The 54764-nt window shown below is 73.6% G+C and carries 40 protein-coding genes and 4 pseudogenes; 14 read left to right on the plus strand and 30 right to left on the minus strand.

Features of this window, described 5'->3' with window-relative positions; genetic code table 11:
* Positions 1–459: 459 nt before the first annotated feature.
* The 5 genes and pseudogenes from GTY84_RS09185 to GTY84_RS33610 all read right to left on the minus strand — a co-directional run.
* The gene (locus GTY84_RS09185) at positions 460–2145 is read right to left on the minus strand and encodes a ribonuclease J (protein ID WP_161225653.1); all 1686 of its coding nucleotides are present in this window, start codon (positions 2143–2145) and stop codon (positions 460–462) included.
* Between the two features lie 160 nt (positions 2146–2305).
* The gene (dapA, locus tag GTY84_RS09190) at positions 2306–3205 is read right to left on the minus strand and encodes a 4-hydroxy-tetrahydrodipicolinate synthase (protein WP_161225654.1); all 900 of its coding nucleotides are present in this window, start codon (positions 3203–3205) and stop codon (positions 2306–2308) included.
* 211 nt (positions 3206–3416) lie between these two features.
* A pseudogene (thyX, locus tag GTY84_RS33600) lies at positions 3417–3866 on the minus strand (FAD-dependent thymidylate synthase); the annotation flags it as partial.
* A 12-nt stretch (positions 3867–3878) separates the two neighbouring features.
* Positions 3879–4787, minus strand: a pseudogene (locus GTY84_RS33605) (HNH endonuclease); the annotation flags it as partial.
* Positions 4767–5057 (minus strand): annotated as a pseudogene (locus GTY84_RS33610) (FAD-dependent thymidylate synthase); the annotation flags it as partial. The pseudogenes GTY84_RS33605 and GTY84_RS33610, both read right to left, overlap by 21 nt.
* A gap of 234 nt (positions 5058–5291) precedes the next feature.
* Here GTY84_RS33610 and GTY84_RS09200 point away from each other — a divergent pair.
* On the plus strand, positions 5292–5528 hold the full coding sequence (locus GTY84_RS09200; RefSeq protein WP_161225656.1) for a hypothetical protein: 237 nt from the start codon (positions 5292–5294) through the stop codon (positions 5526–5528).
* A gap of 179 nt (positions 5529–5707) precedes the next feature.
* Positions 5708–6262, plus strand: a complete 555-nt coding sequence (locus GTY84_RS09205) for a PH domain-containing protein (RefSeq protein ID WP_161225657.1) — start codon at positions 5708–5710, stop codon at positions 6260–6262.
* A gap of 183 nt (positions 6263–6445) precedes the next feature.
* On the opposite strand, the gene GTY84_RS09210 is transcribed toward GTY84_RS09205, so the two are convergent.
* The 5 genes from GTY84_RS09210 to rpsO all read right to left on the minus strand — a co-directional run bounded on the left by GTY84_RS09210 (position 6446) and on the right by rpsO (position 12036).
* Entirely contained in the window at positions 6446–6904 is a 459-nt protein-coding gene (locus tag GTY84_RS09210; protein ID WP_161225658.1) for a hypothetical protein, read from the minus strand.
* Between the two features lie 57 nt (positions 6905–6961).
* Positions 6962–7714 (minus strand): 4-hydroxy-tetrahydrodipicolinate reductase, encoded by a 753-nt coding sequence (gene dapB / locus GTY84_RS09215; protein ID WP_161225659.1) that lies wholly within the window; start codon positions 7712–7714, stop codon positions 6962–6964.
* 31 nt (positions 7715–7745) lie between these two features.
* A complete protein-coding gene (locus tag GTY84_RS09220; protein WP_161225660.1) occupies positions 7746–9125 on the minus strand; it encodes a pitrilysin family protein in 1380 nt (459 codons plus the stop codon).
* A complete protein-coding gene (locus GTY84_RS09225; protein ID WP_161225661.1) occupies positions 9122–11344 on the minus strand; it encodes a polyribonucleotide nucleotidyltransferase in 2223 nt (740 codons plus the stop codon). The genes GTY84_RS09220 and GTY84_RS09225 overlap by 4 nt, the downstream gene beginning before the upstream one ends.
* 404 nt (positions 11345–11748) lie before the next feature.
* Entirely contained in the window at positions 11749–12036 is a 288-nt protein-coding gene (gene rpsO / locus GTY84_RS09230) for a 30S ribosomal protein S15 (protein WP_161225662.1), read from the minus strand.
* Positions 12037–12353: 317 nt separating this feature from the next.
* On the opposite strand from rpsO, the gene GTY84_RS09235 reads away from it, so the two are divergent.
* Complete coding sequence (locus GTY84_RS09235; RefSeq protein ID WP_161225663.1) at positions 12354–12689, plus strand: DUF397 domain-containing protein; 336 nt, start codon at positions 12354–12356, stop codon at positions 12687–12689.
* A gap of 401 nt (positions 12690–13090) precedes the next feature.
* Here the strand turns inward: GTY84_RS09235 and eccD are convergent, their stop codons facing one another.
* The gene (eccD, locus tag GTY84_RS09240) at positions 13091–14626 is read right to left on the minus strand and encodes a type VII secretion integral membrane protein EccD (protein WP_345943380.1); all 1536 of its coding nucleotides are present in this window, start codon (positions 14624–14626) and stop codon (positions 13091–13093) included.
* Positions 14627–15121: 495 nt separating this feature from the next.
* On the opposite strand from eccD, the gene eccCa reads away from it, so the two are divergent.
* Positions 15122–19102 (plus strand): type VII secretion protein EccCa, encoded by a 3981-nt coding sequence (gene eccCa, locus GTY84_RS09245; RefSeq protein WP_161225665.1) that lies wholly within the window; start codon positions 15122–15124, stop codon positions 19100–19102.
* A 218-nt stretch (positions 19103–19320) separates the two neighbouring features.
* Here the strand turns inward: eccCa and GTY84_RS09250 are convergent, their stop codons facing one another.
* The 4 genes from GTY84_RS09250 to GTY84_RS09265 form a co-directional block, all read right to left on the minus strand.
* On the minus strand, positions 19321–19620 hold the full coding sequence (locus tag GTY84_RS09250) for a WXG100 family type VII secretion target (protein WP_161225666.1): 300 nt from the start codon (positions 19618–19620) through the stop codon (positions 19321–19323).
* Positions 19621–19825: 205 nt separating this feature from the next.
* Positions 19826–20173: a WXG100 family type VII secretion target gene (locus tag GTY84_RS09255; protein WP_161225667.1), complete on the minus strand. Its 348-nt coding sequence runs from the start codon at positions 20171–20173 to the stop codon at positions 19826–19828.
* Between the two features lie 66 nt (positions 20174–20239).
* Positions 20240–21553, minus strand: a complete 1314-nt coding sequence (locus GTY84_RS09260; RefSeq protein ID WP_161225668.1) for a S8 family serine peptidase — start codon at positions 21551–21553, stop codon at positions 20240–20242.
* A gap of 1886 nt (positions 21554–23439) precedes the next feature.
* Positions 23440–23892, minus strand: coding sequence for a hypothetical protein (locus tag GTY84_RS09265; RefSeq protein ID WP_345943379.1), 453 nt, complete (start codon positions 23890–23892; stop codon positions 23440–23442).
* A 453-nt stretch (positions 23893–24345) separates the two neighbouring features.
* Between GTY84_RS09265 and GTY84_RS09270 the strand changes: the two genes are divergently transcribed.
* Genes GTY84_RS09270 through GTY84_RS09280 form a run of 3 tightly spaced genes read left to right on the plus strand, consistent with a single transcriptional unit; the run spans position 24346 to position 27810 of the window.
* The gene (locus GTY84_RS09270; RefSeq protein ID WP_161225669.1) at positions 24346–24831 is read left to right on the plus strand and encodes a hypothetical protein; all 486 of its coding nucleotides are present in this window, start codon (positions 24346–24348) and stop codon (positions 24829–24831) included.
* A 60-nt stretch (positions 24832–24891) separates the two neighbouring features.
* Positions 24892–27165 (plus strand): hypothetical protein, encoded by a 2274-nt coding sequence (locus GTY84_RS09275; RefSeq protein ID WP_161225670.1) that lies wholly within the window; start codon positions 24892–24894, stop codon positions 27163–27165.
* 9 nt (positions 27166–27174) lie between these two features.
* Entirely contained in the window at positions 27175–27810 is a 636-nt protein-coding gene (locus tag GTY84_RS09280) for a hypothetical protein (protein WP_161225671.1), read from the plus strand.
* 494 nt (positions 27811–28304) lie between these two features.
* Here GTY84_RS09280 and mycP read toward each other — a convergent pair whose 3' ends face one another.
* Positions 28305–29597 (minus strand): type VII secretion-associated serine protease mycosin, encoded by a 1293-nt coding sequence (gene mycP / locus GTY84_RS09285; RefSeq protein WP_161225672.1) that lies wholly within the window; start codon positions 29595–29597, stop codon positions 28305–28307.
* Complete coding sequence (gene eccB / locus GTY84_RS09290; protein ID WP_161225673.1) at positions 29597–31120, minus strand: type VII secretion protein EccB; 1524 nt, start codon at positions 31118–31120, stop codon at positions 29597–29599. The genes mycP and eccB overlap by 1 nt, the downstream gene beginning before the upstream one ends.
* 220 nt (positions 31121–31340) lie before the next feature.
* On the opposite strand from eccB, the gene eccE reads away from it, so the two are divergent.
* The 4 genes and pseudogenes from eccE to GTY84_RS09305 all read left to right on the plus strand — a co-directional run bounded on the left by eccE (position 31341) and on the right by GTY84_RS09305 (position 37473).
* Entirely contained in the window at positions 31341–32696 is a 1356-nt protein-coding gene (gene eccE, locus GTY84_RS09295; protein WP_202550224.1) for a type VII secretion protein EccE, read from the plus strand.
* On the plus strand, positions 32696–33469 hold the full coding sequence (locus GTY84_RS09300; RefSeq protein ID WP_161225674.1) for a hypothetical protein: 774 nt from the start codon (positions 32696–32698) through the stop codon (positions 33467–33469). The genes eccE and GTY84_RS09300 overlap by 1 nt, the downstream gene beginning before the upstream one ends.
* A 335-nt stretch (positions 33470–33804) precedes the next feature.
* A pseudogene (locus tag GTY84_RS34555) lies at positions 33805–33933 on the plus strand (SCO5717 family growth-regulating ATPase); the annotation flags it as partial.
* Between the two features lie 837 nt (positions 33934–34770).
* Positions 34771–37473: an AAA family ATPase gene (locus tag GTY84_RS09305; RefSeq protein ID WP_345943381.1), complete on the plus strand. Its 2703-nt coding sequence runs from the start codon at positions 34771–34773 to the stop codon at positions 37471–37473.
* Positions 37474–37688: 215 nt separating this feature from the next.
* On the opposite strand, the gene GTY84_RS09310 is transcribed toward GTY84_RS09305, so the two are convergent.
* The 9 genes from GTY84_RS09310 to rimP form a co-directional block, all read right to left on the minus strand.
* Entirely contained in the window at positions 37689–38648 is a 960-nt protein-coding gene (locus tag GTY84_RS09310; RefSeq protein ID WP_161225675.1) for a bifunctional riboflavin kinase/FAD synthetase, read from the minus strand.
* A 611-nt stretch (positions 38649–39259) separates the two neighbouring features.
* Entirely contained in the window at positions 39260–39685 is a 426-nt protein-coding gene (locus tag GTY84_RS09315) for a hypothetical protein (protein ID WP_161225676.1), read from the minus strand.
* A gap of 990 nt (positions 39686–40675) precedes the next feature.
* A complete protein-coding gene (gene truB / locus GTY84_RS09320; RefSeq protein WP_161225677.1) occupies positions 40676–41581 on the minus strand; it encodes a tRNA pseudouridine(55) synthase TruB in 906 nt (301 codons plus the stop codon).
* Positions 41578–42033: a 30S ribosome-binding factor RbfA gene (gene rbfA, locus GTY84_RS09325; protein ID WP_161225678.1), complete on the minus strand. Its 456-nt coding sequence runs from the start codon at positions 42031–42033 to the stop codon at positions 41578–41580. The genes truB and rbfA overlap by 4 nt, the downstream gene beginning before the upstream one ends.
* Before the next feature lie 51 nt (positions 42034–42084).
* Positions 42085–42378, minus strand: coding sequence for a DUF503 domain-containing protein (locus GTY84_RS09330; protein ID WP_161225679.1), 294 nt, complete (start codon positions 42376–42378; stop codon positions 42085–42087).
* A gap of 154 nt (positions 42379–42532) precedes the next feature.
* Positions 42533–45589, minus strand: coding sequence for a translation initiation factor IF-2 (gene infB / locus GTY84_RS09335; RefSeq protein ID WP_161225680.1), 3057 nt, complete (start codon positions 45587–45589; stop codon positions 42533–42535).
* A 174-nt stretch (positions 45590–45763) separates the two neighbouring features.
* A complete protein-coding gene (locus GTY84_RS09340) occupies positions 45764–46045 on the minus strand; it encodes a YlxR family RNase P modulator (protein WP_161225681.1) in 282 nt (93 codons plus the stop codon).
* 102 nt (positions 46046–46147) lie between these two features.
* Positions 46148–47185, minus strand: coding sequence for a transcription termination factor NusA (gene nusA, locus GTY84_RS09345; protein WP_161225682.1), 1038 nt, complete (start codon positions 47183–47185; stop codon positions 46148–46150).
* 2 nt (positions 47186–47187) lie between these two features.
* A complete protein-coding gene (gene rimP / locus GTY84_RS09350; protein WP_161225683.1) occupies positions 47188–47751 on the minus strand; it encodes a ribosome maturation factor RimP in 564 nt (187 codons plus the stop codon).
* Positions 47752–47993: 242 nt separating this feature from the next.
* Between rimP and GTY84_RS09355 the strand changes: the two genes are divergently transcribed.
* The 3 genes from GTY84_RS09355 to GTY84_RS09365 are packed head-to-tail and all read left to right on the plus strand — an operon-like array spanning position 47994 to position 49948.
* The gene (locus GTY84_RS09355; protein WP_161225684.1) at positions 47994–48551 is read left to right on the plus strand and encodes a hypothetical protein; all 558 of its coding nucleotides are present in this window, start codon (positions 47994–47996) and stop codon (positions 48549–48551) included.
* Positions 48548–49009 (plus strand): DUF4439 domain-containing protein, encoded by a 462-nt coding sequence (locus tag GTY84_RS09360; protein ID WP_161225685.1) that lies wholly within the window; start codon positions 48548–48550, stop codon positions 49007–49009. Before GTY84_RS09355 ends, GTY84_RS09360 begins: the two co-directional genes overlap by 4 nt.
* A gap of 39 nt (positions 49010–49048) precedes the next feature.
* On the plus strand, positions 49049–49948 hold the full coding sequence (locus tag GTY84_RS09365) for an aminoglycoside phosphotransferase family protein (RefSeq protein ID WP_161225686.1): 900 nt from the start codon (positions 49049–49051) through the stop codon (positions 49946–49948).
* Between the two features lie 460 nt (positions 49949–50408).
* Here GTY84_RS09365 and GTY84_RS09370 read toward each other — a convergent pair whose 3' ends face one another.
* The 4 genes from GTY84_RS09370 to GTY84_RS09385 all read right to left on the minus strand — a co-directional run.
* Positions 50409–52112, minus strand: a complete 1704-nt coding sequence (locus GTY84_RS09370; RefSeq protein ID WP_161225687.1) for a proline--tRNA ligase — start codon at positions 52110–52112, stop codon at positions 50409–50411.
* 74 nt (positions 52113–52186) lie between these two features.
* Positions 52187–52750 carry a GNAT family N-acetyltransferase gene (locus tag GTY84_RS09375; RefSeq protein ID WP_161225688.1) on the minus strand — a complete coding sequence of 188 codons (564 nt, stop codon included), beginning with the start codon at positions 52748–52750 and terminating at the stop codon, positions 52187–52189.
* Between the two features lie 416 nt (positions 52751–53166).
* A complete protein-coding gene (locus tag GTY84_RS09380; RefSeq protein ID WP_161225689.1) occupies positions 53167–54015 on the minus strand; it encodes a GNAT family N-acetyltransferase in 849 nt (282 codons plus the stop codon).
* 98 nt (positions 54016–54113) lie between these two features.
* The coding region (locus GTY84_RS09385) for a flavodoxin-dependent (E)-4-hydroxy-3-methylbut-2-enyl-diphosphate synthase (protein WP_161225690.1) at positions 54114–54764 on the minus strand (651 nt) is incomplete at its 5' end.

Here is a 54764-nt window from a genome sequence, read left to right on the forward strand (position 1 = left end):
ATAGTCCGGTCGTTCACAGCGTCCTCGCTGTGTGTTTCAAAGGAACCTCAACCCGGTCGGAGATCCGATCAGGTCGGGGTATCAACATATCTGGCGTTGACTTTTGGCACGCTGTTGAGTTCTCAAGGAACGGACGCTTCCTTTGTACTCACCCGAGATACTCTCTCAGGCTTTCCTCCGGGCGCTTTCCCTTCGGTCTTGCGTTTCCGACTCTATCAGATCTTTCCGACCCGATTTCCTCGGTGCTTTCCAGGTTCCCGCTTCCGCGTTTCCCTTTCCGGCGGCTCCGACTTTATCAGAGATTCTGAGTCGGAATTTCCGCCCTCCGGGGCGGCTCCCTGCCCACGAAGTGAGCGGGTGTCCGCCCGAGCGGAGATGTAAACGTACTGGAGCCGGGCGCCCCGACGCAAATCGGAGGCCCGGCTCCGGGTCCACGGGGGCCGGCGGACCGACGGTCCGTCAGACCTCCACGACCACCGGCAGGATCATCGGCCGGCGGCGGTAGGTGTCCGAGACCCACTTGCCGAGGGTCCTGCGGACGAGCTGCTGGAGCTGGTGCGGCTCGACGACCCCGTCCTGCGCCGAACGCTCCAGCGCCTCCGTGATCCGGGGGACCACCGCGGCGAAGGCCGAGTCGTCGATGCCCGAGCCGCGGGCCTGGATGTGCGGACCGCCCGTGATCTTGCCGGTCGACGCGTCGATGACCGCGAAGACCGAGATGATGCCCTCGTCCCCGAGGATCTTGCGGTCCTTCAGGGCCGGCTCGCCCACGTCACCGACGGACAGGCCGTCGACGTACACATAGCCCGCCTGCACCTTGCCGGTGATCTTCGCCTTGCCCTCGACGAGGTCGACGACGACACCGTCCTCCGCGATGACGATGCGGTCGTGCGGGACGCCGGTCATGGCGCCCAGCTCGGCGTTGGCCCGCAGATGGCGCCACTCGCCGTGCACCGGCATCAGGTTCTTCGGGCGGCAGATGTTGTAGAAGTACAGCAGCTCGCCCGCGGAGGCGTGGCCCGAGACGTGCACCTTGGCGTTGCCCTTGTGGACCACGTTCGCGCCCCACCGGGTCAGGCCGTTGATCACGCGGTACACCGCGTTCTCGTTGCCCGGGATGAGCGACGAGGCCAGGATGACCGTGTCGCCCTCGACGATGCGGATCTGGTGGTCCCGGTTGGCCATGCGGGAGAGCGCGGCCATCGGCTCGCCCTGCGAGCCCGTGCAGACCAGGACGACCTCGCTGTCCGGCAGGTCGTCCAGCGTCTTCACGTCGACGACCAGGCCCGGCGGCACCCTCAGGTAGCCGAGGTCCCGGGCGATGCCCATGTTGCGGACCATCGACCGGCCGACGAAGGCGACCCGGCGGCCGTACTCGTAGGCGGCGTCGAGGATCTGCTGGATGCGGTGCACGTGGCTGGCGAAGCTCGCCACGATGATCCGCTTGCGGGCACCGGCGAAGACCTGGCGCAGCACCCCCGAGATGTCCCGCTCGTGCGGGGTGAACCCGGGGACCTCGGCGTTGGTCGAGTCGGTGAGCAGGAGGTCGATGCCCTCCTCGCTCAGCCGCGCGAACGCGTGCAGGTCCGTGAGGCGGTTGTCCAGCGGCAACTGGTCCATCTTGAAGTCGCCGGTGTGCACGACCATGCCCGCCGGGGTGCGGATGGCGACCGCCAGCGCGTCCGGGATCGAGTGGTTGACCGCGATGAACTCGCAGTCGAAGGGACCCACGCGCTCCCGGTTCCCCTCCGCCACCTCCAGGGTGTAGGGACGGATGCGGTGCTCCTGGAGCTTCGCCTCGATGAGCGCCAGGGTCAGCTTGGAGCCGATCAGGGGGATGTCCGGCTTCTCCCGCAGGAGGAAGGGGACACCGCCGATGTGGTCCTCGTGGCCATGGGTCAGGACGATGCCCTCGATGTCGTCGAGGCGGTCCCGGATGGACGAGAAGTCCGGCAGGATCAGGTCGATTCCGGGCTGCTCCTCCTCCGGGAAGAGCACCCCGCAGTCGACGATCAGCAGACGGCCGCCGTACTCGAAGACCGTCATGTTGCGGCCGATCTCGCCCAGACCGCCGAGCGGTGTGACCCGGAGGCCACCGTCGGGGAGCTTCGGGGGACGGCCCAGTTCAGGATGCGGATGACTCAAAAGACTCTCCTCACCACACACGCCACGTACCGGTGGGCACGTGGCGCGCGTGACGTTCGTGCAGAAGCAGTTGTGGTTGGGTGTGCGGGCACCGGTGGCCCGCGTATTCAGTTGTGAAGTCCTGGTGGCGCCGGATGGCGCGGTGGCGCGAAGTCCGTTCTCAGAGCTGTACCCCGCCGGCGGCAAGATCGATCTTGAGTTGCTCGTACTCCTCGGCGTTCAGCTCCACCATGGGCGCGCGCAGCGGCCCCGCGGGCCGCCCCTGGAGGGTGAGCGCGGCCTTGGTGGTCATGACGCCCTGGGTGCGGAACATCCCGGTGAAGACCGGGAGGAGCTTCTGGTGGATCTCCAGCGCCTTCTGCACGTCACCGGCGACGAAGGCCTCCACCATGGCCCTCAGCTCGGGGGTGACGATGTGGCCGACGACGGAGACGAAGCCGACGGCGCCCACGGAGAGCAGCGGCAGGTTCAGCATGTCGTCGCCGGAGTACCAGGCCAGGCCGGAGCGGGCGATGGCCCAGCTCGCCCGGCCGAGGTCGCCCTTGGCGTCCTTGTTGGCGACGATCCGCGGGTGCTCCGCCAGGCGGACCAGGGTCTCCGTGTTGATCGGGACACCGCTGCGTCCGGGGATGTCGTAGAGCATCACCGGCAGCGCGGTGGCGTCCGCGACGGCCGTGAAGTGCTGGTACAGGCCCTCCTGCGGGGGCTTGTTGTAGTACGGCGTGACGAGCAGGAGGCCGTGGGCGCCGACGCGCTCGGCGGCACGGGCCAGCTCGACGCTGTGCTGGGTGTTGTTGGTGCCGGCGCCGGCGACGACGTGGGCGCGGTCACCGACGGCCTCCACCACCGCCCGCACCAGGTCCGCCTTCTCCGCGTCGCTGGTGGTGGGGGACTCACCGGTGGTGCCGTTGATGATCAGGCCGTCGTTGCCGGCGTCCACCAGATGGGCGGCGAGCCGCTGCGCGCCGTCGAGGTCGAGTGCGCCGTCCGCCGTGAAGGGCGTGACCATGGCAGTGAGGACCCGCCCGAAGGGGGTCTGCGGAGTGGAGGTCGGAGCCATGGGTTACACGCTACTCGTTGCACAGGGCCTGGTCTGCCCTCGGGGGAGGCGGCAGGTCGGAACGGAGGTGGAGCCCGGCACTGCCTGCTCGGGGGTTCAAGCAGTGCCGGGTCCCTTTGATCAGGCTAGATGAACTTCTCCAAAGCCCGCAATACGGACACTTCGGGCGGCTGATGCGCACACCTGTGCCCGGCGGGCCGCCGGGGACGCCTCAGGGCGCGACACGCCCGTTGGCGTTGAAGGCGGCGTGGGTCAGCGGCATGAGCCGGGCCCACTCGGCCTCCATCAGCTCACCCACCATCTCGATCTCCCGCTGCGGGAAGGACGGCACCTTGGCCAGCTCGTGCTGGGTGCGCAGCCCGAGGAAGTGCATCAGCGAGCGGGCGTTGCACGTGGCGTACATGGAGGAGTACAGGCCGACCGGGAGGACCGAGCGGGCCACCTCGCGGGCGACGCCGGCGGCCAGCATCTCCTGGTAGGTCCGGTACGCCTGGAGGTACGACTCCTCCATCGCGCGGCCGGTCAGCTCGTGCTGCTCGGGGGTGCCCTCGACGAAGACGTACTTGCCGGGCCGCCCCTGCTGCACCAGCTTGCGCGAGTCGTCCGGGACGTAGAAGACGGGGCGCAGCTCGCGGTAGCGGCCGGACTCCTCGTTGTAGGAGTTGTGCACGACGATGCCGTCGGCGACGAAGTTGTGCCAGGGGCCCTCGACCGAGAGGTCGTAGGTCATCTCCTCGCCGTCGTCCTCGATGCCGACGATCCGGTCCGGCACCGCGGTGGCCGCGCCAACCCCGCGCCGTTCGCGCCGCTCCGCGCTCCGCGCCACGTGGCACGGCTCACAGGCGGGGGCGAGGTTCCGCTCGTCGAGCGCCCGCGCCGGGTCGTCCTCGACGGGGACGACGTGGTCCAGGGCCAGCTCCTCGCGGGGGAGGCCCCGGCCGCAGCGGTGGCAGGTGTCGACGTCCCCGATCAGCCGCTCCCGCAGGGTCGACGTCCACACGCCGATGCCGCGCTCCAGGGCGGGCGGCAGCGCGCCGGAGGGCCGCGGAGCGTCGTCGGAGGCCATGACCTCGTCGCCGACGGCCAGCTCGCCCGCCTTGCGCCAGCCCTCGGGGGTGAACACGGCGTGGTCGACCGTGCAGCGGAGGGTCCTGCCGGAGGCGGTGGTGATCCTGATGAGGTTCTTGACCCCGGACCGGATCACGTCGACGATCCGCGCCCGCCCCGCGAGCAGGGTCTCCTCGTCGTGGCAGCGCACATGGCTGTCGCGCACCGGCTCCAGCCCGCGCAGCCGGGTGCCGGGGTCCCGCTCCCGGAAGTCCGCCACGGCCGCCCCGGCCGCCTCCCGGGACGCGTAGAGCCCGAGGTGGTGGTCGGTCCCGTCGCGCCGGACCCGCGCGGCCCACCGGCCGGCCCCGCTGTGCCAGGTCACGCCGCCGGCCGAGGCCGGCAGCCGGTCGTCCCCGCCCAGGTGCCAGCGCTCGTACAGCTCGGCGATGGTGCGCCTGCGCGGTTCCCCGGACTCGCTCTCCAGGGTGACCGCGGTGTCCCCCGCGAGGCACCAGCCGACCCGGTGGCGCATGAACTCGCGGAAGACGAAGATCGGGGCGCTGATGAAGAAGGTCATCGAGTTGTGCTCGAACGGGCTGCCGTGCCGGTCCCGCATCAGGTAGTTGATCAGGCCCTTCGAGCGCTGCGGGTCCTTCTCCAGCTCTTCGAGGGACTGCTCCCCGGCGGTCGAGACCCGTGCGGCGAACAGCACGTCGGAGTCGGTCGCGCTGCTCCTGACCAGCTCGACGGTGACGTCGCTGCGGAGGTCGATCGGGGTGTCGTCGGCGGGGGTGTCGGTCACGGGTCGCGGGCCTTCCCATCGTGTCGCTTGGCGAGGCCACTCTACGGCCCGCCCGGACGGGTGCTTCACGGGCCGTCAATCGGGGCGTTCCCGGCTCCGACGCGATGAAGTCGGCGAAATCGGGCACCGGTGCGGGCGTTCGTTCGTCTGTAGGGGTGACGGCCGGCGGCGCATCCGCCGGCCCCGCGCACACGTCCCGGAGATCCGTCCCGGTCCCGGAAGGGAGCAGCATCCATGGCCCGCCGCAGTGAACCGGTGCCCTTCGCCTTCGTTTCCGAGGCCGACGGGTTCCGCAGCAACGTCACTCCCCCGCCGCGCGAGCGGCTCTCCCCCGGGCGTCTGGCCGGGCGTTCGCTGCTGGGGCTCACGATCGTCGCCGGGCTGGTGGGGTCCCTGGTGCTCGGGATGCCCGCGCTGTCGGCCGACCAGCCCTCTCGGCAGCAGCAGAACCAGGCGACCGACGGGCGCTGAGCCCGGCGCCGCGGCCCGGGCCCCGGCCGGGCGGCCACGGGGGCGGGCGGCCCGGTGCGCCGCCGGGCCGGTGCGTCCGGTGGGCGGCGGCCCGTCCGGCCCCCCGAGGGTGGTGACCCCCGGCGCGGGTCGATAGCCTCACCGGCACAGCACTCGCCCGGAACCAGTGAGGACCGACCGTGCCCCTCCCCTTCCTGACGGCCGACCGAGCCTTCGACACCGCCGACGATGTCGCGCTGCCGTACGACGACCGGGACCTCTGGCGCCGCCCCTACCGGCCGGGGCCCTGGCGGGTGGGCACGGCGGCGCTCGCGCTGCTGCTCGCCTCCTTCGTGCTGTTCGCGGCGGTCATCATCGGGGCGACGGGGTCGCTGTCCTCCGCCGCCTCGGTCTTCGCCGTCGCGCTCGTCATGATCGCGTGCGCCCTGCGGCTGCTGCGGATGGGCACCTGGGTGAGCGCGCGGGGCGTGCGCCAGACCGGCTTCCTCGCCACCCGCACGGTCGCCTGGGAGCAGGTCGCCAGCGTGCGGACGACGCAGCAGCCGGTGCGCTGGCTCGGGCTGCCGCGCACGGTGCAGGGGCAGGCGCTCCTGCTGGCGCGCCAGGGCCGGGGCACGGACGTCCTGCCGCCGCTGATGACCACGCACAACGCGGACTTCCTGGGCCGTGAGCAGGCCTTCGACCGGGCGGCCGACACCGTGGAGGCGTGGGCGGACGAGTACCGGCGGGGCTGATCCGCCGGACGGTGACGGTACGCCGGTGGCCCGGTCCCCCCTCGGCGGGGCCGGGCCACCGGCGTACCGCGGTGTGCGCCGTCGTACCGGTACGGGCCGGGGCGGGACCCGGGGAAGCCGTCCGGGCCGGAGGCGGTCGGCCGGGCGGGTGTCCGGCCGACCGCCTCCGGCCGCGGTCCGGTGTCAGGCCGCCTCGGCGGACGGCCTGCCGTCGTGCAGCGCGATCGCCCGCTGCATCGCCTTGCGGGCGCGCGGGGTGTCCCGGGCGTCCTGGTAGGCGACGGCGAGCCGGAACCAGCTCCGCCAGTCGTCGGGGGCGGCCTCGGTCTCGGCCCGGCGGCGGGCGAAGACCTCGTCGGCCGAGTCGCGGTCGACCCGCCCGCTGGGGCTGCGCCTCAGCTCGTCGACGGGCAGCCCGCCCTCGGCGTCGAGTTCCGCGGCGAGCTGGTTGGCCCGGCGGACGAACTGGGTGTTCTTCCAGAGGAACCACAGCCCGATCACCGGCAGCACCAGCACGGCGACGCCCATGGCGACCGTGAGCGGGGTCCCGGCGTCGATGAGCAGGACGCCGCGGCTGCCGACCAGGACGAAGTAGAAGACCAGGACGGCGGCCGTGATGATGTAGGAGATCTTCGCGCGCATGTCAGTTGGCAGCTCGGTTCGGGGTTCGGTGCGGTGGGCGGGCCGGCGGCCGGCCGGTCAGCCCAGGTCCAGGAAGTGCTCCAGGCCGAAGGTGAGGCCCGGGGTCGTCACCACCCGGCGGGCGCCCAGCAGGATGCCGGGCATGAAGCTGCTGTGGTGCAGGGAGTCGTGCCGGACGGTGAGGGTCTCCCCCTCGCCGCCCAGCAGCACCTCCTGGTGGGCGAGCAGGCCGCGCAGCCGGACCGCGTGCACGGGCACGCCGTCGACGCTGGCGCCGCGGGCCCCCTCCAGGCCGGTGGCAGTGGCGTCGGGCGCCGGGGCGGCGCCTGCCTTCTGCCGGGCCTCGGCGATGAGCTGGGCGGTGCGGGTGGCGGTGCCGCTGGGGGCGTCGACCTTGTTCGGGTGGTGCAGCTCGACCACCTCGACGGACTCGAAGTACGGCGCGGCGATCTGCGCGAACTTCATGGTCAGGACGGCGCCGATGGAGAAGTTGGGCGCGATGAGCACACCCGTCCCCGGGGAGGCGTCGAGCAGTTCCCGCAGCCGGGCCAGCCGCTCCTCGGTCCAGCCGGTGGTCCCGACGACGGCGTGGATGCCGTGGGCGAGGCAGTACTCCAGGTTGGCCATGACCGAGTCGGGGGTGGTCAGCTCGACGGCGACCCGGGCGCCGCGCTCGGTCAGCGTCTCCAGGGAGTCGTCCCGGCCGAGGGCCGCGACCAGTTCCATGTCGTCGGCGGCCCCGACCGCCCGTACGGCCTCGGAACCGATGCGTCCCCGGGCACCGAGGACGGCCACGCGCAGCTTGCTCATGTCACCTTGCTTCCTTCTCTGGGGGGCGCCGTCAGGCGACGGCGTCGTGCAGCTTGGCCGCCTGCTTGTCCTTGAGCGGGCCGATGACCGACAGCGACGGCCGCCGGCCCAGGACGTCGCGGGCGACAGTACGGACGTCGTCCGGCGTGACCGAGGCTATCCGGGCGAGCATGTCGTCGACGGACATCTGCTCGCCCCAGCACAGCTCGCTCTTGCCGATACGGTTCATCAGCGCCCCGGTGTCCTCCAGGCCGAGGACGGTGGAGCCCCGGAGCTGGCCGACGGCGCGCCCGATCTCCTCGTCGCTCAGCCCCTCGGCGGCGACCCGGTCCAGCTCGTCCCGGCAGAGCCGGAGCACGTCGTGCACCTGGGACGGGCGGCAGCCCGCGTAGACGCCGAAGAGGCCGCAGTCCGCGAAGCCCGAGGTGTACGAGTACACGCTGTAGGCCAGGCCGCGCTTCTCCCGGACCTCCTGGAAGAGGCGGGAGGACATGCCGCCGCCGAGGGCGGTGTTGAGGACGCCCAGCGCCCAGCGGCGTTCGTCGGTGCGGGCCAGGCCGGGCATGCCGAGGATGACGTGGGCCTGCTCGGTCCTGCGTCCGACCAGTTCGACGCGGCCGGCGGTGCGGACGGCGCGTCGGCCCGAACGCGGGGCGACGGGCCGGGCCACCGGGTCGCGGAACGCCCCGGCCCGCTCGAAGGCGGTCCGGACCTGCCGGACGACCTTGGCGTGGTCGATGTTCCCGGCGCAGGCGACCACGAGGTGGGTCGGGTCGTAGTGCTTGCGGTAGAAGCGCCGGATGCGGTCGGCGGTCAGCGCGTTGACCGTGTCGACGGTGCCGAGGACGGGGCGGCCGAGGGCGTTGTCACCGAACATGGTGTGCGCGAACAGGTCGTGCACGCAGTCACCGGGGTCGTCCTCGGTCATGGCGATCTCTTCGAGGATGGCGCCGCGCTCGACGTCGACGTCCTCCTCCTGGATCAGCGAGCCGGTGAGCATGTCGCAGACCACGTCGATGGCGAGCGGCAGGTCCGTGTCGAGCACCCGCGCGTAGTAGCAGGTGTACTCCTTGGCCGTGAACGCGTTCATCTCGCCGCCGACGGCGTCCAGGGCGGAGGAGATGTCCAGGGCGGACCTGCGGGTGGTGCCCTTGAAGAGCAGGTGCTCCAGGTAGTGGGTGGCGCCGTTCAGCGCGGGCGTCTCGTCGCGGGAGCCGACGTGCGCCCAGATGCCGAAGGTCGCGGAGCGGACCGAGGGCAGGGTCTCGGTGACGATCCGCAGACCGCCGGGGAGGGTGGTCCTGCGGACGGTGCCGATGCCGTTCTCGCCCCTGATGAGGGTTTGGGTACGGGCGACGGCCCGCGCCTCCTGGGAGGTGCGGGCCGTCGCCTCGGCGCTACGGGACGTCACTTGTCGGCGTCGTCCTTCTTGTCGTCGGACGCGGCGTCCTCGCCCTCGATCACGGGGATGAGGGAGAGCTTGCCGCGCGAGTCGATCTCCGCGATCTCGACCTGGACCTTCTGGCCCACGCCGAGCACGTCCTCGACGTTCTCCACGCGCTTGCCGCCGGCCAGCTTGCGGATCTGCGAGATGTGCAGCAGGCCGTCCTTGCCGGGCAGCAGGGAGACGAAGGCGCCGAAGGTCGTGGTCTTGACGACCGTGCCCAGGTAGCGCTCGCCGACCTCGGGCATCGTCGGGTTGGCGATGCCGTTGATCGTGGTGCGGGCGGCCTCGGCGGAGTGGCCGTCGGCGGCACCGATGTAGATGGTGCCGTCGTCCTCGATGGTGATCTCGGCGCCGGTGTCCTCCTGGATCTGGTTGATCATCTTGCCCTTGGGGCCGATGACCTCGCCGATCTTGTCGACCGGGATCTTCACGGTGATGATCCGCGGCGCGTTCGGGGACATCTCGTCCGGCGTGTCGATCGCTTCCATCATCACGTCGAGGATGTGGAGGCGGGCGTCACGGGCCTGCTTGAGGGCGGCGGCCAGGACGGAGGCGGGGATGCCGTCCAGCTTGGTGTCGAGCTGGAGGGCGGTGACGAACTCCTTGGTGCCGGCGACCTTGAAGTCCATGTCGCCGAAGGCGTCCTCCGCACCGAGGATGTCGGTGAGGGTGACGTAGTGCGTCTCGCCGTCGATCTCCTGGGAGATGAGGCCCATGGCGATGCCGGCGACGGGGGCCTTCAGCGGCACACCGGCGTTCAGCAGGGACATGGTGGAGGCGCAGACCGAGCCCATGGACGTCGAGCCGTTGGAGCCGAGGGCCTCGGACACCTGGCGGATCGCGTAGGGGAACTCCTCGCGGGTCGGCAGGACCGGCACCAGGGCGCGCTCGGCGAGGGCGCCGTGGCCGATCTCGCGGCGCTTCGGGGAGCCCACGCGGCCGGTCTCACCGACCGAGTAGGGCGGGAAGTTGTAGTTGTGCATGTAGCGCTTGCGCGTCACCGGGGAGAGGGTGTCGAGCTGCTGCTCCATGCGGAGCATGTTGAGCGTGGTGACCCCGAGGATCTGGGTCTCGCCGCGCTCGAACAGGGCGGAGCCGTGGACCCGCGGGATGGCCTCGACCTCGGCGGCCAGGGTGCGGATGTCGGTGACACCGCGGCCGTCGATGCGCTTCTTCTCCTTGATGACGCGCTCGCGGACCAGGGACTTGGTCAGCGCGCGGTACGCGGCGGAGATCTCCTTCTCGCGGCCCTCGAACTCCGGGAGGAGCTTCTCGGCGGCGAGCGCCTTGACGCGGTCCAGCTCGGCCTCGCGCTCCTGCTTGCCGGCGATGGTGAGCGCCTGGGCCAGCTCGGGGCGGACGGCGGCGGAGAGCGCCTCCAGGACGTCGTCCTGGTGGTCCAGGAAGATCGGGAACTCGCCGGTCGGCTTGGCGGCCTTGGCGGCGAGGTCGGCCTGGGCGCGGCAGAGCACCTTGATGAAGGGCTTGGCGGCGTCCAGACCGGCGGCGACGATCTCCTCGGTGGGGGCGTCGGCGCCGCCCTCGACGAGCTTGACGGTCTTGTCGGTGGCCTCGGCCTCGACCATCATGATCGCGACGTCGCCGTCCTCCAGCACACGGCCGGCGACGACCATGTCGAAGACGGCGTCCTCCAGCTCGGTGTGGGTGGGGAAGGCGACCCACTGGCCGCGGATCAGTGCGACGCGGACGCCGCCGATCGGGCCGGAGAAGGGCAGGCCCGCGAGCTGCGTGGACGCGGAGGCGGCGTTGATCGCCACGACGTCGTACAGGTGGTCGGGGTTGAGCGCCATGATCGTGGCGACGACCTGGATCTCGTTGCGCAGGCCCTTCTTGAAGGACGGGCGCAGCGGGCGGTCGATGAGGCGGCAGGTGAGGACGGCGTCCTCGGAGGGCCGGCCCTCGCGGCGGAAGAAGCTGCCGGGGATCTTGCCGGCGGCGTACATCCGCTCCTCGACGTCCACCGTGAGGGGGAAGAAGTCGAGCTGGTCCTTGGGGTTCTTGGACGCGCTGGTGGCCGACAGCACCATGGTGTCGTCGTCCAGGTACGCCACGGCGGAGCCGGCGGCCTGCTTGGCCAGGCGGCCCGTCTCGAAGCGGATGGTGCGGGTACCGAAGGCGCCGTTGTCGATGACGGCCTCGGCGTAGTGGGTCTCGTTCTCCACTAGCGTTTTCTCCGTTACTTGTCGTCTTTGGTCCCTCCCCGCCCGTGTGGCGGAGGGGACGGTGTACGGAGAAGCGCTCCGTCCGGTACGGGCCGGTCTTCGATCGAAGCTCCCGGGGGTTCTCCTCCGGGGGCCACTACCGAGGACCGGCGGCGGCGGGGTGCGCTCCTCCTCGTTCGTCCGTTGTCCGTCGACGCGTCCACTGACCCGTCGACGCGCGGGATACGGCCCGCGGGGTGCGGGCGGTGCGTATCACACGGTGTCGTACGTCCCTTGTCCTGCTACCACACTACAAAGCCGCGGTGACACCGCGCACGCAGAGTGGTCCGCACGCCGGTGCGCACCGGCGCGTACGGCAAAGGGAGCGGCCCCCGAACGTTGGGAACCGCTCCCTCCACGGCGTCCTACTTGGCGCCCGCCGCACCGCGGCGGATGCCGAGGCGCTCGACCAGCGCGCGGAAGCGCTGGATGTCCTTCTTGGCGAGGTACTGCAGCAGCCGGCGGCGCTGGCCGACCAGGATGAGCAGACCGCGGCGGGAGTGGTGGTCGTGCTTGTGGCTCTTGAGGTGCTCGGTCAGGTCGGAGATCCGACGGGACAGCAGGGCGACCTGGACCTCGGGGGAGCCGGTGTCGCCCTCCTTGGTACCGAACTCGGAGATGATCTGCTTCTTCACTGCGGCGTCGAGCGACACGTGTACTCCTCTTGCACTGAGAGTGGCCACCGAGTGCCCCCGGTCTGCGTCTCGGGGGGTCTTCCATGACTCGGAAGGCGGGGATCCGCTGGGCGCGGCCTCCAGAACCCTCGGTTCCGGGGGCGCGTACACATACGGCCGTCACACAGAGTACCAGGGTGGCGGGGCGGCGGTGGCCGAGGGGCCGGTGGCCGGGAAACGGCGGTGCGGTCACCCGTGCGGTGGCGGACATCCGCGATCCCCCGGCCGGGCGGAAACAGAGCCAGTAGGGTGACGCCCGCACAGCCGCCCGTAATCGCAGGAAGGATCCAGCCACGATGACCGACGCCGAGGGCCGGGACACGGACCGGAACCGGGAGCAGGACCAGGCCGGGGAGGAACGGGCCCGGGAACTCAGGGCGCGCAAGGACCGGGAGCGGGACGAACTCTACGCACTCGACATCTCCGGCGTGGAGTGGCACAGCGCGCCCGGCACCGAGGAGCACGAGGAGCGGGTGGAGATCGCGTACCTGCCCGACGGCGCGGTGGCGATGCGGTCCTCCCTGGACACGGCCACCGTGCTGCGGTACACGGAGGCGGAGTGGCGCGCCTTCGTGCTCGGGGCGCGCGACGGGGAGTTCGACCTCCAGTCGGCGCCCGGCGCGGAGGGCTGACCCGGGGACCCGGGGCGCCGCCGCGCGGGGCGTCCACCGGCATGGGTGTCCATCGACACGGGCGTCCACGGTGGGGTGTCCCGTCGGGGGCGCCTTGGGCCGGACGGGGCGTCCCGGGTGGAAGGGCGTCCCGGGCGGGAAGGGCGTCCCGAGGGGCCCGGCGGGGTGAGGTTCCGGCGAGGTCGCCCGCCGGGGAAGCCCCTTCGGGGACGGCGCGTGACGGGCCCGTGCGGATCGGGCCGGGGTCCTGCCCGGCGCCCTGCCCGGCTCCGACTCCCGCTCCGGCTCCGGCTCCCGCTCCCGCTCCCGCTCCGGGTACCGTCACCCGGCCCTTCGCTCCGGGGCGCATGCCCTCCCCCTTCCGGCCGGGGGACCGCACGGCCGGAAGGGGCGGGACGGTGTCAGTTCCCCGTCATCGACCGTGCCGCCCCGTAGACGTCGAACACGGCGAGGGCCAGCGGGATCAGGGTCAGCAGGACGAAGGACTCGGCGATCTCCGTGAAGCGGCCCCAGAAGGGGGTGACACCGCGCCGCGCGGTGATCAGGCCGATGGCGGTGACGAGCAGGGCGGACGCCGCCAGCGCGGACGCCAGCCAGACGCTGCGCAGGTCCAGGGCGGCGGTGTCGCCCCGGAGGGCGTCGTTCCAGACGCCCTCCGGGGGGTTGAGCGCGAGACCGGTGCCGAGCAGGACGAGGGTGCCGAGCCCGGCGGCGAGCGTCGCGGCGACCTGGACCGTGTAGCGGAACAGGTGGGCGCGCATCAGCAGCGCGATCCCCGTGGCCAGGGCGAGCGTCTGGGCCCGGCCGTCGGCGGAGAAGCCGAGGACCAGCGCGGCGCCCACCGCGGTGAGCGCGCAGCCGCCGACCAGTCCGGCGAGCAGTTCGTGACCCCGGCGGGCGCGGGCGGCGATCCGCTCGGCGTCGACGGCGTCCGGGAGGGCCGCCCCGCCCGGCGGGCGGATGCCGCGCGGGGTGCCGGGGTGGGCCTGGCCGCCGGCGGGTCGTCCCTGACCGCCGGTGAGGGCGTCCGGCCCCGCGCCGGAGGAGGCCCCGGGCGGCTCGAAGCCGACGGGCAGCCGGGCGAAGCGCAGGGACAGGCCGGGCAGGAAGGCCAGGGCACAGACCGAGAGGGGAGCGCCGACCGCGGCGGTCTCCACCGGGGTCATCCCGGTCAGCAGCGCGGCGAAGGTGGTGAGCATGCCGGTGGCGGCGGCGAGGACGAACGCCACGAAGGGGCTGTCGCCGCCCGGTGACACCAGGGTCAGGACGACGGCGGCGACCAGGACCGCCGCGCAGGCCAGGAGGAACTGGAGCCGTCCGACGCCCTGCCCCTCGGCGAGCGGCACCAGGCCCGAGCCCGCCACGGCGACGCAGGGCAGCGCGCCCAGGCCCAGCGCGACGGCGGCGCCCCGGTCGCCGTAGACGCGGGCGCGGACGCAGGCGAAAGTGGTCAGCAGGACGCCGGCGACCGCGGCGACGACGCCCTGGAGGCCGTGCATGTCGTGGCGGATCTGGGAACTCCAGGCCACCAGGGCGAGCACCACGGGAAGGACGCCGGCCCCCACGAGACCGGCGGTCCGGGTGTACTCGTCCCGCCAGAGGCTGCGGTCGCGGATGACGGCGGAGGCGACCGCCTCCGAGACGTCGTCGACGACGGCGGGCGGCAGCGACTCGGCGAAGGGCCGCAGGGCGAGCAGTTCCCCGTCCAGGACGCGCTGGGCGGCGAGGGACCGGTCGCCGTCGAGGACGGTGCCGTCGCGGCGCACCAGGTGGTGGCCGACCGGGGCCTCCTCGGCGGGGCTCGGGCGGGAGAGGCGGAGGATCTCCGGGTGGAGGTCGGCGACGGGCACGTCGTCGGGCAGTGCCACGTCGATGCGGCTGTGGGGCGCCACGATGGTCACCCGGCAGAAGCCGGGTCCCGCGCCGGGGCCGGGCACCGTCGCCGGGCCGTCCGGTCGGCCGGTGGGCGTGGAGGCCGTGATGCTCACCTGGTTTCCCCCTGTCGGTGGTGCGGGCCGGGCCGGGCCGTTCGGCGGTCGGGCCGGATCTGTCGGTGGTGCGGGTCGGCTCTGTCGGTGACCGGGCCGGGCGCGGTGCCTTCGCGCACCCCGTCGGCCGACGGCCCCGGCGCGGCCCGCCGGCGGCGCCCGGCACCGCCCGCCGGTGCGCTCCGGCGCCGTCCGCCGGACCTCTTCGCGTCCGATCATGCCGCAGTGCGGGGCCACCACCCCAACCGGTCCGCCCCGTCGGCGGGTTGGGGCGGCGGCGAGCGCGGCCGGTTCGTATCCGCTCACGCCCGTCGCCCGCCCGTCGCACGCCCTGCCGCCCGGCCGCGCCGGGGGCGGCGCAGTAGGATCACCCTTCGCGTCGACGTGTGCCGGGCAACGGGCAGACGGGTGAACGAGGCAGCCGGGCAAGGGAATTGATGCGCAGTGAGTCACATCGTCGTCAAGCGTCCACGACGGGCACTGCCGAAGGACGTGCCCACCCACGATGTGCTGGTGCAGCCGCCGCCCGAACTGCCGCGCGGGCAGCGGGAAGGCGCCCTGATGCAGATCCTGCCCATGCTGGGCATGGGCGGCTCGGTGGTCTTCTTCTTCAATCCGCAGGCCCAGCCCTTCATGAAGATCATGGGCATGGTGATGGTGGCCTCGACGATCGCCATGGGCGTCGCCATGCTGGTCCGCTACCGCCGCGGCAACCAGGGGCAGCTCGACGACATCCGCCGGGACTACCTGCGCTACCTCTCGCGGACCCGGCAGTCCGCCCGTGAGACCGCGCGGGCGCAGCGGGACGCCCAGTACTACCTGCACCCCTCCCCCGAACAGCTCTGGGCCCTGGTCGCCGAGGGGAGCAGGGTCTGGGAACGGCGCGCCGGGGACGGGGACTTCGGCCAGGTGCGGGTCGGTCTCGGCCCGCAGTCCCTGGCCACCGCCCTGATCGCCCCGGAGACCGCCCCCGTCGACCGGCTGGAGCCGCTGACCGCGGACGCGATGCGCCGGTTCCTGGCCACGCACGGCACCCTCGAACGGCTGCCGATGGCGGTCTCGCTGCGCGCCTTCTACCACGTGACCCTCAGCGGCGAGCCCGGCAGCGCGCGCTCCGGCGCTCGCGCCGTCGTCGCCTCGCTCGCCGCGCTGCACTCCCCGGACGACCTGGTCGTCGCCCTCGCCGTCGGCGGCGCGGGCACGCCCGCGTGGGAGTGGGCCAAGTGGCTCCCGCACACCCAGTCCAGGACCGCCTCGGACGGGGCGGGCAGCATCCGTCTGATCACCACCGATCCGCTGGAACTGGAGGAACTGCTCGACGACCGGCTCCAGGGCCGCCCCCGCTTCCACCCGGACGGGCCGCCCGTGCCCGACCAGCCGCATCTGGTCGTCGTCCTCGACGGGGTCTCCCTGCCGCCCACCGCGCGACTCGCCGCCCCGGAGGGGCTGCAGGGCGTCACGGTGCTGGAGTTGGTGCCCGGCAGCCCCGCCGCCGGACGCGGCGACCTCTCGGTCGTCGTCGGCCCGGAGGAACTGCGCCTGGAGTCGGCGGACGGCATGGTCTACGAGGGCGTGCCCGACCGGCTTTCGTACGCGGCGGCCGAGGCGCTGGCGCGCCAACTCGCGCCGCTGCGCCCGGCATCGGGCAGTGACGACGGCGAACCGCTCCTCGCCGAGCTGGAGTTCACCGATCTTCTGGCACTCGGCGACGCCGCCTCCGTCGACACCCGGCGGACTTGGCGGCCCCGTTCGCCGTCGGAGCGGCTGCGGGTCCCGATCGGCGTCGGCGAGGACGGCAGGCCCGTGATGCTGGATCTGAAGGAGGCGGCGCAGGAGGGCATGGGCCCGCACGGGCTGTGCGTCGGCGCGACCGGTTCCGGCAAGTCCGAACTGCTGCGCACACTGGTGCTGGGGCTCGCGGTCACCCACTCCTCCGAAACCCTCAACTTCGTGCTGGCCGACTTCAAGGGCGGGGCCACCTTCGCGGGCATGGCGCACCTGCCGCACGTGGCGGCCGTCATCACCAACCTCGCGGACGACCTCACGCTCGTCGACCGGATGGGCGACTCCCTCCGGGGCGAGCTCAACCGCCGCCAGGAGATGCTCCGCGACGCGGGCAACTACGCCAACGTCCACGCCTACGAGAGGGCCCGCGCCGCAGGGGCCGCGCTCCAGCCGGTGCCCTCCCTCGTCCTGGTGATCGACGAGTTCAGCGAACTGCTCACGGCGAAGCCGGACTTCATCGAGATGTTCGTGCAGATCGGCCGGATCGGCCGGTCGCTGGGCGTGCATCTGCTGCTCGCCTCGCAGCGGCTGGAGGAGGGGCGGCTGCGCGGGCTGGAGACCTATCTGTCCTACCGGGTGGGCCTGCGCACCTTCTCGGCGGCGGAGTCCCGGTCGGCGCTCGGCGTGCCGGACGCCTACGAGCTGCCGAACGTGCCCGGCTCCGGCTTCCTGAAGTTCGGCACCGACGAGATGGTCCGCTTCAAGGCCGCCTACGTCTCCGGCCCGTACCGCGCGGGGGCGCCGCGCCAGGCGTCCCCCGGAGGGGCGCTGCCCGCCGGACGGCGGCCGGTGCTGTTCACCGCGGCCCCGGTCCCGGTGCCGCTCCCGGCGGTGCCCGCGCAGCGGTCGGAGGAGCCGCCGGAGGGGCCCGACGAGGCGCTCGCCGACACCGTCCTCGACGTCGTCGTGCGGCGCCTGGAGGGGCAGGGCCCGGCGGCCCACCAGGTGTGGCTGCCGCCGCTGGACAGCCCGCCGACGCTCGACGCGCTGCTGCCCGGCCTGACGGAGGTACCCGGGCGCGGCCTGGCCCGGCCCGGCCACGAGGGCGCCGGGAGCCTGGTGGTCCCGGCCGGGCTGGTGGACAAGCCCTACGAGCAGCGCCGCGACCCGCTGTGGGTGGACTTCGGCGGCTCCGCCGGGCACCTCCAGATCCTCGGCGGCCCGCAGTCCGGCAAGTCGACCCTGCTGCGCACCCTCATCGTCTCCTTCGCCCTCACCCACACCCCGCACGAAGTGCAGTTCTACGCACTGGACTTCGGCGGCGGCGGGCTGTCGGCCGTGGCCGGTCTCCCCCATGTGGGCGGGGTGGCCTCGCGCCTGGACCCGGAGCAGGTGCGGCGCACGGCGGCCGAGGTGTACGGCGTGATGACACGCCGCGAGGAGTTCTTCCGCACGGCCGGCATCCCGTCGATCGCGGAGTTCCGGGAGCTCCGGGCGCGCGGTGACATCTCCGCCGACGACCAGCCCTGGGGCGACGTGTTCCTGGTCATCGACGGCTGGGGCAGCTTCCGCTCCGACTACGACGGCCTGGAGCCGTTCGTCCTGGACATCGCGGCACGCGGCCTCGGCTACGGCATCCACCTGATCCTCACGGCGTCCCGTTCCATGGAGGTGCGGGGCAACCTCAAGGACCTGCTGATGAACCGGCTGGAGCTGCGGCTCGGGGACCCGATGGACTCCGAGATCGACCGCCGCATCGCCGCCCATGTGCCGACGGCCGTGCCCGGACGCGGACTGACCCCGGGCAAGCAGCACTTCATGGCGGCGGTGCCGCGCGTCGACGGGCTCCCCTCCGACGCGGAGCTGGCTCCGGCGACCCGGGCGCTCGCCGACGAGGCCGCGCGGCTCTGGCCGCGCCCCGGGGCGCCCGCCGTGCGCCTGCTGCCGAGGGAGTTCCCGGCGGACCGGCTCCCCTCCGGCGACCGGTTCCCCCGGCGGGGCGTCTCGTTCGCCCTGGACGAGGAGAACCTGGAACCGGTGTTCGTGGACTTCGAGCAGGACCCGTTCCTCCTCGTCCTCGGCGAGGGCGAGTCCGGCAAGTCGAACCTGCTGCGACTGCTCATCCAGCGCCTGACGGAGCGCTACGACGGGGACTCCTGCAAGCTGTTCGTGGTCGACAACCGCCGCTCGCTGCTGGGCGCCGCCCCGGCCTCGCACCTGGCCGAGTACGTGCCGGTGTCGAACCGGATGCAGCACCACATGGACGCGCTGGCGGAGCTGATGCAGCGCCGCACCCCGACGGCCGACGTCACGCCGGAGCAGTTGCGGGACCGGAGCTGGTGGCAGGGGCCGACGGTCTACGTCATCGTGGACGACTACGACCTGGTGGCCACGTCGTCCGGCAACCCGCTGGCGGTGCTGACCGAGATGCTGCCCTTCGCCCGGGACGTGGGGGTGCGCTTCGTCATCGCCCGCTCCACGGCGGGCGCGGGGCGTTCCGGCTACGAGACGTTCATGCAGCGCATCAAGGAACTCGGGGCCCAGGGCGTGATCCTCAGCGGCGACCGCGCCGAGGGCGACCTGCTCGGCGGGGTACGGGCACGGCCGATGCCGCCGGGGCGGGGCGTGTTCGTGTCACGACGCCAGGGCAAGCCGCTGGTCCAGGTGGCGCGGGTGGCGGAGGAGCCGTCGGGACGGTGACGGCCGGGGCCGCGGGGGGCCGGGGGACCCGGGCGGGCCCCGGGCGGGACCCGGGCGGGACCGGCGGGATACGGGCGGGAGGCGGGTGAGCCGACGAAGGGCCGGGGTGGGCGTCTCCCGTGCACGCCCACCCCTGGGCCGTTCGTCGGCTCCGGCCGCCGTCGCCGCCACGATCGCGGAGGCCGCCGCGGTCGCGTCGGTCACGCCGGTTACGCCGGTTACGCCAGGTACTTGGAGGCCGCCAGGTCACCGTCCATGTACGTGCCGCCGGACTGGCCCACGACGTGGCCGATGCCCCTCAGCGCCTCGTGGATGTCGGCGGCCTCCTTGTCCCAGGCCGCCAGCTTCTGGTCGAAGGTGCTCTGGGCCTTGCCGACCCAGTACTGCTTGCTGTTGCGCACCAACTGCCGCAGGTGCTGGATGTCCTCGTCGAGCTGCCTCGCCTCGTTGGCGATGTTCGTCGCCGCGAAGTCGAGACCGTCGTACGTCACCTGCAGGCCGTCCGCGTTGTGGTTCATCCCGCCTACCTCGTTTCCCTTGTGTATGGGCCGCCGCGCTGGTCGTCGCGCCGGCGTCCGCTCATGCCCGGCCGGTGGTCCACCGGGACGCGCCGTGCCACCGGGGCGCCGGGCAGCGCGCGTGGTGCCCGGCGGTGCCCGGGGCGGCGTTCCCGGTGTGCCGTTCCGAAGTACCGTTCCCGGGGCGTCGTTCCCGGGGCGGTCGTCACATCGAGCTGAACGGTGACGACTGCACCGTGGGTGCCCCCTCGTGGACGTTGATCCTGTTCACTGCGGCGCGGACCTCGTCCTCCTTGGTGTCCTTGATGTTGCGGGTGGCGGTCATCGCGTCGATGACGTCACCGAGGATGCGGCCCATGTTCTGCAGCGACGTGTTGATCTCGTACTGCTTCTTGTCGAAGGCGGCACGGCCGATGCCCTGCCACTGGCCCTCCAGACCGTCGATCACCCCGTGCAGGTTGCGCACCCGCTTGCGGATGCTCTCGAACTTCTCGTACATCTCCTTCTGCAGCTTGACTACCGCGGCGTCTTCGAGTTTCTGGTCGACGGCCATGATCGTCGGCCCTCCCTGTCTCCCGTTTCGATCCAACAGTGCGGTTCCGCGCGGCCCGTGCGGGCTTCACGCGGTGCGGCGCGACCGGCGTACGGCCACGGTGCCGCCGACGAGCACGATCGCGGCGACGGCGGCACCGAGCGCGGTCCAGAGGCCGTTGCCGCCGTCCCCGGCGGAGGAGGCGTTCTGCGCGGGCGCCGCCGTCGGCCCGTCCCCGTCCGCCTCGCCGCCGGCGGCCCGGGGCGGCGAGGACGCCGGTCCGGAGGAGGACGCCGGGGCGGAGGAGGGCGGGATCTCCGTCACCAGCGGCTCCCCCTCCGAGCGGTTCCACTCGGCGAGGGGGTCGGAGTAGGCGGGCCCGGCGTCGTACTCCGGGTCTTCCAGCACCTTGCGGGGGCGGACGGTCCCGTACCCGGCGTACTGGGTCGGGTCGTCCTTCGGCCACTTGCGGCTGGCGGTGTCGATCAGCGCCCGGGTCACCTGGTTGGCGGTCCAGTCGGGGTGGGCGGACCAGATGAGGGCGGCGGAGGCGGAGACGATGGCGGTGGAGGCGCTGGTGCCCATGAGCCCCCGGCAGTAAGCGGTGAAGTCGGGTCGGCAGTAGCCGGGGATGTCCTCCCCCGGGGCCACCAGATCCACGTACTGTCCGCGTGAGGAGAACTTGGAGATCTTGTTGTTCCGGTCCAGGGACGTAACGCCGATCACGTAGGGGTACGCGGCGGGATAGCCGATGTGCGCGTCTCCCTCCCCGTTGTTGCCCACACTCGCGATCAGCAACTTGCCCTTGGACGCGGCATAAGTGATCGCCGCTTCCACGGCCGGATTGATGAACTCGGACCCGAAGGACATGCTGAGGATCTTCGCGTCGGTGTCGGCCGCCGCCTTGATGGCCTCTGCCGACAGCGCCGTCTTCCGCTCCTTCTCTTCTCCCGTGAGATCTTCGAGGTAGACGCGGTAGGGCACGATCTTCGCCCCCGGTGCAAGTCCCCGGACCCCGCCGCCCGCCCCGGTGCCCGCGATCAGTTCGGCCATACTCGTCCCGTGTCCGGTGTAGTCGTCCGTGGCGCCGTAGGCGACGGATTCGGGGACCTCGTCCACGAGCACCTGGCCCTTGAGGGAGTCCGTGTGCGGGTTCACGCCGGAGTCGATGACCGCGACCTTGACGCCCTTCCCCGTGCTGGCCTTCCACATCTGTTCGGCCTGCATGGGCCCCAGGTACCACTGGTCCTGCCGGACATCGAGGGCCGACGCACTCGGAGCGAAGACCACTCCCGCCGCCGTCAACAGGCCGACAGTGGCGCTCACCACGCGTGCGCGGCGCCCGACGCGGACCCCTGGTGCGGAGTTCTTCTCGGCCGACCGGCCGGTCACTGCTCTCATGACGTCGTAGGTCCTCGTTGGGGGTCAGTTGCACGCCGGCGGCACACCGGGCGGCTCGTGGGCGGCCGGGGGACGCTCCTCCTCGTCCCGGCGGGAGGAGGAGCGCGCCCCGCTCTCCCCGCCCCGGGGCTCCCCGGGCCTGTCGCGTCCGGCGGGCCCGCGCACAAGGCCGGTGCCGCCGCGGGTCAGTCCGTTCTGCCGGGCGACGGCGGCGGAGTTGCGCGCGGAGGGGGTCCCGGTGATGGCCCGGGACGATGCCGGGCCTCCTGGAAGCGCTCTGCTCCCGGAGCCGGGGGCCGCCGCGGAGCCCGGAGCCCCGAGCACACCACGCTGCCCCGGACCGCGGTCCCCCCGGGGCCGGGCCGCCTCGGCACCGACGACGGTACCCCGGGACGTCCTCGGCGCGTTTCCGGCCGGCATCCCCGGCCCGCTCACGGGTCGCCCTCCGACCACACCGTTCGTCTGTCCGGCTCCGGTCGTCGCGCCACCGTAGGGCCTCGGCGCGGGCATCCCGCCCGGTCGTGCCGTGCCCCCGGACGCGCCCGGCCCCATGAACGGAGTCCCGGTCGTGGGAGAGATCCCTCTGCCCACGGCCTGTCCGGTCGCGACCGCGCGGCCTGCGGCTTCCCCACCGGTTCCCCGAGCGGGTACCGGACCGGTTGATCCGCCCGCGCCGGACGCCCCCGCGCCTCCCCGCACGGTGAAGGAACCCCCACGTGTCCCGCCCGGTCCTGCTCCGGGGACCGTCGCCGGAGCAGGCAGCGGGACTACGTAACCGCCTCCGGGCACTCCGGTCGGCCCGCCGCTCCCGGTGGGGGCGCTCAGGGGCGGGGCACCGGGGGGCCCAGGAGCATGCGGTGCCGGGACCGACGGGGTGACGACACTGTCGATCGTCGTACCGACCGTGGGCTCCGGGACAGGCGTCGGCCGTGAGGTCTCCGTAGGAGGGCTGAGAACCCCGCCCGAGTCCCAATTCTCTGACGGCCCGCCATCCACGACGACCGGTTGGCGACCGATCGCTCCCAAGGCCGACGACGGATGGCTGACGGTCCCCACAGCCGCTGTCTGCCGGCCGGCGGGGTCAGAGGCCGATGGCTCTCGGTCGTTCCGCCCAGCCGGACCACCAGCAGGTGAGGCCACCGACGCCGCGCCACCCGCCATGAAATCGCGCCCGTCACCCACGGGCTGCGGCACGCCCACCTCCGGCATCGTCGTGAAGCGGGGTGCGTCGAGGGACGACAGGCGTTCCTGCGCCACCGCGTAGTAGGACGACAACCGGTTCATCTGGTTGATCGCCTCCTGACGGTCCTTCTCGACCCGGACCGCGGCGGCGTGGTCCTTGTTCCCGTCGACCCGATCGGCCGCCGGGAGCTGTCCCGGGAGGAGCGCCTTCGCCTCCGGGCGGGTGTCCCGCGGCGGCATGGCCTTGCGCACGGAGGCCAGGCCGACGGCGGCCGCGGTGAGCTGATCGCCCGCCCCGCCCGCGAAGTCGCCCAGCCCGTAGGTGGCGGTGACCAGCGAGCGGCCCCACTTGCGGAAGGCGTCCCCGGACTTCCCGACCCAGTGCACCTTCCCGATGTGGCCGTCCAGTTCCCTGGCGGCCTCCTCGATGGCGTCCCGGGCGTCCCACAACGCCCGGCCTGACGACTCCAGGGCCTCCGGGTCCGTCCGCTCCACCAGATCGATCATGTCGTTGAGCCGGTGGCCCTCGAAGTCGGTGCGCCCCCGCATCGCACGGCCGACGGGAGTCTCGGTGACCGCCGAGCGCACCACCCCCATGAGTGGTCCGCCACCGGGTAACGCCTGCACCCAACGGGTGGTGTCCGTGAGCGAGTTCTGCTGGGTGACCCGGCGCAGGTCCCCCTCGTACCGCTGGCCGGCCATCGTCACAGCCCCCCGGCGATGTCATCGCCCTGGGCGCGCCGCTCGGGGGCGATCTCCACGAGCCGTTCCGTCCGGAGCCGTGTCTGGATCGCCCAGAACCGGCGCCGCTGCTCTTCCTCGAGGTTGTCGAAGCCCACGTGGGCGCCCTGCACGGCGATCTGGATGGCCTCGATCTGGAGGTGCAGCGTCGTGGAGAGCGAGGTGAGCTTCTCGTGCACCCGCTGGTACTCCAGGTAGAGGCCGTACGCCTCCGGAAACGCGCTCGCGGCCCCGCTGTTGAGCGCCGTCGGAGCGATGGTCTGCGCCCCGACGCGCTTCGGATCGCCGGGCGACCCCGCGAGGTCGCGCAGGACCCCGTCCACCCGCTTCACGAAGGTGCCGAGCGCCTCGCCCGCCACCTCCAGATTCGCCGCTCGCGCGGCCGACACGCCCCCGACCATGTCCGCTGGAAGCACTCCGCTCCCTCCCCGCTCCACCCCGTGAATGCCCCGGCCGTGCGCCCCTCCGGCGGCCCGCTCCCCGCTTGCACCCGCAACGCGGGCGTCGCGCACTGTGATCACCACTGTAGTCAACGGGTACAACACGGCCAACCGCGTTGTGCGCCAAATGTGTCGGCTTGCACGAGAGGAGGAGGAGCCCATCGAACACACCTGATCCTTCGTCACATGCCTTGCATCACAACGAGACATGGCCATGGCACGACTTCGCGGACTTCCGTCCGCCTCTTGACCAGGGAACGGGATCTCGCCATCCTCAGCCGTCCCTGCCCCCGTACACCGCACCGGCCGGGTCCGACCGCCCGGGCCACGGACCGTTCCGGCAACACAGTTGCTAACTTTGGGCTGTCGTCCGGACACCGCGGAAGCCCCCCGGTTGGGGGATTCCCGCACACGGGGAGGTCGCCGACCATGGCATGGAACGAGTGGGAAGAGCTCAAGGCGGAGGCGCTCAGCCGTCAGCTGGACTCCCCGCACACGCGGTTGAACACCCTGGACGGCGGCTCCTCGGGCGGCTCCGGCCTCCCGGGCTCCTACGGGGACCTGAAGGTCACCGATGACGACCTCGCCGGCATCGGCGCGGCCGCGTTCGAACTCCACGACGACCTGTGGGACACGGTCCGCGTCAACGTGCCGAGCAGCGAGGCGGCCGCGGCCGACCTGTCCCGGCAGGGCTTCGCCCTGGGCTCGGGGCTCCAGCACGTCGCCGACCGCTGGGAGGAACAGCTCATGTCCCTGGTGGACGCCTGCGCGCAGATCTCCAACCATCTACGGGTCACCAAGAAGCTGCACGACGGGGACGAGGTGTACATCCAGCGCCGGCTCAGCTCCATCGCCGCCCTGGACGCCGGGTTCAACGAGCGGACGGGTCGGCCGGACGGGGAGAAGGCCACGTAACGCACTGCCCGGACCCCGCCCTCTCGTCCGCCGACCGGCTCATCCCCAAGGACACGCCCCATGGATCTCGACACGCTCCGCGACGCGGACTTCAAACTGCTGGACGACGCCGTCAAGGACTGGTCGACGCTCGTCGGCACCCTGGAGGGCCTGCGGAAGGACGCGGCGGGCCGGCTGCGCGGACGGGCCGAGAAGGCCCGGTGGGGCGGGGTGAACGCCAAGGTGTCCAAGGAGTTCATCGGCAAGACCGCCGCCGAGTTCGAGGACGCGCACACCCAGGCCACCACCGTCCACAGGATCCTCAGCGACACCGCCGGCGAGCTGAAGGGCTACCACCGCCAACTCGTCACCGCCCTGGAGGGCGGCCGGAGGAAGGGGCTCAAGGTCGTCGGCCACGAGGGCGGATTCACCGTCTCCTCCGATGCTCCCCCGCAGGAGCGCGGCTCCACGGGCCGGGACGCCGACGCGGGCGCCGTCGCGCTCCGGGACGAGCTCGAGAGGATCCTCAGGGAGGCCACCAAGAGCGACGACTCCGCCAGGGCGGTGCTGCGCGCCCTCGCCGACCAGAGCAAACTGGGCTTCTCCGGTGCGAGTTACGGCGACCGGGACAGCGCGGCGGCCGCCATCGCCAAGGCCGAGGCCCTGGCCGAAGTGGCCCGGAAGAACCCGCGCGACGTGACCACGACGGAGCTGGCCGCGTTCAACGCCACCCTCGCCACGTACCGGAACGACCCCCTCTTCGCCGAGACCTTCGCCAGGAACGTGGGCCCGAAGGGGGCGCTCGTCTTCTGGGCGGGCATCGCCGACCCCTTCCAGGCGGCCTTCGACCCGGCGCGCGGCGAGCAGGCCAAGCAGCTCCAGAAGAACCTGGGCATCACCCTGGGGCAGGCCACGCTCTCGGACAGCGCGGGGATGACGAAGTGGAAGAAGCAGATGATCGCGCTCGGTGATCAGCGGCTGGAGATCGACGACGCGAGCAACCCGACCGGCTTCGCCACGATGAGCAACCTCATGCGTTTCGGCGACTACGACGACCGGTTCCTGAACGACTACGGCACCAAGCTCCTGGCCCATGACAAGCAGGTCACGGGGGACGGATTCAACCTGTGGGTCAGCAATGCCAACCAGTCGGACCTGAACTTCTGGGGCCAGAAGAACGATCGCGGACGTGATCCGGTGACCGGATTCCTCGAAGCCCTGGGTCACAACCCCGACGCCGCGACGGAGTTCTTCGGCACCCCCGACCTGGCGGGCGATCCGGACACCGATGGCTACAAGGTCAATGAGCACCTTACGTATCTCACGCAGGAACGCGACTGGATGTCCGACAGTTCACTCCAGGGCGACAGCAAGGTCGTCGCTGGACGCGACTCGCTTGGTCACGCGCTGGAAGCCGCCACGACCGGGTTCGCCTACGACACGGACATCAAGGACATCATCGCGGCAGGTGGCGGGCAGCGCACTGCCGAGACGGCGGTGGTGATGGAGCAGGTCTCGTACCTGTACGGGGGCGAGAAGGGCCCCGAGATGCTGCACAAGCAGCCCGAGCTGGCCGACAGTCTGGGGAAGATGGCCGGCGCCTACATCGATGACATCGACTACAGCCTGTCCGGCATCGGCGACCACATGCGGGACGAGGAGGCTTTCCCCCCGAAGTACCAGGGGCGCGCCAACTTCACCGAGGCGGGGGCCATCAACTTCCTGAGCGTGCTCGGCCAGAACGAGACCTCTCACGGGGCCGTCACCGCAGCCCAGCACCTCTACACGCTGAGCCTGATGGACGCCAACCCTCCGTCGAGCGAAGCCAACATCGAGCGTGCACACGACGGTCTGATGGTCGGCGCGGAAGCCCGCGGGATCCTCGACCACTCGCGCGTCTCGCAGGCGGAGGCGGACTTCAAGGCGGACTCGGAGGAGGCCAACAAGTCGTTGGGGCGCTCCGCCGACTGGATCAAGGCGGGTACGGGCATCCTCGTCGGAGCGGGTGTGGCGGCACTCCCCGTGCCGGGTTCCACCGCGGTCGGCATCGTCATCGCTCCGATCGCCGCTGACACAGCCGGCGCGGTGATGAACACCTTCATCGGCCACGGAGTCGACACAGCCGTGGACGGCAATGAGAAGAAACCCACTGACCAGACTCAGCTCACCAGGAACAAATTCTACGAGAAGGGAGCAGAAGACTTTGGATCTGCCTGCAATGCCTATGGCTCTGGGGATCCAGAAGCCGAAAAAGCTATCAGAGATAAGGATTGGGTCAAGGAAATCAAGGGCGCTTACTACGGAATCGGCGGACCCGAGAACAAGTATCGAGGCCACGCCCCTCACGAGGACTGAGCATCAGGCATGAATCGACGAATCCTTGCAGCGACCGCACTGCTGGCTCTCACGGCATTTTCCTGCGGAGAGCCCGGGGAAAGAGAGTCCTATTTGACTGCAGCCGAGGTATGCGGTTCCACCCTGGACAAGTGGGCCACCAAATCGCTAGAACATATGGGCGCCACAGAAAAATTCAAAGAAGAATCTGCAGGATCTTCTCGCCCCTATTCTGTAATCACGATTGCCGAGGATCTTCGCAGCGAAGATAACCCTCAGAGTTGCTATGTCACACGCGCAGAGAGCAAGAGCGGCCACCCTCTCGTCCAGGTTGACTTCCTCCCGTCCTCCTTCCGCTTGGACCGGAAGACTGCGACTCATAAAAAAGGAAGGATGTTCTACCCCGTGGGCCTGTATGCGCATACCGCAGACGTCACCGGCGCAACAATATACTTTAAATGCTCAACATTGAATAGAAAGACTAAGACTCCCTATATTGAGGCACGACTCTTCAGTGCCGCCAATGAAATCTCAAGCAAGACGACCCCGGACGATCTCATGATCATCCTCAACTCCATGTCTCGCGCCGTGGCCAATCATTTGGGATGTGCAACTGAAGCCCAGTTGCCTAGTGAGGTACCTCCGGGGGAGAAGAACGGACAGTAGTGACGGAACGTGCGAGCGCAAGTCGTCGCTGCGGCTAAATAGATCCATCGCCCCCCTCCGGGGGAACCCACTGATACCTCTGGCCCTTTAGTGCCCTAGATCCGACAGGCATCCCGAAGACAAAGCGCTAGAGGTCAGTGGATCTCCTGACGATTACGCTCGCCTCTATGACACCCTGCAACAGCTCGGCAATCCGCCTCTCTGAAAGCAGCAGAGGCGTGAGGGTCCACCCTTGGCGACCCCGGCAGCAAAAGCACTGGAATGAATGGGGAGCACCACTGATTCGAATAGGCCTTTCGTGATGGACCCGACCAGCTTTCCCGCGCACCTGTCTTCCGAGACCTTCGCGACGATACTGATCCAAGCATCTGCTCCGTGGTACGTGCGGAGAGCTCACGTGGGCATCCGCTGATCCAAGTGGAGTTCTTCTCCCCCGCCACTTACCAGGCCCCGGAAATGCCCAGAAACCGGCCGGTAGCGCCCGGGCGACGTGGTCAGCGCTCGTCGCGGCGGCGGGCGTCCCGGGTGGCCACCGCGGTGCCGGCCAGGGCGGTCACCAGGACGAGGCCGCCCACGACCGCGTACGTGCCCACGCGGGCGTCGCGGGCCTCCGGTGACTCGCCGAGGCGGACCGGGGGCACGGAGGGCGCGCGGGCCGGAAGCAGGCCCTGTTCGTCGGGTGCCGGGGACCCGTCGGGGTGGGCGGGGTCCACGTCCGTCAGGGCCCTGACGGGGTCGACGACGCCCCAGCCGACGAGGCGGTCGTGGCCGGGGACGGACCGCTCGGCCGTCCGCTCGATCCGGGCGACGATCCGCGCGGGGCTCCACCGGGGGTACTTGGCCTTCAGCAGGGCCGCCACCCCGGCGACGTACGGGGCGGAGAAGCTGGTGCCGTTGTCGGAGCAGTGGCCGCCGCCGGGCACGGTGGAGACGATGTCGACCCCGGGTGCCGCCACGCCGACGAACTCGCCGGACTGGGAGAACGGTGCCCGTTCGTTGTTGCGGTCGGAGGAGGCCACGGCGAGGACACCGTCGTAGGAGGCCGGGTAGGTGGTGCCGACCTTGCCGCCGAGGCCGTCGTTGCCCGCCGAGGCGACCACCACGGCGCCCCGGGCCAGGGCGTGGTCGACGGCCTCCTTCAACTCCGGCTCGGGCTCGACCGCGTCGGCGGTGTCCTGGGAGATGTTGATGACACCCGCGCCCACGTCGGCGGCGTAGCGGACGGCCGCGGCGAGGGTGGCGGCGGTGCCGTTGCCCTCCGCGTCGTTCTGCTTGACGGGGATGATCGTCGCGCCGGGGGCCAGGCCCACGAAGCCGGTTCCCCGCGCGGGGCGGGCCGCGATGATGCCGGCGACCTTGGTGCCGTGGCCGACCGTGTCGGTGGTGCCCCGGGGGTCGCCGCGGTCGTCCGGACCGCCGTCGGCGTTCTTGGCGCGGAGGTAGTTCCGGCCGCTGGACGCGTCGACGGCACCCGCGAGTTGGGGGTGGCGGGCGTCGACGCCGGTGTCGATGACGGCGACCTTCACGCCCTCGCCGGTGGACTGCTCCCACAGCTCGTCCAGGTTGACGCGCTGGAGCGACCAGGGGCGGCCCTCGTAGTCCCGCCCGGGGAAGGTGCACCGGCCGCCGTCGTCCGCGCGGACCGGGGGCGCGGTCCAGCCGAGGGCGGTGGCGGTGAGGGCCGTCGCCGCGAGCACGACGGCCGGGGCGCGCACGGCCGCGCGCGGGGACCGCCGGGCGGGGCGGTCCCGTGGCACGGCGGGACCCGCCGCGTCGGCCGTCGCCATCAGGACCCCTGCGGCTGCCGGGCCGCCGCCTCGGACAGGCGCGGGCCGGTGGGCAGGAAGGTGGACCACTGGACGGGTACGGGGGACGGGGCCACCTTCTCGTAGCCGAGGCGGACCTGTGCGGTCCTGGCCTCGTCGAGGCGGCGTTCGCGCTCCTCGCCGGAGACGCCGATGCCCCGGTCGTCCACGGCGTTGTCGTTGTTGGCCTGGAGGGCGTAGCGCAGGCCGGTGTCGGTGACGAGGAACACCGCGCCCGCCCCTGTCTCGGTGTTCTGGAACTGCCGGTAGAGCTGTCCGGTGCCGGGGGTGACGTAGGCGCTGGAGGAGCCGGTGGGCAGCGGGGCGGGGTAGCCGGCGCCGGCCCAGGTGGAGAGGGTGGTGGCGCCGGTGCCGCCGTCGACCTCGCGGAGGACGGCGCAGACGGTGGTGCGGCCGTCGGCGGCGGAGGTGTCGTTGACCGTCCGGGGACGGTGGGAGGGCCAGGTGCGCTGTCCCCGGAAGGCGGTGCTGTCGGCGACGGCGCCGGGGCTGACCTGCCGCGCCTCGCCGGCCTGTCCGACGTCCACGAGGGCGCGGCTGTTGAGCAGCAGGGTGGCGGTGAACTCCGAGACGCGGGCCACCTCGCCCCTGAGGACGACGTAGTACTGCATGCGCTGTCCGTCGTAGGCCTTGATGACCATGCCGATCCGGTCGTGGGGCCCGAGTCCGGCCGAGGCTCCGGCGGGGGCGCCGGGGGTGCCCGGGACGCGGGGGATGGCGACCGGGTCGCCCCGGTGGAGGGTGTCGAGCCATTCCTGCGAGACGCGTTGCGGGGCGCGGCCCTGGGTGTCCAGGGCCTTGAGGAGTTCGGGGTCGGCGGGGTCGGCCAGCGGATAGGCGTAGCCGCGGGAGTCGACGATGTAGCGGCTGCGGCCGTCCGGGCCGACGACGTGCATCAGGTCGCCCCGGGTGAGCCGGCCGCGGCCCTCGGTGCGGGGCCATTCGCGCTCGGCGAGGACGAAGGCGGCCTTCTGGACGGCCCGGCCGCCGGGGCCGGGGCGCTCGCAGACGGCCCAGCGCGCGGCCCGCCCCGCCTCGTCGGGGGACGGCAGCCGGTCGGGGGCGTAGGGGATGCCGATGGTGGCGCCGTGCGGGAGGTCCCCGCTGTCCAGGACGTCCTCGTCGACGGTGATGACGTCGGTCCGGTCCGGGGACAGGAGGAGCCGGGCGGACGCCATGTTGAGGACCGGGTGCAGTTGTCTGCGGCCGTCCGTCCTCAGCACGACGTACCGGGTGGTGGAGTCGCCGGCGACGATGACGTGCGCGCCGGGTTCGTCCCAGCCCTTGGGCGCGGTGGGGCTGAACAGGCCGATGGCGCCGAAGACGGCCAGGACGACGACGCCGACGACGGCCCCGGGGACGATGGCGCGGAGGGGCTTGGGGGCGTCCTCCTCGGAGCCGGTCGGGGACGGCTGGAGGAAGGACGCGAGCAGGCGGCGTTTGGCGAAGGTGTGGGCGTTCAGTTCGTCGCGCCGTGATGCCATCTGTCCGCGGTCCTCCCCCGTACGAAGCCGTGCCGGGCCCGTGGCGTGCCGTCGGCGGGCGGCGGCGGTGCCCTGCCGCGCGCGGCCGCGCAACCCCGGCTGCCGGGCCGGTCCCTACTATGCCCGTCGCGTGCGGGTCCGTGTGCGGCGGGTAGGGTGTCCGGCGTCCTGATGCGCGGTCAGTTCCGTGCCCTTCCGCGAGAGTTCGGGGGTCCGATCGATGGCGTCCACGCCGCGGAGCCCGGTGCGCACACCGTCGACGGCGCGCCGGACCGGGCCGTCCCCGGCCGGTGGCGGCGCGGTGGATCCGGGCGGGCCCGCCTCCCCCCGCCGTGGGGCGGGCGGGTCCGCCTCCCCCCGTCGGGGGAGGACGCGCGGTGGCCGGGGCGGCTCGCCGGGGCTCCAGCGGCTGCTGCTCCTGGAGTCGGCGGCGGCGGTCCTGGTGTGCGCGTGGCCGGGCGGTCCCGCGGTGTTCGGGGCGGCGGCCGCGGTCGCGGCCGTCCTCCTGCTGCTGGCCGTCGTACGGCTGCGGGGGCGTTCGCTGCCCGAGTGGCTGCGCGGCCGGCTGGCCCTGCGTGCCCGGCTGCGCCGGGTCCCGGACGCACCGCTGCCGCCGGACGTCGACCCCGCGCTGGCCCCGGCCGTGGAGTGCGATCCGGCGTTGCGGACGTACCGGTACCGCCGGGACGACGAGCGGCGGCCGGTGGGCATGGTGGGCGACGGGAGCTTCCTCACGGCGGTCCTGCGGGTGGAGTCGGGGGCGGTCGCGCCCCGGGGCGGGCAGGGCCGTGTGCCGCTCCCCCTGGCCCTGGTGCGGGACGCGCTGGAGGTGGACGACGTCCGCCTGGAGTCGGCGCAGGTGGTCCTGCACACCCAGCCCGCGCCCGCCCCGCACCTGCCCCGGGAGTCGGTCGTGGTGACCAACTACGCCCAGCTCCAGGGGGACGCGGCGGTGCCCGCGGTCCGCATCGTGTGGATCGCCCTGAAGCTCTCCCCGGAGCTGTGCCCGGAGGCGGTGGCCGCCCGGGGCGGAGGGCTGACCGGGGCGCAGAAGTGCCTGCTGCGCGCCGCCGATCACCTCTCCAGCCGGCTGGCGGGGGCCGGGTTCCGGGCCGGTGTGCTCACGGAGGAGGAGCTGGCGGCGGCGATCGCCACGTCGGCGTGCGCCAACCCACTGGTGACCTCCGGCTCCGGCCCGGACGGCGCCGGAGCCCCGCGCAGGACCGCCGAGTCCGGCCGCAGTTGGCGGTGCGACGACCGGCGCCACACGACGTACTGGATACGCCGCTGGCCCCGGCTCGGCGGAGCGGAGGACGGACTGCCGGAGCTGGTCGCCCGGTTGACGTCGGTCCCGGCCCTGGCGACCACCTTCAGCCTGGCCCTGGCCCCGGCGGGCGCCCGCGAGGTGGCGCTCACCGGGCACCTCCGGGTCACCGGGCGCAGTGGCACCGAACTAACCGCCGCGCGGCGGGCGTTGGAGCGGGTCGCGCGCGAGGCCCGGATCGGGGTCGTCCGCCTCGACCGGGATCAGCTGCCCGGTGTGCTCGCCACCCTTCCCCTCGGAGGAGCCCGCTGATGGCCGTGACCGCGTCGCCGGCGCCCGGCGGCCCCGAGGGGCCCCGGCCGTCCGGCTCCGGACTCCTGCGGCGGCTGCGCGCCCGGGCGGGCCCGCCGGGTCCCCGGCATCCGCGCCATCTGCTGCCCCTGTCCCAACTGGACGCGCTGGCCGTCCCGGTGGGTGACGACGGGGTGGTGGTGGGTGTCGGCTCCGACGAGCGGCCCGCGGTGCTCGGGGTGCACCGTCCGGCGCCGTTCGACATCCTGTTCATCGGCGGCCTGTGGACGGCCCAGGTGCTGGCGCTGCGTGTGGCGGCGACGGGCTCCCGGGTCGCGGTGGAGACGGGCAGACCGGAGCACTGGGCCCAGGTCGTGCGGGCCGTCGGCGGCGGACAGTCCGGCATGACCGTGCACGACGTGGGGCGGGTGCCTCCGCAGGGGGCGTCGGCGATGAGCCCGGTGCTGGTGGTCCGCGACTGCGGAATGCGTCCGCCGCGCGGCCGGGTGACGGCGGCGCCCTGGCAGTCGGTGCTCACCGTGCTGCCCTATCTGAGCCCGGTGGCACCCCGGTTGATGCGCCAGGCGCGTCTGACGGGGGTGCAGCGGGTCTCCCCCGACGAGGCGGCGCGGATCGGCCGCGAGGCACGGCTGCCCCGGGACGAGTACGAGGCCCTGCCCACCCTCGCCGACGGGGTCACGCTGTGGTGCGCCGGCCGCGAGCGGCGGTACGTGATGACGCGGCCCACGGACGCCGAGGCCGGGCTGCTGGGCGCACCGCGCCGGATGGACTGACCGGGGCGCTCCGGCCGGGCGGGGACGGTCCGACCGCTCCGGGCTCCCGGCCGGACGGACCCGCGGCCCGGCAGGCGGCGTCCGGAGCCGCGAACGGGGTATGTTCCGGGCGCGGTTGGTCCCGTGCGGGGCCGGCCGGTGGCCGCCGGGGCTGCCGGGTCGGCGCCGCGGGTGATTAGGCTGGGTCCCGGCGCGGCGCGACGCCCGGGAACGGCGTCGGCGTCCCGGGGACCGGCGGGACCGGACGCCCCCGAACGGCCTCGGACAACTGCGGATGACGAGCAAGGGTCGCCCCCGGTACGGCAGTCGGATGCGCGACCACACCAGGAGGAACTGTGAGCAGCGACCGGGACGGGACGCGCGGGGGCTGGGCGACGCCCGGCGACGACCAGCCCGAGGCGGAGTCCGCGATCGAGGCGACGGGCGAGTTCACCATCGACTACGCGCCACCGGCCTGGTACACGCAGAACGCGACCGGCACGACGCCGCCGTCCGTACCGTCCGTGCCGCCGGGGCCCGTCGTACCGGGGGCCGGTGCTCCGGGGGCCGTCCCGTCCGGGCCCGTACCTCCGGAGCCCGGTGCTCCGGGGGCTGTTGCCCCGGGGCCCGCTCCGTCGGGAGCCTTCGATCCTCGCGCGACGGGCGGGGCCGCTCCGGGGCCTGCTGACCCGGCACCGGCCGTTCCACCCCCCTTCCCCGGCACTGCCGTCACGCCTCCCCCGCCGCCGTCCGCGCCTCCGGTGACCGGGGCCGCGGGGGTGCCGGGCCTGCCCGTGGGCAGCGGGTTCGAGCCCCAGGGAGCGGAGCCGGGGTTCGGGTCCGGCGCCGGTGAACCGGAGAGCGGGGCGACCGTCCGGTTCTCCGCCGCCGCCCTGAGGGGGGAGTTGACGGAGACCGTCGCCCCGGCCGGGGCGCACCCGGGGGCGGCCGACGGTCCGGGGCGGCCGCCGGCCGGGGAACCGGGGGGTGCGGGCGCGGCTTCCCACACGGACACGGACTCGGGTTCGGAAGCGGGTTGGGGTTCGGACGCGGGCACGACCGCGGGCGGGGCGGGCGCGGGCGGGGCGGGCGCGCCCGGCGCCGGGGTGTCGGCCGGGGAGGCCGGGACCGCCTCGGTGACCGCGCCCCCCGGTGGGCCGGAGGCCGCCGGTGTGACCGGTGCCGACGGGGCGGCCGGGTCTCGCGGAGCCATCGGAGACGCGGCGCCGGACGGGCCTCCCGGTGCCGTCGGAGACGCGGCATCGGCGGCGGAGACAGCGAACCGCAACGACGAGGGCGGGGGCACGCGGTCCGGACTCCGGGTGCCCGCCGGTCCGGGCGACAGGGCGGAGGGCGAGGTCGGTACGGGCGCGGTCGGTACGGGCGAGGTCGGCTTCGGCACCACGGGCACCACGGGCACCACGGGCACCACGGGCACCACGGGCACCACGGGCACCAGCACGGTCAACACCGCAGGCACCGTCCCCGCAGGCATTGCGGGCACCGTGGGCACCGCAGGCACCGGCGCGGTCGGCGGCGCCTCCGGTTCCGGGTCGCCGGACGGTGAGCCTTCCGCCCCCGACGGCGACACCGGCACGGAAACGGGCTCGGGCCCCGGCCCCACCCCCGGCCTCGGCGTCGCCCCGGAGGCCGGCACCGGCCCCGGTTCCGACACCGGCCCGGGCTCCCCCACCGGAACGGCCACCGTGGCCCGCCCCGACCCGGCCGGCAGTCCTGACGGCGGTTCCGTCCCGGAGGGCACCACATCCGCGCCCGCTCCGGACACCGGCACAGGCACCGTCACCGTCCAGGGCACAGACCCCGGCACCGGCGCGGACACCACCGGCACAGACGCCGACGCGGCCTCCGACACCGTTATCGGCGTCCCCGGGAGCACCTCCCACGCGGAGGCCGAGGCGGCACCGGGAACCTCGCACCGGGGCTCGCCCCCGGGCACTCCGCCCTCTGCCGGCCCCCCTCCCGTCGGCGCCGCCGCCGACACCTCCGCCGGCACCGCCTCCGGCGACGTCCCGCCCGGCAACGTCCCGCCCGGTGGCGCTCCGTCCCGGAACGCCTCGTCCCCGGGCGCGCCTCCCCAGGTCAGCGCTGCTCACGGCACCCCGCCCGAGGCCGCCGCACAGCAGGTCGTGGCCCCGGCAACCCCGCCCGAGGCCGCCGCACCGCAGGTCGTGGCCCCGGCACCGCCGCCGGTCGCCCCCTCCTCGGCGGACCAGTGGCCGCACAGTCCGTCGGCGCCGGCCCCCGCGCCGGAGGAGCGGGCGGTGCCGCAGCCCCCGTCCCCTTACGGGTTGCCGTCCCCGTACCAGCCGCAGGCCCCCCAGCCGGCGCCGGCCGCGTGGGACCCCGCGCCCGCCGTGCCGCGCCCGCCGACGGCGCCCCCCGCCGGATACGGCTTCCCGCCCCCGGCCGGGTACGGCTTCCCGCCCCAGGACTCCGCGCCCCCGGAGGCACCCCCATGGACCGCCCCCGTGCCGGGCGTGCCGCAGCCGCCCGCGCAGCCCGCCGGCCACGGCTTCCCGCCGCCCCCGGTGCCGCACGGGTTCGCCCCGCAGGCCGCCCGGCCGCCCCACGCCGCAGAGCCGTCACAGGCCCCCTACGTCCCCCCGCAGTCCCCGGAGCACCAGCAGCAGACCCACCAGCCCCCGGCCGCGACCCCGGAGGCACAGGCACAGCAGGTTCCTCCGGCACAGCAGCCTGCCCCTCAGGTCCCCCACCCGGCCCAGCCGCCGGTGGATCCCCGGCTCGGGTCCGTCTGGCCGCAGCCCATGCGGCACGACCAGCGGCAGCCCACCAACCCGGGTGCCGCGCCCCTGGGTTACACCGCGGCCGTCGAGCTGTCGTCGGACCGGCTGCTCAACACCAGGCGGCAGAGGCCCAAGAGCACGCGTCCCGTCGGCGGTTCGCGCTTCAAGCTGGGCGGCCGGAAGGAGGAGGCCGAGCGGCAGCGGAAGTTGCAGCTCATCCGCACTCCCGTGCTGTCCTGCTACCGCATCGCGGTCATCAGCCTCAAGGGCGGCGTCGGCAAGACGACCACGACCACCGCCCTCGGCTCCACGCTCGCCAGCGAGCGGCAGGACAAGATCCTGGCCATCGACGCCAATCCGGACGCGGGCACGCTGGGCCGCCGGGTGCGCCGCGAGACCGGGGCCACCATCCGGGACCTCGTCCAGGCGATCCCGTACCTCAACTCGTACATGGACATCCGGCGGTTCACCTCGCAGGCGCCGTCCGGCCTGGAGATCATCGCCAACGACGTCGACCCCGCCGTGTCCACCGCCTTCAACGACGAGGACTACCGACGCGCCATCGACGTGCTGGGCAAGCAGTACCCCGTCATCCTGACCGACTCGGGCACCGGACTGCTCTACAGCGCCATGCGCGGCGTGCTCGACCTGGCCGACCAGCTGATCATCATCTCGACGCCCTCGGTGGACGGGGCCAGCAGCGCCAGCACGACGCTGGACTGGCTGTCCGCGCACGGGTACGCCGACCTCGTCTCCCGGTCCCTGACCGTGATCTCGGGGGTCCGCGAGACCGGCAAGATGATCAAGGTGGACGACATCGTGGCGCACTTCCGGACGCGGTGCCGGGGGGTCGTGGTGGTGCCGTTCGACGAGCACCTGGCGGCCGGTGCCGAGGTCGACCTCGACATGATGCGGCCGAAGGTCAGGGAGGCGTACTTCACCCTCGCGGCCATGGTCGCGGAGGACTTCGTGCGGCACCAGCAGTCGCACGGCCTCTGGACCTCCGACGGCAACCCGCCCCCGGTGGCCGCCCCGCCACTGCCCGGGCAGCAGGTCCCCGGCGCCCCGGCCCAGCCGGGCGTTCCCGGCCCGTACCCGCGGCAGCAGGCCCAGCAGCAGCCCGGGGAGCCGTATCCGCGGCCGGGCGGGCCGTACGCCCCCCAGCAGCAGGCCGGGCCATCCCACCCCCAGCAGGAGAGCGGGCAGCCGTATCCGGGACCGCCCCTCCCGGGCCAGGCACCGCCCCCGCCGGGCCGGTAGCGGCACCAGTGGCGGCAGAACGAAGGGCGGCCGGTGCACCGCGCACCGGCCGCCCTCGGATGTCCCACGCACCGCCTCTCGCGGTGCCCGCGCCGCGCACCCGCCGAAACCGCGGCCGGTAGCCGTACGCCCCCGGCGGGGCCCCGTGGCCCGGGACCGGGCGCGATCACCGGGCGCCCGTAGCCGACCGGGCGGTGGGGTGGGCGCGAGAGGCCCTAGGTGGGCGGCGCTTCGGCGACGGCGAGCAGCTCGCGGCAGCGCGCCACGTCGGCGGCCATCTGCTCCAGCAGTGCCTCCAGCGTGTCGAACCGGGCCTGCCCCCGGACGAAGGCCAGGAAGTCGACGGCGACGTGCAGCCCGTACAGATCGAGGCCGACGCGGTCGATGGCGTACGCCTCCACCGTGCGCTCGGTGCCGTCGAACTGCGGGTTGGTGCCGACGGAGATCGCCGCCGGCATCACCTCGTCCTGGGCGTGCAGCCACCCGGCGTAGACGCCGTCGGCCGGGATGGCGGTGTGCGGCAGGGTCTCCAGGTTGGCCGTGGGGAAGCCCAGCTCGCGCCCGCGCTGGGCGCCCCGTACGACGATGCCCTCGACGCGGTGCGGGCGGCCCAGGATCTCGGCGGCGCCCCGCACGTCGCCCTCGGCGACCAGGCGGCGGGTGAGGGTCGAGGAGAACGGCTCGCCGCCGCCCGCCTCGCCGGACACGTACAGGTCGATGACCTCGACCTCGAAGTCGTAGACCTTGCCCTGTTCGGCGAGGAAGTCCACGTTCCCGGTGGCGCGGTGGCCGAAGCGGAAGTTGGGGCCCTCGACGACGGCCTTGGCGTGCAGCCGGTCGACCAGCACCTTGACCACGAAGTCGGCCGGCGACAGCTTCGAGAACTCCGGGGTGAAGGGCAGGATCAGCAGCGCGTCCACGCCCAGCCCCGCCACGAGTTCCGCGCGGCGGTGGTGCGGGGCGAGCAGCGGCGGGTGGCTGCCGGGCCGGACGACCTCGCTGGGGTGCGGGTCGAAGGTGACGACGACGGCGGGGACGCCCAGTTCCCGGGCGCGGTCCACCGCGTGCTCGATGATGAGCTGATGCCCCCGGTGGACACCGTCGTAGGAGCCGATGGTGACGACGCTGCGTCCCCAGTCCTCGGGGATGTCCTCCAAGCCACGCCAGCGTTGCACTGTGTCTGCTCCTTGTCGCAAACTCGTCGAAGTCGAAGCCTCTTACGCGACTCTAAGGGTGCCATGCCCTCGGGCCCCCGCCCGCATCGGCATGGGCGCTGTGACGGTCCGCACGTCGACGGGGGCCTCCGGGGGCCGTTCCCGGGCCCGCGCCGGGGGCGGTGCACGGGGCGGTGCACGGCCGCTGCGGGGCCGGTCGGACGCGGTACGGGGCCGGTGCGACCGCCCGCGGCACGGGCGCCGGCGGGACCGGGGCGCCGCACCGTCCGGGCCGGGGCCGGGGAAGAACCGGCACCGTCCGGGCGGGGACCCGGCATGGATACGGTGCGGATACGGCGTGCATACGACGCGGATACGGCGCGGACGCGGGCCGACGCGGCGCGGGACGCGCACCCGCCGCCGACGAACCGGTGGGCGCGGACCCGCGACCGCGCGCGGTCGAACGGCCCTCGGCGCACCCCCGGCCGCACCGGTCGCCGACCGCCCGCCGACGCCCGGCCGCACCGGCCGTTGAGCGTCGGCGCACCGGCAGCCGACCGGAGGGGCGCCCCGGACACCGTCGCCACCGCCGGACCGCACCCCGGCGGGGCCGCACTCCGCCGCTCCCCTCCTCATCCCCGCGCCCCCGGCCGGACCGGACCGGGACCGGACCGCGCCGGGGTCCGGGGCTCCGCCGGCTCCTCCACCGTGCGGCGGGTGTCCGGGCCCACCAGGGGCGCCCACTCCCCCGACGCGGCGCGGAGCCACCCGGCGAGGCGGGCGGCGAAGCCCGGGAGGTGGCGGGCGAGGTCGGCCAGGGCGCGGTCGAGGCGTTCCGCGCCGTCGGGGGTGCGGCCGAGGAGCGGGCCGGTGCGGTGGACGAGGACGGGAAGGTCCCCGGCGCCACAGCGGGCGGCGGCGGCACGCAGCAGGGCACCGAGGACCGCGGGGTCGCGCTCGCGGGCCGGCAGGCGCGCGCACAGCTCGCGGCGGAGGTGCTCCCGGGCCGGGGTGCCGGTCCCGTCGGGCGCGAGGATCCCGGCGAGGGCGGCCCGCACCGGCTCGGGCCCCGGTCCGGCAGCCGGGTGACCAGGGGGCGCAGCGGGGCGCTGACCGCGCCGTCCCGGCCGAGGGCGCGGTCGAGGCGCCGGGCGATGTGCCCGGCGGTCCCGGGGCACTCCGCGGCCACGGCGGCGACGAGGCCGGCCGGTGGGCGAGGCCGGGCGGGGTGGCGCCGAGGAGGGCGCGCAGCACGGCGTCGGCGTCGGGCCCGCGCAGCAGCGGGTGCGGAAGGCATCGAGGACGGGCTCCGGGTGGTCGGGCAGCGCGGCGGCCACGAGGGCGGGCGGAAGGGAGGGGGCACCGGCGGTGAAGTGAGCGGGGGCCGACGGGAGATGGCGCTCACGGCGGCCGGGGTCCCGGAGCAGCGGGGCGAGCGCGCCGCCGTGCAGGGGGCGTCCGCCGGACGGGGCGAGGAGGGCGAGGACGGCGTCGCTCAGCAGGGCCCGGTCGGCGGCCGGGTGCGCGGGGCGGCGCGCAGCCCATGGGGGACGGCCTCGGCGCGCCGGTCGGGCCGCTCGTCTCTCGTAGGGGGAGTCCCGGTCACCGATCCGGGACGTGGGGCCCGGCTCACCGGCCCTGCCGGCGGAAGGGGCGGCGGGGCGCCGCCGGGGCGGCCGGGCCCCGGTCGGGACCGCCCGGCGTGCGCCGCGCGGCCCCTTCGCGGGCGCCGCCGTCGCCACCGGGCACGCGGGGCGCACGCGGCGCACCCGCCCGCGCCCAGGTCGGTCCCTTCGCGCTTCGGTCGTCCCGTCCCGCCCGCACCCCCGTGCCCCTCGGTACGGTCCCGCTCCAGCCGGACCGTCCCACTCGCGCCCCGCTCGGCACGAGCCCGTACCGGTAGGCACGCCGGGCGCCCCCATACCCCTCGGCACGGTCAGCCCGCTCGGCCGGCCGACCCGTCCGCTCACACCCCTCGGGACGAGCCCGTGCCCGTCGGTGTGCCCGGCACGGCCCGTGCCGCTGGGCCCGCTCCCGCTCCGGTCGGCTCAGCCGAAGACGGCCAGGCTCTTGGCCCTGCCCCGCTCCTCCTCCACCAGCGCGAGGAAGCGCCCCTCGGGCGCGAAGACGGCGACGGCCCCGGCGCCCGCGTACTCCTCGGGCATGTCGAGCCGTACGCCGTTGGTGAGCAGCCGGGCCCGCCGGGCGTCGACGTCCCAGCGCGGGAAGGCGGCGGTGGCCGCGTCCGCGACGGGCATGACGGTCAGCTCCTTCTGGAGCTGGTCCAGGGTCCGGGCGCTGTCGAGCTTGTACGGCCCGACCCGGGTGCGGCGCAGCGCCGTGAGGTGGCCGCCGACGCCGAGCCCTTCGCCCAGGTCGCGGGCGAGGGCGCGGATGTAGGTGCCGGAGGAGCAGACCACCGACACCACCAGGTCCAGCACGGGGGTGCCGTCGTCGGCGACGGCGTCCCGGACGTCGTACACCGCGAAGGAGGAGACGGTGACCGGTCGGGCCGGGATCTCGAACTCCTCGCCGTCGCGGGCCCGCTTGTAGGAGCGCACTCCGTTGATCTTGATGGCGCTGACCTTGGAGGGCACCTGCATGATCTCGCCGGTCAGCCGGGCGACACCGGCGTCGACGGCCTCCCGGGTGACCTTGGAGGCGTCCCGCGACCCGGTGGGCTCGCCCTCGGCGTCGTCGGTGAGGGTGCTCTGCCCGAGCCGGATGGTGCCCAGGTACTCCTTCTCGGTGAGGGCGAGGTGCCCGAGGAGCTTGGTCGCCCGCTCCACTCCGAGGACCAGGACGCCCGTCGCCATCGGGTCGAGCGTGCCGGCGTGCCCGACGCGCCGGGTGCGGGCGATGCCCCGCATCTTGGCGACCACGTCGTGCGAGGTGAAGCCCGACGGCTTGTCGACGATGACAAGGCCGTCGGGCGTGGTGTTCTTCTCGGTCATTCGGCGGTTTCGTCCGTCTCGTCGTCCTCGTCACCGGGCTTGCGGTACGGGTCCGCCTCGCCGGCGTACGCGGCGCCCGCGGACGCCTCGCGCACCTTGGCGTCGGACTGGCGCGCCCGGTCGAGGAGGTCCTCGATGTTCCGGGCGTTGTCCGGCAGGGCGTCCATGACGAAGGCGAGGGTCGGGGTGAACTTCACCCCGGCCGCCTTGCCGACCTCGGAGCGCAGGATGCCCTTGGCGCTCTCCAGGCCCGCCGCGGCGGCCTGCCGCTCCTCCTCGTCCCCGTACACCGTGTAGAAGACGGTCGCCTCCCGCAGGTCACCCGTGACCCGGGTGTCCGTGATGGTGACGTGCGTGCCGAGCCGCGGGTCCTTGATCCCGCGCTGCAGCTTCTGGGCCACCACCTCTCGGATGAGGTCCGCCAGCCTTTTCGCCCGCGCGTTGTCGGCCACTGGTCCGTCTCCCGTTCTTTCTGTGCTTCCGTGTCATTGGGGGTTGGTGGGTCAGTCGTCGTCGCCGTGGAAGCGCCGCCTGACGGACAGCAGTTCCACTTCGGGGCGGCCGGCCACCAGCCGTTCGCACCGGTCGAGCACGTCACTGAGGTGCCCGGCGTCGCCGCTCACCACGGCCAGGCCGACGACGGCTCGCCGGTACAGGTCCAGGTGGTCCACCTCGGCCGCGCTCACCGCGTACTTGCGCTGGAGTTCGGCGACGATCGGGCGGACGACGGACCGCTTCTCCTTCAGCGAGCGCACGTCGCCGAGGAGCAGGTCGAAGGACAGCGTCCCCACATACATGTGTCACCGGTTAACCCGCCGGTCCGGGATCGATGGCCCCGCCGTCCACAGGGCGGGGACATCAGAACCGTACAACGAACGGCCGGGGCCGATCGACGGATATTGTGCTCCGCCGACCGGCCCCGGACCGCGTCGTCCCGGAAACCGGGGTGTGTCACACCCGCGGCTTCTCGCGCATCTCGTACGTCGCGATGACGTCGTCGACCTTGATGTCGTTGAAGTTCCCGAGGTTGATACCGCCCTCGAAGCCTTCGCGGATCTCGGTGACGTCGTCCTTGAAGCGACGCAGACCCTCGATGTTGAGGTTCTCCGCGATGACCTTGCCATCGCGCAGGAGGCGCGCCTTGGTATTGCGCTTGACCTCGCCGGAGCGGATGAGGACACCCGCGATGTTGCCCAGCTTGGACGAGCGGAAGACCTCGCGGATCTCCGCCGTGCCCAGCTCGACCTCTTCGTACTCCGGCTTGAGCATGCCCTTGAGGGCCGCCTCGATCTCCTCGATCGCCTGGTAGATGACCGAGTAGTACCGGACGTCCACGCCCTCGCGCTCGGCCATCTGCGCGGCACGCCCGGCGGCGCGCACGTTGTAGCCGATCACGATGGCGTCGGAGCCCATCGCCAGGTCGATGTCGGACTCCGTGACCGCACCGACGCCGCGGTGCAGGACCCGGATGTCGACCTCTTCGCCGACGTCGAGCTGGAGCAGCGAGGACTCGAGGGCCTCCACCGCACCGGACGCGTCGCCCTTGATGATGAGGTTGAGCTGCTGGACCTCGCCGGCCTTGAGCACCTTGTCCAGGTCCTCCAGCGACACGCGGCGCGTGCGCTTGGCGAACGCGGCGTTGCGCTCCCGGGCGGCGCGCTTCTCCGCGATCTGGCGGGCCGTACGGTCCTCCTCGACCACGATGAAGTTGTCGCCGGCGCCGGGCACGTTGGTCAGACCCAGCACCTGGACGGGCGTGGAGGGCCCGGCCTCGGAGACGTTGTTGCCGTTGTCGTCGAGCATGGCGCGCACGCGGCCGTAGGCGTCGCCCACGACCATCGTGTCGCCGACCCGCAGGGTGCCCCGCTGGACGAGGACCGTGGCCACGGCACCGCGGCCGCGGTCGAGCCGGGACTCGATCGAGATGCCCTGCGCGTCCTGCGCCGGGTTGGCCCGCAGGTCGAGCGAGGCGTCGGCGGTGAGGACGACGGCCTCCAGGAGGCTGTCGATGTGCAGACCCTGCTTGGCGGAGATGTCGACGAACATGGTGTCGCCGCCGTACTCCTCGGCCACCAGCCCGTACTCGGTGAGCTGGCCGCGCACCTTGGTCGGGTCAGCGCCCTCGACGTCGATCTTGTTGACCGCGACGACGATCGGGACGTCGGCCGCCTTGGCGTGGTTGAGCGCCTCGACCGTCTGCGGCATGACGCCGTCGTTGGCCGCGACGACCAGGATCGCGATGTCGGTCGACTTCGCACCACGGGCACGCATGGCGGTGAACGCCTCGTGACCCGGGGTGTCGATGAAGGTGATCCGACGGTCCTCTTCGTTGACCTCGGTCGTGACCTGGTAGGCACCGATGTGCTGGGTGATGCCGCCGGCCTCGCCCGCGATGACGTTCGTCTTGCGGATGGCGTCGAGCAGCCGGGTCTTTCCGTGGTCGACGTGACCCATGACGGTGACGACCGGCGGACGGACGACCAGGTCCTCCTCGGAGCCCTCGTCCTCGCCGAACTCGAGGTCGAAGGACTCCAGGAGCTCGCGGTCCTCCTCCTCCGGGCTGACGATCTGAACCGTGTAGTTCATCTCGCCGGCCAGCAGCTCCAGCGTCTCGTCGGAGACGGACTGGGTGGCCGTGACCATCTCGCCCAGGTTCATCATGACCGCGACGAGCGACGCCGGGTTGGCGTTGATCTTCTCCGCGAAGTCGGTGAGCGACGCACCGCGCGACAGGCGAATGGCCTCGCCGTTGCCGCGGGGCAGCATCACGCCGCCGACCGACGGGGCCTGCATGGCCTCGTACTCCTGGCGCCTCTGCCGCTTCGACTTGCGACCGCGACGCGCGGGACCGCCGGGGCGGCCGAAGGCGCCCTGCGTGCCACCGCGGCCACCGGGGCCGCCGGGACGGCCGCCGAAGCCGGGACGGCCACCGCCGCCGGCGAAACCGCCGCCACCACCGGGACGACCGGCGAAACCGCCGCCGCCACCGGGACGACCGGCACCGCCGCCGCCACCACCGGGACGGCCGGCGAAACCGCCGCCGCCTCCGGGACGACCGGCACCGCCGGGACGGCCCGCGCCGCCCGGACCGCGGCCGCCGGGGCCGGGGCGCGGACCGGCAGCGGGACGCTGCGGCATCATGCCGGGGTTGGGACGCGGACCACCGGGACGGGGACCGCCGGGACCGCCCTGCGGACGCGGCATCGAACCCGGGGTCGGGCGGTTGCCGCCCGGCGCCTGGGGACGGGGACCGCCCTGGCCGCCGGGGGCCTGCGGGCGCGGACCGGCGCCGGGGGCACCGGGGCCGCCGGGACGCGGGCCGCCCTGCGGGCGCGGCGCCTGCGGACGGGCCATGCCGGCGTTGCCGCCGGAGGTGAAGGGGTTGTTGCCCGGACGCGGACCGGCGGCACGGCCACCGGGACGCGGCGCCGCGGCACCGGGGCGCTGGCCACCGGGACGGCCCTGGCCGCCCTGCTGGCCCTGACCCTGACCGGGACCGGCGGGACGACCGCCGGGCTTCGGGGCGCCCGGACGGGCACCGCCGGGACGCGGACCGGACGGCGCCTGGGCGGCGGGGGCCGCCGGGGGCGCGGTGAACTCCGGGGCGGCCGGCGCCGGCTTCGGGGCCGGCTTCGGACCCGGCGTCGGGCGCGGACCGGGCGTCGCCGCCGGGGCGGACGGCGCGGCGGGCTGCTGCGCGGCGGGCCGGGGCACGGCCGGACGCGGAGCGGCCGGACGGTCACCGGACGGCTTGGCGGCCCGTGCGGGGCCACCGGCCTGCGCCGGGGAGGGCGCGCCGGGCCTGGGGGCCGCCTTGCGCGGGGCGGGCTTCGCGGACCTGCCGCCGCCACCGCCCTGGAAGGCGTCGGTCAGCTTGCGTACTACGGGCGCTTCGATGGTCGAAGACGCCGAACGGACGAATTCACCGAGTTCCTGGAGCTTGGCCATGACGACCTTGCTCTCGACACCGAACTCCTTGGCGAGTTCGTAGACCCGGACCTTAGCCACTTCGCTCCTTTGAGGTCCGGGTTGCGTCCGGACCGTCGCTAGTTCATGGGCGTACTCATCGCGTACTCATCGAGTGCTCATCGCAATCTCGACCTGCTTTCGACTCGCGAGGTACCTGGCCGCGCGGGGCTCCGCACGGCACGTCTTCCCTACCACGTCGCTCACATGGTGCTTTCAGCAACCCTGTGCCTGCTCGGCGTAGCGGCGCAACGCCTTTACGTCGAGCGGACCCGGGACTCGCAGCGCCCTGGGGAACGCTCTGCGGCGCTCCGCCTGGTCGATGCAGACCGGGGAGGGGTGGACGTACGCACCCCGGCCGGGCAGCGTACCGCGCGGGTCGGGGACGCAGGCGTCCTCGACCGCCACGGTTCGCAGCAGCGCGGTCCTGACCGCTTTCTTCCGGCAGCCCACGCAGGTGCGCTCAGGGCATGCTCCGGTGCGTGTCCGGCCAGACACTCCTCAGTCTACCTCCCCGTACCGCCCTCACCCCTTCGGGTGAGGCATCGAACACTTCCCGCACGGGAGACCGGCGTGATCCCGGCCGACCGCGGCGCGGATCTACTCCCCGGAGCGCTCTCCGGAGCCCTCGCCGGACCGCGTCGGGGGCCGGTCGCCGGACGGCTGCTCGGTGTCGGGGCGGATGTCGATGCGCCAGCCGGTGAGCCGGGCCGCGAGGCGGGCGTTCTGGCCCTCCTTGCCGATCGCCAGCGAGAGCTGGTAGTCGGGCACGATCACCCGGGCGGAGCGGGCCGCCAGGTCGACGACCTCCACCTTGGAGACCCGGGCCGGGGAGAGCGCGTTGGCGACCATGTCGGCCGGGTCGTCCGACCAGTCGACGATGTCGATCTTCTCGCCGTTCAGCTCGCCCATCACGTTGCGCACCCGGCCGCCCATGGGCCCGATGCAGGCGCCCTTGGCGTTCAGGCCCGACCGCGTGGAGCGCACCGCGATCTTCGTGCGGTGGCCGGCCTCACGGGCGATGGCGGCGATCTCGACGGAGCCGTCGGCGATCTCCGGCACCTCCAGGGCGAAGAGCTTCTTCACCAGGTTCGGGTGGGTGCGCGACAGCGTCACCGACGGTCCGCGCACGCCCTTGGCGACCCGGACGACATAGCTGCGCAGCCGGGTGCCGTGCGGATAGGTCTCGCCGGGCACCTGCTCCTGCACCGGCAGGATGGCCTCCAGCTTGCCGATGTCGACCAGCACGTTCTTCGGGTCGCGGCCCTGCTGGACCACGCCCGTGACGATGTCGCCCTCGCGGCCCGCGTACTCGCCGAGCGTGGCGTCGTCCTCGGCGTCGCGCAGCCGCTGCAGGATGACCTGCTTGGCGGTGGTGGCGGCGATGCGGCCGAAGTCGGACGGGGTGTCGTCGAACTCACGGGGCCGCTGGCCCTCTTCGAGGTCGTCCGGGTCCTCCTTCGCCCACACGGTCACGTGCCCGGTCTCCCGGTCGAGTTCCACCCGTGCGTGCCGGCGGCTTCCCTCGGTGCGGTGGTAGGCGATGAGGAGGGCCGATTCGATCGCCTCGACCAGCAGGTCGAAGGAGATCTCCTTCTCCCGCACCAGGCCCCGCAGGGCACTCATGTCGATGTCCACGGCTACGCCTCCTCCTCTTCCGTCATGTCCTTGTGGTCCTTCTGCTGCTGCGGGTCCGGCCGGTCCTGCCGGTCCCCGTCGTCCTGCTGGTCCTTGCGGTTGAACTCGACCTGGACGCGGGCCCGGTCGATGTCGCCGAAGGCGAGCCTGCGGGCGGTGGCCCTGCGGCCCTTCACGCCCGGCACTTCGAGGTCGAGCCCCTCGTCGTCGACGGAGAGGACGCGGGCGGCCAGCTCGCCGCCCTCGTGGAGCTGGAAGCGGACCAGTCGGCCGGTGGCGCGCACGTAGTGCCGGTGCCCGGTCAGGGGGCGCTCCGCGCCGGGGGTGCCGACCTCCAGGGTGTACTCCCCGGCGCCCATCGCGTCGCTCTCGTCGAGCCGTGCCGACAGGGCGCGGCTCACCTCGGCGATCCGGTCCAGGTCGGCACCGGTGTCGGAGTCGACCACGACGCGCAGCACCCGCCGGCGGCCGACCGAGTCCACCGCGATCTCTTCGAGGTCCAGGCCCTGGGCGGCGACGAGCGGCTCCAGCAGCTCTCGCAGCCTCTCGCTCTGGGTGGTGCTCATCCGGGTGACTCCTCGGCCGCGTGTGCTGTTGTGGGACGGTCGCGTCTCGGGTCAAAGGGTATCCGGTCCCGAAGGGTGTTGCCGTCCACCCGGGAGCGGCGGTGCCGCTGAGTGGTGCCCGCGCGCCGCACGGGTACGGTGATCACCGGCGGGCCGCGCCGCGGGCCCCCGCGCCCGCCGCCGCGCTCCCTCCGCCCTGGTCCGCCCTTCGCTTCCGTACGAGTCTGCCGAGGACGTCTGCCGTGCCGTTCCCCTCATCGTCGAGCGCGCCCCCGGGGCCGCGCCGCAGGAGTCTGCTCGCCTCGGCCGCCGGCGCGGTCCTGCTCACCGGCTGCGCCGGCGGGTCCGGCGCGCCCGGAAGCGCGCTCCCCTCGGCCGCGGAGCGGGTGCGCGCGCGGGCGGCGCGGGACAGCGAGGGGCTGGCCGCGCGGTACGGCGCGGTGATCGCCGCCCATCCGGGGCTGGCGGCGCGGCTGCGGCCGCTGCGGGACGAGGTGGAGCGGCACGCGGCGGCCTTCGGGGCCTTCCCGGCCGCGTCCGCGTCGCCCTCGCCGCCCCCCTCCCCCTCGGTCTCCGCGCGGGCGGCCGGGCCGACCGGCGACCCGGGCGACGACCCGGCCGCCGTACCGGCGGCGGAGAAGGACTCGCTGGCCGGGCTCGTCCGGGACGAGCGGGAGCTGGCGGACCGGCGGACCGGGGCGCTGGACGGCCTGCCCGGGGAGCTGGCCCGGCTGATGGCGTCGGTGGCGGCGGCCGGGGCGGCGCACGTGTATCTGCTGACGAAGGGGACGGCGGCGTGAGCGGCGCGGAGGACCGGGAGCTGACGGCGCTCCAGGCGGCGCTGGCCGCCGAGCATGCGGCCGTGTACGGCTACGGCGTGGTCGGCGGCCGGATCGGCGAGGAGCGGCGGGCGGAGGCCCGCTCGGCCCACGACGCGCACCGGGCCCGGCGGGACGCGCTGGCACGGGCGGTCCGGGAGCGGGGCGGCACGCCCGCCGCCTCGGCGGCGGGGTACGCGCTGCCGTTCGAGGTGCCGGACCGGGCGGCGGCGCTGCGGCTGGCGGCCGAGCTGGAGGACCGGGTCGCCGGGGTCTGCTCCGATCTGGTGCGGGCCTCCTCGGGCGGGGTCCGGGCCTCGGCCGCGGCGGCGCTGCGGGAGGCGGCGGTGCGGGCCGTGCGCTGGCGCGGCGGGAGCGTAGCCTTCCCTGGGCTCGCGGAGCGGGCCGACGGCCCCGGACGGCCGTCACCGACCGCGTGACGCGTACGGGGCCCCGTACGGGAAGGGAACGGCTCGCGCATGGCATTCGAACCGCCGCGGCGTCTGGTCAGGGCGCTCGGTGAGACGGCGCCGGAGGGCGACGACTGGCTGGCGGGGCTGCCGGAGGCGGCCGAGCGGGCGGCGCGGTCGCGCGTCCTGACCGTCGAGCGGGTGCAGGTGCCCGGCGGGCGCAGCAGCCTGGTCCTCCTGGCGCGCGCGGCCGACGGGACGCCGGAGGTGCTGAAGCTGGCGCCGCCCCGGGCGCGTCCGGAGAGCGAGCGGGCGGCGCTGGCGCACTGGGGCGGGCGGGGTGCCGTCCAGTTCCTGGGGGGACCGGCGGAGGAGGGGGTGCTGCCGCTGGAGCGGCTGCACCCGGACGTCTCGGTGCGTTCGCTGCCGGAGTCGCGGGCGCTGCTGGAGGCGGCGGGCACGCTGCGGCGGCTGTGGGTGGAGCCGCCTGCCGGGCACGGCTTCGAGACGGTGGCGGAGCGGACCGGGCGGCAGGCGCGGGCGATGCGGGCGGGCGCGGACGGCGCGCCGGAGCTGGCGCCGCTGGTGGACGCGGCCCTCGCGGCCCGTGCGGAGCTGCTGGCCGCGCCGCCCGAACGGCGGCTGCTGCACGGCACGTTCCGGCAGAGCAAGGTGCTGGCCGGGGACCGGGTGCCGTGGCTGGCGGTGGGTCCGGACCCGCTGGTCGGGGAGACCGCGTTCGATCTGGCGCGGCTGGTGCGGGACCGGGTGGAGGATCTGGTCGCCCAGCCGTCCGGGGCCGCGACGACCCGGCGGCGGATCAAGCGGCTCGCGGAGTCGCTGGAGGTCGACCGGGAGCGGCTGCGCGGCTGGACCCTGTTCCGCGCGGTCGAGTCGGGCGTCCGCGCCCGCCGGGTCGGCCGCGGCCGGGACGCGGAACTGCTCCTGGAGTTCGCGAGCTGGCTGTGACACGGAGCGGCGGCCGACCGGGCCGCGCGCGGCGGCGTGCCGGGAGACCGCGGGCCGCCTCCGGAGGGCGCCCGGCACGTCCGGCACGCCCGTTCCCGCCGCTCCTCGTCGCGACGCGCGTCTCCTCGGGCGCCCGCCCGGCTCCCGGCCGGGTATGCCGCCGGCGCGCACGGCGCGCGCCCCCGCACCGCCCCTGACGCCCGGACGCTCCGCCCGGCGTCCGTCGCCCGGCGTCCGGCGGAGGCGCGGGCGCCGCGCGGCACCGGGGACGCGGCGGGACACCGGCACGGACCCACGGGCGGCGCGCCGGGCGGCGCCCCGCCCGCCACGCCCCCGGCCGGCGGGCCGGGCGGGNACCGGTCCTCCCGGCGCGTCGCGGAGACGCGGCCAGCACCCGCCCACCCGGGCGCCCGCCGGTGCGGGCGCCCGGGTGGGCGGGTCGGACGGTGGGGTGGGCGGGTCAGGCCGTGAGGCGGGCGACGGCCTCGTCGACCGGGATCTCCTCGCGCTCCCCGGTGCGGCGGTCCTTCAGCTCGACGACGCCCTCGCCGGAGCGGCGCCCGGCGACCAGGATCCACGGGACGCCGATCAGTTCGGCGTCGGTGAACTTCACGCCCGGGGAGACCCCGGCGCGGTCGTCGACCAGGACGCGGACGCCCGCGTCGGCGAGCTTCTGGGAGACCTCCAGCGCCAGCTCCGTCTGGAGGGCCTTGCCCGCGGCGACGACGTGCACGTCGGCCGGGGCGACCTCCGCGGGCCAGACCAGGCCCTTGTCGTCGGCGTGCTGCTCGGCGAGGGCGGCCACCGCGCGGGAGACGCCGACGCCGTAGGAGCCCATGGTGACGCGGGCGGGCTTGCCGTTCTGGCCGAGGACGTCGAGCTTCAGCGCGTCGGCGTACTTGCGGCCGAGCTGGAAGATGTGGCCGATCTCGATGGCGCGGTCCAGCTTGAGGCCGGTGCCGCAGTTGGGACAGGGGTCGCCGTCCTGGACGACGACGACGTCGACGTAGGCGTCGACCTCGAAGTCGCGGCCCGCGACGACGTTCCGGGCGTGCGTGTGCTCCTTGTTGGCGCCGGTGATCCAGGCGGTGCCGGGGGCGACGCGCGGGTCCGCCACGTACGTGACCTTGTCCCCGAGGCCCTGCGGGCCGACGTAGCCGCGCACCAGGTCGGGGCGGCCCACGAAGTCCTCGGCGGTGACCAGCTCCACCTCGGCGGGGGCGAAGTGCGCCTCGACCTTGCCCAGGTCGACCTCGCGGTCGCCGGGGACGCCCACGGCGACGATCTCGCCGTCCACCTTGACCAGCAGGTTCTTCAGGGTGGCGGAGGCGGGGACGCCGAGGGCGGCGGCGAGGGTCTCGATGGTCGGGGTGTCGGGGGTGGGGATCTCCTCGGCGGCGGGGACGCCCGCCGGGTCGACCGGCTCCAGCCCGAAGGTGACCGCCTCGGTGTTGGCGGCGTAGTCGCAGGCGGGGCAGTCGGCGAAGGTGTCCTCGCCGGCCTCGGCGGGGGCGAGGAACTCCTCGGACTTGGAGCCGCCCATGGCCCCGGCGGTCGCCGCGCAGATCCGGTAGTCGAGGCCGAGGCGCTCGAAGATCCGCCGGTAGGCGGCGCGGTGCAGGGCGTAGGACTCGTCGAGGCCCTCGTCGGCCACGTCGAAGGAGTACGAATCCTTCATCAGGAACTCGCGGCCGCGCAGGATGCCGGCCCGGGGGCGGGCCTCGTCGCGGTACTTGTTCTGGATCTGGTAGAGGATGACCGGCAGGTCCTTGTAGGAGGACGCCTGGTCCTTGACCAGCAGGGTGAAGATCTCCTCGTGGGTGGGGCCAAGCAGGTAGTCGCCGCCCTTGCGGTCCTGGAGGCGGAACAGCTCGGCGCCGTACTCCTCCCAGCGGCCGGTGGCCTCGTAGGGCTCGCGCGGCAGCAGGGCGGGGAGCAGCACCTCCTGGGCGCCGATGGCGTCCATCTCCTCGCGGACGACGCGCTCGACGTTGGCCAGGACCTTCTTGCCGAGGGGCAGCCAGCTCCAGAGGCCGGCCGCGGTGCGGCGCACGTATCCGGCGCGGACCAGCAGTTTGTGGCTGAGGACCTCGGCGTCCGCCGGGTCGTCGCGCAGCGTCTTCGCCATCAACTTCGACATGCGCTGGACCGGTGCCTTGGCCATGGTTCTCGTATCTCCTGCTGCGAAAGGGTGGTGCCAAGGAGGTTAGCCGGGGGGCGCGGCGGGGCGGTAATCGGTTATGCGCCCGGGGCGGCGTCCCGGTGGCCGGGCGCGGGGCGCAGCAGCGGGAGGGGGGCGCCCATCACGGCGTAGGGCTTGGGGGCGCTGGGGAAGAGGACCCGGCGGGCGAGGTCCTGGTAGCCGAGGGAGCGGTAGAGGTGGCGGGCGGGGCTCTCGGTGTCGATGGCGGAGAGGATCGAGCGGGGCTGGGTGGCCGCGTCGGTGATCCGGGTGATCAGGGCCCGGCCCAGGCCGCGCTTCTGGTGGGACGGGTGGACGTGGAGCTCGGTGATGACGAAGGAGTCGTCGAGCCAGTCGCCGTTGCCCTGGGCCCGCAGATAGGGCTCGACGACGGTGGACCACCACTGGACGCGGTCGTTGGGCATGCCGTAGACGAAGCCGACCAGCCTGCCGCCGACGGTGGCGCCGAGGGCGCGGGCGTCGCGGTAGGACATGTGGCGCAGGACGATCTGGCGGCGTACGGCCACCTCGTCGGGGCCGAGTCCGAAGGCCGCGGCCTGCACGGCCAGGGCCTCGTCGACGTGCGCGGAGAGGTCGAGAGGGCCGATCGCGAGGTCCATGCGGGGAGCCTACCGGCAGTTTTCGACGGGGGTGAGGTGCGGGGTGGCCGAGCGGTCCGCCCCGGCGGGAACCCTGGGCGGCCGGAGCCCCGGGTGTGCGGGGCCGCCCCCTGCGGAGCCCCGGGGCTCACTCGGCGTCCCGCCGACCGGGGCTCCGCACCGGGGGGTGCCGGTGCGGGGTCTCCTCTGGCCGCCCAAGGCCCGCCGGGGCCTTGCCCGTGAGGGGCCCCCGGGCGGCCCGAGGCCGAGCGGGTCCTCGCCGGCGGCGGATCTCCGCGAGCGGGCCCGAGGCCGACCGGTGCCGACGGCGGATCTGCCCGAGCGGGGCCTCGCCGACGGGGGCGGTCCTCCTCCTGGGGGCGGAACACCTCGGGGGCTTCGCCGGGGAGGGCCGGGCTCCCGCGCGGGCGGGGGTGTCAGAAGAGGACGCTCATGAACGTGCCGGTTTCCCGGAAACCCACCTTCCGGTACGTGCTCCGGGCGGCGGTGTTGAAGTCGTTGACGTAGAGGCTGACGACGGGGGCCACGTCGGCGAGGGCGTAGCGCAGGACGGCCGCCATGCCGGGGGCGGCGAGGCCCCGGCCCCGGTGCTCGGGGGCGACCCAGACGCCCTGGATCTGGCAGGCCCGGTCGGTCGCGGCGCCGACCTCGGCCTTGAAGACGACCCTGCCATCGGCGTCGAAGCGGGCGAAGGACCGCCCGGAGCCGACGAGTTCGGCGACCCGGGCCTGGTAGAGCAGACCGCCGTCGCCGGCCAGCGGGGAGATGCCGACCTCCTCGGTGAACATCGCGACACAGGCCGGCATGATCCGCTCCATCTCGTCCTTGCGGACGCGGCGGACGTAGGGGTCGGGGGCGACGTCGGCGGGCATCCGGTCGGTGACCATGAGGGGCTGGCGGGCGCGGACCTCGCGGGCCGGGCCCCAGCCCGGTTCGAGGAGCCGCCAGAGCAGGGCGGTGGGCTCGGCGGGGCCGACGATGGAGGAGCAGCGGCGCCCGGCCCGGCGGGCGCGGTCCGCGAAGGCGCGCACGGCGCGCGGGGTGGCGCAGATGGGGACGAGGTTGGCTCCGGCGTAGCAGAGCGAGGTCAGCGTGCCGTCCTCGTACCAGCCCCACATCTCGCCGCCGAGCCGCCAGGGGTCCAGGCCGGCGATCCGCACTCGGGCGGTCACGAAGGCGTTGGCGACCGGCTCGCGGTCGAGGACGGCCAGCGCGGCCTCCAGGTCCCCCGGTTCGAGCACGCGGGAGGTGGTCTGCGTCAACACGTGCGGCGGCCTCACCCTGAGTTCTGCTGGTCTCCGCACTGTACCTGCCGGGCCTGTGCCGCGCCGCCGCCAGGGCGGCGCGGGCCGGCGGGCTCCGGTCAGCCGGAGACGGAGACGGAGGGTTCGCCGGAGGCGACGCCGTCCTTCTGCATCTGTTCGGCGATCTTCAGGGCCTCGTCGATCAGGGTCTCCACGATCTTCGACTCGGGCACCGTCCTGATCACCTCGCCCTTCACGAAGATCTGCCCCTTGCCGTTGCCCGAGGCCACACCCAGATCCGCCTCACGGGCCTCACCCGGACCGTTGACCACACAGCCCATCACCGCCACCCGCAACGGGACCTCCATCCCCTCCAGACCCGCCGTGACCTCCTCCGCCAGCTTGTACACATCCACCTGCGCCCGCCCGCACGACGGACACGACACGATCTCCAGCCGCCGCTCCTTCAGCCCCAGCGACTGAAGGATCTGGATACCGACCTTGACCTCCTCCACCGGCGGCGCCGACAACGACACCCGGATCGTGTCCCCGATCCCCTCACTCAGCAGCGCNCCGAACGCCACCGCCGACTTCACCGTCCCCTGGAACGCCGGACCCGCCTCCGTCACCCCCAGATGCAGCGGATAGTCACACCGCTCCGCGAGCTGACGGTACGCATTCACCATCACCACCGGATCGTTGTGCTTCACCGAGATCTTGATGTCCCGGAACCCGTGCTCCTCGAACAGCGACGCCTCCCACAACGCCGA

It is taken from the genome of Streptomyces sp. SID8352, assembly GCF_009862265.1.
Classification (GTDB): domain Bacteria; phylum Actinomycetota; class Actinomycetes; order Streptomycetales; family Streptomycetaceae; genus Streptomyces.

Bases quoted from the DNA above. Each gene is read 5' to 3' on its own strand.
- GTY84_RS09270 (WP_161225669.1), top strand. From the start codon at position 24,346: ATGGCATGGAACGAGTGGGAAGAGCTCAAGGCGGAGGCGCTCAGCCGT.
- GTY84_RS09370 (WP_161225687.1), bottom strand. From the start codon at position 52,112: ATGGCCAAGGCACCGGTCCAGCGCATGTCGAAGTTGATGGCGAAGACG.
- GTY84_RS09255 (WP_161225667.1), bottom strand. From the start codon at position 20,173: ATGGCCGTCGACCAGAAACTCGAAGACGCCGCGGTAGTCAAGCTGCAG.
- GTY84_RS09375 (WP_161225688.1), bottom strand. From the start codon at position 52,750: ATGGACCTCGCGATCGGCCCTCTCGACCTCTCCGCGCACGTCGACGAG.
- GTY84_RS09210 (WP_161225658.1), bottom strand. From the start codon at position 6,904: ATGCGCGCGAAGATCTCCTACATCATCACGGCCGCCGTCCTGGTCTTC.
- GTY84_RS09200 (WP_161225656.1), top strand. From the start codon at position 5,292: ATGGCCCGCCGCAGTGAACCGGTGCCCTTCGCCTTCGTTTCCGAGGCC.
- GTY84_RS09330 (WP_161225679.1), bottom strand. From the start codon at position 42,378: ATGTATGTGGGGACGCTGTCCTTCGACCTGCTCCTCGGCGACGTGCGC.
- GTY84_RS09280 (WP_161225671.1), top strand. From the start codon at position 27,175: ATGAATCGACGAATCCTTGCAGCGACCGCACTGCTGGCTCTCACGGCA.
- GTY84_RS09275 (WP_161225670.1), top strand. From the start codon at position 24,892: ATGGATCTCGACACGCTCCGCGACGCGGACTTCAAACTGCTGGACGAC.
- GTY84_RS09250 (WP_161225666.1), bottom strand. From the start codon at position 19,620: ATGAACCACAACGCGGACGGCCTGCAGGTGACGTACGACGGTCTCGAC.
- eccE (WP_202550224.1), top strand. From the start codon at position 31,341: ATGGCGTCCACGCCGCGGAGCCCGGTGCGCACACCGTCGACGGCGCGC.
- GTY84_RS09365 (WP_161225686.1), top strand. From the start codon at position 49,049: ATGGCATTCGAACCGCCGCGGCGTCTGGTCAGGGCGCTCGGTGAGACG.
- rimP (WP_161225683.1), bottom strand. From the start codon at position 47,751: ATGAGCACCACCCAGAGCGAGAGGCTGCGAGAGCTGCTGGAGCCGCTC.
- eccB (WP_161225673.1), bottom strand. From the start codon at position 31,120: ATGGCATCACGGCGCGACGAACTGAACGCCCACACCTTCGCCAAACGC.
- truB (WP_161225677.1), bottom strand. From the start codon at position 41,581: ATGACCGAGAAGAACACCACGCCCGACGGCCTTGTCATCGTCGACAAG.
- GTY84_RS09300 (WP_161225674.1), top strand. From the start codon at position 32,696: ATGGCCGTGACCGCGTCGCCGGCGCCCGGCGGCCCCGAGGGGCCCCGG.
- GTY84_RS09235 (WP_161225663.1), top strand. From the start codon at position 12,354: ATGACCGACGCCGAGGGCCGGGACACGGACCGGAACCGGGAGCAGGAC.
- dapB (WP_161225659.1), bottom strand. From the start codon at position 7,714: ATGAGCAAGCTGCGCGTGGCCGTCCTCGGTGCCCGGGGACGCATCGGT.
- GTY84_RS09260 (WP_161225668.1), bottom strand. From the start codon at position 21,553: ATGAGAGCAGTGACCGGCCGGTCGGCCGAGAAGAACTCCGCACCAGGG.
- dapA (WP_161225654.1), bottom strand. From the start codon at position 3,205: ATGGCTCCGACCTCCACTCCGCAGACCCCCTTCGGGCGGGTCCTCACT.
- mycP (WP_161225672.1), bottom strand. From the start codon at position 29,597: ATGGCGACGGCCGACGCGGCGGGTCCCGCCGTGCCACGGGACCGCCCC.